The 51731-nt window shown below is 63.8% G+C and carries 48 protein-coding genes (1 of these 48 cut by a window edge); 20 read left to right on the plus strand and 28 right to left on the minus strand.

Features of this window, described 5'->3' with window-relative positions:
* From ompR to C0Z19_RS03865, 4 genes are all read left to right on the plus strand, one after another.
* Nucleotides 1–699: the 3' portion of an osmolarity response regulator transcription factor OmpR gene (gene ompR, locus C0Z19_RS03850; protein WP_425330249.1), read on the plus strand. 36 nt of this gene lie to the left of the window's left edge; the window shows 699 of its 735 coding nt (coding positions 37–735); its start codon lies off the left edge, out of view; the stop codon is at nucleotides 697–699.
* Nucleotides 700–743: 44 nt separating this feature from the next.
* Nucleotides 744–2093, plus strand: a complete 1350-nt coding sequence (locus C0Z19_RS03855; RefSeq protein ID WP_102608451.1) for an ATP-binding protein — start codon at nucleotides 744–746, stop codon at nucleotides 2091–2093.
* A gap of 186 nt (nucleotides 2094–2279) precedes the next feature.
* Complete coding sequence (locus C0Z19_RS03860) at nucleotides 2280–2828, plus strand: peroxiredoxin (RefSeq protein ID WP_102608452.1); 549 nt, start codon at nucleotides 2280–2282, stop codon at nucleotides 2826–2828.
* 85 nt (nucleotides 2829–2913) lie between these two features.
* Entirely contained in the window at nucleotides 2914–3441 is a 528-nt protein-coding gene (locus C0Z19_RS03865; protein WP_102608453.1) for a carboxymuconolactone decarboxylase family protein, read from the plus strand.
* Between the two features lie 186 nt (nucleotides 3442–3627).
* On the opposite strand, the gene ispF is transcribed toward C0Z19_RS03865, so the two are convergent.
* Nucleotides 3628–4119 carry a 2-C-methyl-D-erythritol 2,4-cyclodiphosphate synthase gene (gene ispF, locus C0Z19_RS03870; RefSeq protein ID WP_102608454.1) on the minus strand — a complete coding sequence of 164 codons (492 nt, stop codon included), beginning with the start codon at nucleotides 4117–4119 and terminating at the stop codon, nucleotides 3628–3630.
* Nucleotides 4116–4859: a 2-C-methyl-D-erythritol 4-phosphate cytidylyltransferase gene (gene ispD / locus C0Z19_RS03875; protein ID WP_102608455.1), complete on the minus strand. Its 744-nt coding sequence runs from the start codon at nucleotides 4857–4859 to the stop codon at nucleotides 4116–4118. The genes ispF and ispD overlap by 4 nt, the downstream gene beginning before the upstream one ends.
* Before the next feature lie 186 nt (nucleotides 4860–5045).
* Between ispD and mfd the strand changes: the two genes are divergently transcribed.
* The 3 genes from mfd (at nucleotide 5046) to C0Z19_RS03890 (ending at nucleotide 10973) form a co-directional block, all read left to right on the plus strand.
* A complete protein-coding gene (gene mfd / locus C0Z19_RS03880) occupies nucleotides 5046–8558 on the plus strand; it encodes a transcription-repair coupling factor (RefSeq protein WP_102608456.1) in 3513 nt (1170 codons plus the stop codon).
* Between the two features lie 104 nt (nucleotides 8559–8662).
* Entirely contained in the window at nucleotides 8663–9922 is a 1260-nt protein-coding gene (gene argE, locus C0Z19_RS03885; protein WP_102608457.1) for an acetylornithine deacetylase, read from the plus strand.
* 37 nt (nucleotides 9923–9959) lie between these two features.
* Nucleotides 9960–10973, plus strand: coding sequence for a threonine/serine dehydratase family protein (locus tag C0Z19_RS03890; protein WP_102608458.1), 1014 nt, complete (start codon nucleotides 9960–9962; stop codon nucleotides 10971–10973).
* A 152-nt stretch (nucleotides 10974–11125) separates the two neighbouring features.
* Here C0Z19_RS03890 and C0Z19_RS03895 read toward each other — a convergent pair whose 3' ends face one another.
* On the minus strand, nucleotides 11126–12274 hold the full coding sequence (locus C0Z19_RS03895) for a patatin-like phospholipase family protein (RefSeq protein ID WP_102608459.1): 1149 nt from the start codon (nucleotides 12272–12274) through the stop codon (nucleotides 11126–11128).
* Nucleotides 12275–12357: 83 nt separating this feature from the next.
* Nucleotides 12358–14829 (minus strand): penicillin-binding protein 1A, encoded by a 2472-nt coding sequence (locus tag C0Z19_RS03900; protein WP_102608460.1) that lies wholly within the window; start codon nucleotides 14827–14829, stop codon nucleotides 12358–12360.
* Between the two features lie 405 nt (nucleotides 14830–15234).
* Between C0Z19_RS03900 and C0Z19_RS03905 the strand changes: the two genes are divergently transcribed.
* From C0Z19_RS03905 to C0Z19_RS03920, 4 genes are all read left to right on the plus strand, one after another.
* Nucleotides 15235–15759, plus strand: coding sequence for a hypothetical protein (locus tag C0Z19_RS03905; protein ID WP_102608461.1), 525 nt, complete (start codon nucleotides 15235–15237; stop codon nucleotides 15757–15759).
* Nucleotides 15760–15975: 216 nt separating this feature from the next.
* Nucleotides 15976–16662, plus strand: coding sequence for a PspA/IM30 family protein (locus tag C0Z19_RS03910; protein ID WP_102608462.1), 687 nt, complete (start codon nucleotides 15976–15978; stop codon nucleotides 16660–16662).
* A gap of 112 nt (nucleotides 16663–16774) precedes the next feature.
* A complete protein-coding gene (locus C0Z19_RS03915) occupies nucleotides 16775–17947 on the plus strand; it encodes a tetratricopeptide repeat protein (RefSeq protein WP_102608463.1) in 1173 nt (390 codons plus the stop codon).
* A gap of 68 nt (nucleotides 17948–18015) precedes the next feature.
* Complete coding sequence (locus tag C0Z19_RS03920) at nucleotides 18016–19461, plus strand: flavin-containing monooxygenase (protein WP_102608538.1); 1446 nt, start codon at nucleotides 18016–18018, stop codon at nucleotides 19459–19461.
* Nucleotides 19462–19516: 55 nt separating this feature from the next.
* On the opposite strand, the gene C0Z19_RS03925 is transcribed toward C0Z19_RS03920, so the two are convergent.
* Complete coding sequence (locus C0Z19_RS03925; protein ID WP_102608539.1) at nucleotides 19517–21148, minus strand: methyl-accepting chemotaxis protein; 1632 nt, start codon at nucleotides 21146–21148, stop codon at nucleotides 19517–19519.
* Between the two features lie 427 nt (nucleotides 21149–21575).
* Between C0Z19_RS03925 and C0Z19_RS03930 the strand changes: the two genes are divergently transcribed.
* Both C0Z19_RS03930 and mscL read left to right on the plus strand, forming a co-directional pair.
* Nucleotides 21576–22979 carry a methyl-accepting chemotaxis protein gene (locus tag C0Z19_RS03930; RefSeq protein ID WP_233195986.1) on the plus strand — a complete coding sequence of 468 codons (1404 nt, stop codon included), beginning with the start codon at nucleotides 21576–21578 and terminating at the stop codon, nucleotides 22977–22979.
* Between the two features lie 136 nt (nucleotides 22980–23115).
* On the plus strand, nucleotides 23116–23553 hold the full coding sequence (gene mscL / locus C0Z19_RS03935; RefSeq protein WP_102608465.1) for a large conductance mechanosensitive channel protein MscL: 438 nt from the start codon (nucleotides 23116–23118) through the stop codon (nucleotides 23551–23553).
* A gap of 17 nt (nucleotides 23554–23570) precedes the next feature.
* Here the strand turns inward: mscL and C0Z19_RS03940 are convergent, their stop codons facing one another.
* Nucleotides 23571–25577: a hybrid sensor histidine kinase/response regulator gene (locus tag C0Z19_RS03940; protein WP_102608466.1), complete on the minus strand. Its 2007-nt coding sequence runs from the start codon at nucleotides 25575–25577 to the stop codon at nucleotides 23571–23573.
* Between the two features lie 37 nt (nucleotides 25578–25614).
* Nucleotides 25615–27222: a sensor histidine kinase gene (locus tag C0Z19_RS03945; RefSeq protein WP_102608467.1), complete on the minus strand. Its 1608-nt coding sequence runs from the start codon at nucleotides 27220–27222 to the stop codon at nucleotides 25615–25617.
* Between the two features lie 393 nt (nucleotides 27223–27615).
* On the opposite strand from C0Z19_RS03945, the gene C0Z19_RS03950 reads away from it, so the two are divergent.
* The gene (locus C0Z19_RS03950) at nucleotides 27616–28101 is read left to right on the plus strand and encodes a hypothetical protein (protein WP_102608468.1); all 486 of its coding nucleotides are present in this window, start codon (nucleotides 27616–27618) and stop codon (nucleotides 28099–28101) included.
* Nucleotides 28102–28152: 51 nt separating this feature from the next.
* Here C0Z19_RS03950 and C0Z19_RS03955 read toward each other — a convergent pair whose 3' ends face one another.
* A complete protein-coding gene (locus C0Z19_RS03955; protein WP_102608469.1) occupies nucleotides 28153–29058 on the minus strand; it encodes an NAD(P)-dependent oxidoreductase in 906 nt (301 codons plus the stop codon).
* A gap of 123 nt (nucleotides 29059–29181) precedes the next feature.
* Between C0Z19_RS03955 and C0Z19_RS03960 the strand changes: the two genes are divergently transcribed.
* Nucleotides 29182–29391, plus strand: a complete 210-nt coding sequence (locus C0Z19_RS03960; RefSeq protein WP_102608470.1) for a dodecin — start codon at nucleotides 29182–29184, stop codon at nucleotides 29389–29391.
* 74 nt (nucleotides 29392–29465) lie between these two features.
* Here the strand turns inward: C0Z19_RS03960 and C0Z19_RS03965 are convergent, their stop codons facing one another.
* The 4 genes from C0Z19_RS03965 to C0Z19_RS03980 all read right to left on the minus strand — a co-directional run bounded on the left by C0Z19_RS03965 (nucleotide 29466) and on the right by C0Z19_RS03980 (nucleotide 34392).
* Nucleotides 29466–30551 (minus strand): BMP family ABC transporter substrate-binding protein, encoded by a 1086-nt coding sequence (locus tag C0Z19_RS03965; RefSeq protein ID WP_102608471.1) that lies wholly within the window; start codon nucleotides 30549–30551, stop codon nucleotides 29466–29468.
* 48 nt (nucleotides 30552–30599) lie between these two features.
* On the minus strand, nucleotides 30600–31529 hold the full coding sequence (locus C0Z19_RS03970; RefSeq protein ID WP_102608472.1) for an ABC transporter permease: 930 nt from the start codon (nucleotides 31527–31529) through the stop codon (nucleotides 30600–30602).
* Between the two features lie 66 nt (nucleotides 31530–31595).
* Nucleotides 31596–32699: an ABC transporter permease gene (locus C0Z19_RS03975; RefSeq protein WP_102608473.1), complete on the minus strand. Its 1104-nt coding sequence runs from the start codon at nucleotides 32697–32699 to the stop codon at nucleotides 31596–31598.
* 100 nt (nucleotides 32700–32799) lie between these two features.
* On the minus strand, nucleotides 32800–34392 hold the full coding sequence (locus C0Z19_RS03980) for an ABC transporter ATP-binding protein (RefSeq protein WP_102608540.1): 1593 nt from the start codon (nucleotides 34390–34392) through the stop codon (nucleotides 32800–32802).
* A 348-nt stretch (nucleotides 34393–34740) separates the two neighbouring features.
* Between C0Z19_RS03980 and C0Z19_RS03985 the strand changes: the two genes are divergently transcribed.
* Nucleotides 34741–35673, plus strand: coding sequence for a LysR substrate-binding domain-containing protein (locus tag C0Z19_RS03985; RefSeq protein WP_102608474.1), 933 nt, complete (start codon nucleotides 34741–34743; stop codon nucleotides 35671–35673).
* 94 nt (nucleotides 35674–35767) lie between these two features.
* On the opposite strand, the gene C0Z19_RS03990 is transcribed toward C0Z19_RS03985, so the two are convergent.
* Complete coding sequence (locus tag C0Z19_RS03990; RefSeq protein ID WP_102608475.1) at nucleotides 35768–37174, minus strand: 8-oxoguanine deaminase; 1407 nt, start codon at nucleotides 37172–37174, stop codon at nucleotides 35768–35770.
* 344 nt (nucleotides 37175–37518) lie between these two features.
* On the opposite strand from C0Z19_RS03990, the gene uraH reads away from it, so the two are divergent.
* On the plus strand, nucleotides 37519–37872 hold the full coding sequence (gene uraH, locus C0Z19_RS03995) for a hydroxyisourate hydrolase (RefSeq protein WP_102608476.1): 354 nt from the start codon (nucleotides 37519–37521) through the stop codon (nucleotides 37870–37872).
* A gap of 38 nt (nucleotides 37873–37910) precedes the next feature.
* On the plus strand, nucleotides 37911–39107 hold the full coding sequence (locus C0Z19_RS04000; RefSeq protein ID WP_102608477.1) for a urate hydroxylase PuuD: 1197 nt from the start codon (nucleotides 37911–37913) through the stop codon (nucleotides 39105–39107).
* A 348-nt stretch (nucleotides 39108–39455) separates the two neighbouring features.
* Here C0Z19_RS04000 and C0Z19_RS04005 read toward each other — a convergent pair whose 3' ends face one another.
* The 12 genes from C0Z19_RS04005 to C0Z19_RS04060 all read right to left on the minus strand — a co-directional run bounded on the left by C0Z19_RS04005 (nucleotide 39456) and on the right by C0Z19_RS04060 (nucleotide 47653).
* Nucleotides 39456–39923, minus strand: a complete 468-nt coding sequence (locus C0Z19_RS04005) for a hypothetical protein (protein ID WP_102608478.1) — start codon at nucleotides 39921–39923, stop codon at nucleotides 39456–39458.
* Between the two features lie 143 nt (nucleotides 39924–40066).
* Nucleotides 40067–40357: a flagellar transcriptional regulator FlhD gene (flhD, locus tag C0Z19_RS04010; RefSeq protein WP_102608479.1), complete on the minus strand. Its 291-nt coding sequence runs from the start codon at nucleotides 40355–40357 to the stop codon at nucleotides 40067–40069.
* Between the two features lie 136 nt (nucleotides 40358–40493).
* Entirely contained in the window at nucleotides 40494–40634 is a 141-nt protein-coding gene (locus C0Z19_RS04015; RefSeq protein WP_102608480.1) for a hypothetical protein, read from the minus strand.
* 272 nt (nucleotides 40635–40906) lie between these two features.
* Nucleotides 40907–41419, minus strand: coding sequence for an ureidoglycolate lyase (locus tag C0Z19_RS04020; protein WP_102608541.1), 513 nt, complete (start codon nucleotides 41417–41419; stop codon nucleotides 40907–40909).
* 11 nt (nucleotides 41420–41430) lie between these two features.
* A complete protein-coding gene (gene alc / locus C0Z19_RS04025) occupies nucleotides 41431–42444 on the minus strand; it encodes an allantoicase (RefSeq protein ID WP_102608481.1) in 1014 nt (337 codons plus the stop codon).
* 77 nt (nucleotides 42445–42521) lie between these two features.
* Entirely contained in the window at nucleotides 42522–43043 is a 522-nt protein-coding gene (uraD, locus tag C0Z19_RS04030) for a 2-oxo-4-hydroxy-4-carboxy-5-ureidoimidazoline decarboxylase (protein WP_102608482.1), read from the minus strand.
* The gene (puuE, locus tag C0Z19_RS04035) at nucleotides 43040–43990 is read right to left on the minus strand and encodes an allantoinase PuuE (protein ID WP_102608542.1); all 951 of its coding nucleotides are present in this window, start codon (nucleotides 43988–43990) and stop codon (nucleotides 43040–43042) included. Before puuE ends, uraD begins: the two co-directional genes overlap by 4 nt.
* Nucleotides 43991–44181: 191 nt before the next feature.
* The gene (gene ldcA / locus C0Z19_RS04040; protein WP_102608483.1) at nucleotides 44182–45108 is read right to left on the minus strand and encodes a muramoyltetrapeptide carboxypeptidase; all 927 of its coding nucleotides are present in this window, start codon (nucleotides 45106–45108) and stop codon (nucleotides 44182–44184) included.
* A gap of 40 nt (nucleotides 45109–45148) precedes the next feature.
* Entirely contained in the window at nucleotides 45149–45715 is a 567-nt protein-coding gene (gene tadA, locus C0Z19_RS04045; RefSeq protein WP_233195990.1) for a tRNA adenosine(34) deaminase TadA, read from the minus strand.
* 32 nt (nucleotides 45716–45747) lie between these two features.
* Nucleotides 45748–46164, minus strand: coding sequence for a DnaJ family domain-containing protein (locus tag C0Z19_RS04050; protein ID WP_102608485.1), 417 nt, complete (start codon nucleotides 46162–46164; stop codon nucleotides 45748–45750).
* A gap of 177 nt (nucleotides 46165–46341) precedes the next feature.
* On the minus strand, nucleotides 46342–46599 hold the full coding sequence (locus tag C0Z19_RS04055) for a hypothetical protein (protein WP_102608486.1): 258 nt from the start codon (nucleotides 46597–46599) through the stop codon (nucleotides 46342–46344).
* A gap of 148 nt (nucleotides 46600–46747) precedes the next feature.
* Nucleotides 46748–47653: an NAD(P)-dependent oxidoreductase gene (locus tag C0Z19_RS04060; RefSeq protein ID WP_199180750.1), complete on the minus strand. Its 906-nt coding sequence runs from the start codon at nucleotides 47651–47653 to the stop codon at nucleotides 46748–46750.
* A gap of 170 nt (nucleotides 47654–47823) precedes the next feature.
* Between C0Z19_RS04060 and C0Z19_RS04065 the strand changes: the two genes are divergently transcribed.
* Nucleotides 47824–48717: a LysR family transcriptional regulator gene (locus C0Z19_RS04065; protein ID WP_102608487.1), complete on the plus strand. Its 894-nt coding sequence runs from the start codon at nucleotides 47824–47826 to the stop codon at nucleotides 48715–48717.
* 64 nt (nucleotides 48718–48781) lie between these two features.
* Here C0Z19_RS04065 and C0Z19_RS04070 read toward each other — a convergent pair whose 3' ends face one another.
* Nucleotides 48782–49795 carry a zinc-dependent alcohol dehydrogenase family protein gene (locus C0Z19_RS04070; protein WP_102608488.1) on the minus strand — a complete coding sequence of 338 codons (1014 nt, stop codon included), beginning with the start codon at nucleotides 49793–49795 and terminating at the stop codon, nucleotides 48782–48784.
* An 87-nt stretch (nucleotides 49796–49882) separates the two neighbouring features.
* Between C0Z19_RS04070 and C0Z19_RS04075 the strand changes: the two genes are divergently transcribed.
* The gene (locus tag C0Z19_RS04075; protein WP_199180749.1) at nucleotides 49883–50836 is read left to right on the plus strand and encodes a LysR family transcriptional regulator; all 954 of its coding nucleotides are present in this window, start codon (nucleotides 49883–49885) and stop codon (nucleotides 50834–50836) included.
* Between the two features lie 90 nt (nucleotides 50837–50926).
* Here C0Z19_RS04075 and C0Z19_RS04080 read toward each other — a convergent pair whose 3' ends face one another.
* Complete coding sequence (locus C0Z19_RS04080) at nucleotides 50927–51283, minus strand: type II toxin-antitoxin system VapC family toxin (protein WP_425330248.1); 357 nt, start codon at nucleotides 51281–51283, stop codon at nucleotides 50927–50929.
* 59 nt (nucleotides 51284–51342) lie between these two features.
* A complete protein-coding gene (locus C0Z19_RS04085; protein ID WP_102608491.1) occupies nucleotides 51343–51594 on the minus strand; it encodes a FitA-like ribbon-helix-helix domain-containing protein in 252 nt (83 codons plus the stop codon).
* Nucleotides 51595–51731: the final 137 nt, after the last annotated feature.

The raw sequence follows: 51731 nt of genomic DNA on the forward strand, positions 1-51731 counted from the left end.
CTCGTCGTCGACGACGACCCCCGCTTGCGTGACCTGCTGCGCCGTTATCTGGGCGAGCAAGGCTTCAACGTCTATGTTGCGGAGAACGCCCCCGCGATGAACAAGCTGTGGGTGCGCGAGCGATTCGACCTGCTCGTGCTCGACCTCATGCTGCCCGGCGAAGACGGGCTGTCGATCTGCCGCCGGCTGCGCGGCAGCAACGATCGCACGCCGATCATCATGCTCACGGCAAAGGGCGAAGACGTCGATCGCATCGTCGGTCTCGAAATGGGCGCCGACGACTATCTGCCCAAGCCGTTCAATCCGCGCGAACTCGTGGCGCGCATTCACGCGGTGCTGCGTCGCCAGTCGCCCTCCGAGCTGCCCGGCGCGCCATCCGAAACGGCAGAGGTGTTCGAATTCGGCGATTTCGCGCTCAATCTCGCCACGCGCACGCTGACGAAGTCGGGCCAGGAGATTCCGCTCACCACGGGCGAGTTTTCGGTGCTGAAGGTATTCGCGCGCCATCCGCGCCAACCGCTGTCGCGCGAAAAGCTGATGGAGCTCGCGCGCGGTCGCGAATACGAAGTGTTCGACCGTAGCCTCGACGTGCAGATCTCGCGTTTGCGCAAGCTGATCGAAGTCGATCCGGGCAGTCCCCGCTTTATCCAAACGGTGTGGGGTCTCGGTTACGTCTTCATCCCCGACGGCGCAGCGTGACGTCAACGTCAGCCCTGTCGCTCCGCGCGTTCGAATAAGCCCTCATGCGCATCAACCGGCGGTTTCTCGCCCACGCGTTCGGGGGCTTGTTCTGGCGCACGTTTCTTTTGATCGCGCTCTTGATCGCGGTCAGTCTTGCCGCGTGGTTTCAAAGCTTTCGGGTGATCGAGCGCGAGCCGCGCGCGCAGCGCGTCGCGCTGCAGCTCGTGGCGGTCGTCAAGCTCACGCGCACGGCGCTGCTCTACTCCGATCCCGATCTGCGGCGGGCGCTGTTGCAAGATCTCGAAAGCAACGAAGGCGTGCGGGTCTATCCGCGCGAGGCGACCGATAAGTTCAAGCTCCAGCCCGATGAATCGCTCAATCGGCTCATCGAGCACGACATCCGTGGCCGGCTCGGCGACGACACGGTCATTGCGCAATCGGTCAACGACATTCCCGGCGTCTGGATCAGTTTCAAAATCGACGACGACGATTACTGGGTGGCGCTGGACCGAGACCAGCTCGATAGCGTCACGGGCCTGCAATGGGCTGGCTGGGGCGTGTTCGCGCTCGCGTTGTCGCTATTCGGCGCGGCGTTCATCACGAGCCTCGTGAACCGCCCGTTCGCGCGCTTGGCAGCAGCCGCGCGCAAGGTCGGCCTGGGCCAGGCGCCGGAACCGCTGCCCGAGCGCGGGTTGGGCGTGGCCGCCGAGACCAATCGCAGCTTCAACCAGATGGTCCAGGACCTCGAACAGCTCGAAGCCGATCGCGCACTGATGCTGGCCGGCATCTCGCACGATTTGCGCACGCCGCTGGCGCGGTTGCGGCTGGAAACCGAAATGAGCCCATCCGACCAGGCGACGAAGGACGCGATGATCGACGACATCGAGCAGATGGATTCGATCATCGGGCGCTTCCTCGACTACGCACGCCCGCCGCAGCACTTCTCGCGTGCCGTCGATCTGTCGCTGGTCGCGGGCGAGATGGCTGCGCGCATGGCGAGCGAGGACGGCGTGCGCCTCATCTCGCGGCTGGCCGATTCGGCCATCATCGAAGCCGATGAAACCGACCTGCGGCGCGTGGTCGGCAATTTGCTTGAAAACGCGAAGAAGTACGGCCTCAGTGAAACCGACGGCATCCCGCACGTCATGCTCGAAACGCGCGTTTCGCATTCCCGTGTGGAGTTGTCAGTGCTGGACGAAGGGCCTGGCATCCCCGACGACCAGATCGGGCTCGTGACCCGTCCCTTCTACCGCGTCAATTCGGCGCGAACGCAGGCCAACGGGACAGGCCTGGGCATGGCGATCGTGCAGCGTCTGGTCAGCCGCCACCACGGCACCTTGAAACTGCGCAACCGGACGCCCGGCCCCGGGCTCGAAGTCACGATCGAGTTTCCGCTCGCCAAGAGCGCGTGACGTCGGTCCGCTTGTCGTCAACAAAACTATCGCTGCAGTTGGAAAATTCTATCCGCTTCATTAGATAAATTCTATTGCTTGGTAAATTCAATAGGGATATAGTCGAGCCTGTGTAACGAATTCGTTGCAGCGAACAGGTACTTTTGAACAACGCGTTTCTTCCCAACCAGACACAGGAGTCACCGCATGAAAACCGTGGGCGATAAACTCGAAGCATTCACCGTCACCGCTGCGAAGCCGGGCTTCAACCATCACGAAGAAAACGGCCAGTCGGCCTTCGAAGAAATCACCGAACAATCGTTCCCGGGCAAGTGGAAGATCATTTACTTCTATCCGAAGGACTTCACCTTCGTTTGCCCGACGGAAATCGTCGAATTCGCCAAGCTGCAAAAAGACTTCGAAGAGCGTGACGCCGTGTTGCTCGGCGGCAGCGTCGACAACGAATTCGTCAAGCTCGCATGGCGCCGTGAGCATAAGGACCTCGACAAGCTGAACCACTATGCTTTCGGCGACGTCAAGGGCGAACTGATCGACCAGCTCGGCGTGCGCGACAAGGAAGCGGGCGTGGCCCTGCGCGCGACGTTCATCGTCGATCCGGACAACACGATCCAGCACGTTTCGGTGAACAACCTGAACGTCGGCCGCAACACGCAGGAAATCCTGCGTATCCTCGACGGCCTGCAAACGGACGAACTCTGCCCGTGCAACCGCGCAGTCGGCGGCTCGACGCTGTAAGCGCAAGCTCAGCGTTGGCCCGAAGCCCGCTATGGTGTTCTGGAGCCGGCGGGCTTTTTTATCGAAATGCCGATAGGAGAAAACAATGGATTTTGTGAATTCGATTAAGGAACTCATCCCTGACTACGCGAAGGACATTCGCCTGAATCTGGACGGCACCATCGTTCGTTCTTCGCTTGAAGGCAATGACGCCGTCGGCGTCGCGCTGGCCGCCGCGTTCGCGGCGAAGAGCCGCACGATCATCGAAGCGATCCGCTCCGCCGGCGTGCTCTCGCCCGAAGAGCTGACCGGCGCACAAACGGCTGCGGCGCTGATGGGTATGAACAACGTCTGGTATCCGTTCGTCGAGATGGCCGACGATGCCGATCTGAAGGCGCAACGCGCCGAGTTGCGGATGGGCGCTTACGCCTCGCACGGCGGCGTCGACAAGCGTCGTTTCGAAATGTATGCGCTGGCTGCGTCGATCGTCGGCAAATGCCATTTCTGCATCCAGTCGCACTTCGCGCTGCTCAAGAACGAGCAAGGGATGTCGGTGCAGCAATTGCGCGATGTGGGCCGTATCGCCGCCGTCGTGAATGCCGCTGCGCAGGTCATCGCGGCCGAAGGCAAGTGATGTGCAAGCAGGATTAGCCGGGTGGCGTGGCGTGCGAAGTGATCAAGGGCGAGCCTCGACTCGCCCTTTCATATTGCCCGCCGGCAGCACCGCCGACGTCGTGATCGGTCTCGTTCCACCACGGCCTGCAGTGGGAACCCAATACAAAATGCCGGCTGCACATCGCCATGAGTTTCCTGATCGCGTTCAGACCGCGCCGCCCGTCCGGGCGAGCAGTACGACGGCCTGGGCTTCGATTCCCTCCCCTCGCCCCAGGTAGCCGAGCTTTTCGTTCGTCTTCGCTTTGACGTTGATGTCCGCGAGGGGCAACGCCAGATCCTCGGCGATGTTCGCGCGCATCGCTTCGATATGCGGCGCAAGCTTGGGCGCCTGCGCAATGACCGTGCTGTCGACGTTCACGATCGTGAAACCGGCTTGCCGGATGCGCGCGGCGCACTCGCGCAGCAACACGCGGCTGTTCGCGCCGGCAAAGTGCGCATCCGTATCGGGGAAGTGGCGGCCGATGTCGCCCAGCGCCGCGGCACCGAACAGCGCGTCCGTGACGGCATGCAGCAGCACATCGGCGTCGGAATGACCGAGCAGGCCGCGTTCGTACGGCACCGTGACACCGCCGATGATGAGCGGGCGCCCCGGCACCAATGCGTGTACGTCGTAGCCTTGTCCGATTCTGAAATTCATTGTTGATGGGTTCCTGTTGCTGTCAAGATCGCCTCGGCAAGCGCGAAATCTTCCGGGTAAGTGACTTTGAAATTGCGCAAGCTGCCTTGAACCAGGCGCGGCGCATGGCCGAGCCATTCAATGGCGCTCGCCTCGTCGGTCAGATCGTGGCCGTCTCGCTCGGCCCGTGCGATTGCTTCGCGCAGCATGCCGATGCGAAACATCTGCGGCGTTTGCGCCTGCCACAGGCCGTTGCGCGACTCGGTGCGCGCAATGCGATCGCCGTGCTCGATGTCCACACGTTTGAGCGTATCGGCAACGGGCAGCGCCATGATGCCGCCCACTTCGTCGTCGGCCAGCGCCGAAATCAGTGAGCGGATCAACTCAGGCGTGATACCCGGTCGCGCCGCGTCATGGACGAGCACCCAGTCATCGTCGGCCGCGCCCGATTGCCCAAGCGCATCGAGTCCGTTTCGCACCGACGCCTGTCTCGATGCGCCGCCGCAGCGACGCGCGGCAAAGCGCAAGGGGGCGAAGCGGCGTTCGTCGAAGTGGGTGTCGTCGGGCGAAATGACGACGAGCGTTTGCGCAAGCTCATCGCAGGCGTCGAACGCGGCAAGCGTGTAGTACAGCAGTTCGCGCCCGGCTACCGTGCAGTACTGCTTCGGCATGGGTGCGCCGGAGCGGCTGCCGGTCCCCGCGCAGGGAATCAGCGCGTATAAACGGGCGGGACGGGATGGTCGGGAAGAGGCGGAAGTCACGAAATCCGGGCGGGCGGCGCAGCCGCCAATCAAAAATAGACGACGGATTTTATAATAGGCGCTTTGCCCCGGGCGTCCGATTGATCGCCAATCACCGCCCGGCGCTCGAAAGCCCCTGCCCGCACGCGTCTTGCGCCGCTGCCGGGGCTTTCGTCACGCTCACGCCGAGGCCGTACGCTCCTAGTCATGTCGCAAACCGCCAGCTCATCCGCCACGCCTACTCTACCGCTCGCACTCGTGAAAGCCGGTCAACGCTTTGCGTTCGACGGCACGCACGGCTCGTCCGACGCCCTGCTGATCGCGCGCTATAGCGAGGCCGCGCGCGCCCAAGGGCTGCCCGCACAGTCGCCCAAAGGGCGTACACCGCTGCTCGCCGTCGTCTGCGCCAGCGCCGTCGATGCGCAACGGCTCGCCCTGGAGATCCCCTGGTTCGCGCCGGATGCCCGTGTGCGCCTGCTGCCCGACTGGGAAACGCTGCCGTACGACACGTTTTCGCCGCATCAGGATCTCGTTTCCGAGCGGTTGGCGACGCTGCACGATCTGGGCGAAGGCCGCTGCGACATCCTGCTCGTGCCGGCCACGACCGCGCTCTATCGCATGCCGCCGGCCGCATTCCTCGCCGCATACACGTTCTCTTTCGCACAGGGGGAACGGCTCGACGAGGCCAAGCTCAAAGCGCAGCTGACGCTGGCCGGCTACGAGCACGTCAGCCAGGTCGTGCGACCGGGCGAGTACTGCGTGCGCGGCTCGCTGATCGACCTCTTTCCGATGGGCTCGCCGCTGCCGTATCGGATCGATTTGTTCGACGATCAGGTGGACTCGATCCGCGCCTTCGATCCGGACACGCAGCGCAGCCTCTATCCCGTGCGGGACGTACGTCTGCTGCCGGGCCGCGAATTTCCGTTCGACGAAGCGGCGCGTACCGCTTTTCGCAGCCGCTGGCGCGAGGTGTTCGAAGGCGACCCGAGCCGCTCGTCGATCTATAAGGACATCGGCAACGGCGTGCCGTCGGCCGGCATCGAGTACTACCTGCCGCTCTTCTTCGACGAAACGGCCACACTGTTTCACTACCTGCCCGAGGGCGCGCAACTGGCCTTCGTCGGCGATCTCGACGGCGCGATCCGCCGCTTCACGCTCGATACGAAGCAGCGCTACAACTTCCTCTCGCACGACCGCGAGCGGCCCATCCTCGAACCGCAGCGCCTGTTCCTTTCCGACGACGATTTCTACACCCTCGCCAAGCCGTTCGCGCGGCTCGTGCTGCCGGCCAACGGCGACAGCGCCTGGTCCGCGGCGTTGCCTTCGCTCGCAATCGATCGGCACGCCGACGATCCGGTCGCCGCATTGCGTCGCTATGTCGAAGGCAGCGAGCGGCGCGTGCTCGTCGCAGCCGAATCGGCCGGCCGGCGCGAAACGATCGCGCAGTTGTTGGCCGAGCATGGCCTGCGCCCGGCCGCGGTCGACAGCTTCGCCGATTGGCTGACGAGCGACGAGCGCTTCACGCTCGGCGTCGCGCCGCTGACGACCGGTTTTTCGCTGCCGGGCGAGAACGTGGCCATCGTCACGGAAACCGAGCTTTACGGCGCACTCGCGCGCCGCGCGGGGCGGCGTCGCCAGGAGCAGGCCAGCAGTGTCGATTCGATGGTGCGCGACCTTTCCGAGCTCAAGGTCGGCGACCCGGTCGTGCATGCGCAGCACGGCATCGGCCGCTACATGGGCCTCGTGACGATGGATCTCGGCGAAGGCGAAACCGAGTTTCTGCACCTTGAATACGCGAGCGACAGCAAGCTTTATGTGCCCGTGGCGCAGTTGCACGTCATCTCGCGCTACAGCGGCGCCGACCCCGAAAGCGCCCCGCTCCATGCACTGGGCTCGGGCCAGTGGGAAAAGGCCAAGCGCAAGGCCGCGCAGCAGATCCGCGATACGGCCGCAGAACTGCTGAACCTTTATGCGCGGCGTGCAGCGCGCGAAGGTCACGCGTTCAAACTCGAACCGCGCGACTACGCGAAGTTCGCCGAGAGCTTCGGCTTCGAAGAAACACCCGACCAGGCTGCGGCGATCGCCGCGGTGATCGGCGACATGACTGCGGGGCGCCCGATGGATCGCCTCGTGTGCGGCGATGTCGGCTTCGGCAAGACCGAAGTCGCCCTGCGCGCCGCCTTTATCGCCGTCATGGCGGGCAAACAGGTGGCCCTGCTTGCACCGACGACGCTGCTCGCCGAGCAGCACACGCAGACCTTTACCGACCGCTTTGCCGATTGGCCTGTGCGCATCGCCGAGCTCTCGCGCTTCAAGTCGACCAAGGAGGTGAATGCGGCGATCGAGCAGATCAACGACGGCTCGATCGACATCGTCATCGGCACACACAAACTGCTGTCGTCAGACGTGCACTTCAAACGTCTGGGCCTCGTCATCATCGATGAGGAACACCGTTTCGGCGTTCGGCAGAAAGAAGCGCTGAAGGCGCTGCGCGCCGAAGTGGACGTGCTGACGCTGACCGCGACGCCGATTCCACGTACGCTCGGCATGGCGCTGGAAGGTTTGCGCGATTTTTCCGTCATCGCGACCGCGCCGCAAAAGCGGCTCGCCATCAAGACGTTCGTGCGGCGCGAAGAAGACGGCGTCATTCGCGAAGCGATGCTGCGCGAGCTCAAGCGCGGCGGCCAGGTCTACTTCCTGCACAACGAAGTCGAAACGATCGAGAACAGGCGCGCGATGCTCGAAGCGCTCGTGCCCGAAGCACGCATCGCGGTGGCGCACGGCCAAATGCACGAGCGCGAGCTCGAGCGCGTCATGCGCGATTTCGTCGCGCAGCGTGCAAACGTGCTGCTTTGCACCACCATCATCGAAACCGGTATCGATGTGCCGAGTTCGAACACGATCATCATCCATCGCGCCGACAAGTTCGGTCTTGCGCAATTGCACCAGCTGCGCGGGCGCGTCGGTCGTTCTCATCACCAGGCCTACGCCTATTTGCTCGTACATGACCCGCAAGGGCTCACGAAACAGGCGCAGCGGCGGCTCGAAGCGATTCAGCAGATGGAAGAACTCGGCTCGGGCTTTTACCTTGCCATGCACGACCTCGAGATCCGCGGCACGGGCGAGGTGCTGGGCGACAAGCAATCGGGCGAAATTCACGAGATCGGGTTTCAGCTCTATTCCGACATGCTCGCGGACGCGGTCAGGGCACTCAAGAACGGGCAGGAGCCGGACCTCACGGCGCCGCTGGCGGCAACCACCGAAATCAACCTGCATGCGCCGGCGATTCTGCCGGCCGACTACTGCGGCGATGTGCAGGAACGCCTCTCGATCTACAAGCGGCTCGCGAGCTGCGAGACGAGCGATTCGATCGACGACATTCAAGAAGAACTCATCGATCGCTTCGGCAAGCTACCGCCGCAAGCATATGCACTCGTGGAAACGCATCGATTGCGGCTCACCGCGAAGCCGCTCGGCATTTCGAAGATCGATGCGGGCGAGAACGCGATCAGCCTGCAATTCGTCCCGAACCCGCCGATCGACGCCATGCGCATCATCGAAATGGTGCAGAAGCACAAGCACATCAAGCTCGCGGGCCAGGACAAACTGCGCATCGAAACGCGTAGCCCCGACCTTTCGGTGCGCCTGTCCACCGTGAAGGAATCGCTGCGTGCGCTCGGGGCGCCCGCACGTCAAAACGCCCCCGCGGCAACCCGGTAGCGTTGCCCGATGGCGCACCGCACAAATATCAACCTGTGCGATCGCTTGGGTCCGGTCGTGTTTTTTCGGTATGATCGGACCACTTAAAAAGCGGGAGCTTCGCCATGTCGCAGGATGTTGAAACGGCGCACTTGTCTTCTCCTTCTCCGGCTTCCCCGCCGGCCTCGCCTTCCGCCGCATCCTCTGCGCGTTCGCCGCTGAGCTTGTCCTGGGTCGAGCGGCTCGTATCGATCGATACGACGAGCCGCGTCCCGAACATCGGCTTGATCGAAATGGTGCGTGACGCCCTGGCGACGCTGGGCATCGCCTCGACATTGACGCACGACGATCGGGGCCAATGGGCAAACCTGTTCGCGACGATCCCCGCACACGACGGTGCGACTCACGGCGGCGTCGTGCTGTCCGGTCATACCGATGTCGTCCCCGTTGACGGCCAGGCGTGGGACAGCGATCCGTTCAAGCCGCAGGTGCGCGAGGGTCGTCTGTACGGCCGCGGCACCTGCGATATGAAGGGCTTCATTGGCGCAGCACTCGCCCTCGTGCCCGAGATGCAGGCGACGCGGCTTGCCAAACCGATTCATCTCGCGCTTTCCTTCGACGAAGAAGTTGGCTGCACGGGTGCGCCCTACATGATCGCCGACTTGCAGCGGCGTGGGCTCACCCCCGAAGGCTGCATCGTCGGCGAGCCGACGAGCATGCGTCCGATCATTGCGCATAAGGGCATCAACGCTTACCGCTGTTGCGTACGTGGTCATGCAGCGCACTCGTCGCTGACGCCAAAGGGTTTGAACGCAATCGAGTACGCTGCGCGGCTGATTTGCCACATCCGCGACCTCGCCGACGAAATGCGTCGCGACGGCCCCTTCGACGAGTACTACGACGTGCCGTTCACGACGGCTCAAACCAGCACGATCGAAGGTGGCAACGCGATCAATACCGTGCCGGCCGAGTGCCGGTTCGGCTTCGAGTTCCGCAATCTGCCCACGCTCGATCCCGAGGCGGTATTCACACGCATCCAACGCTACGCGCACGAGACGCTGCTGCCGCAAATGCGGCGCGAACATCCGAACGCGGCCATCGAGTTCACCAAGATCGCCGCGGCGCCCGGTCTCGACGCCTCCGAGCAAGCCGCGATCACCGAACTCGTGCGCGCGCTGACGGCCAATCGCGAAACGCGCAAAGTTGCGTATGGCACCGAGGCGGGGCTGTTCGCGCGCGCCGGTGTGCCGAGCATCGTCTGCGGGCCTGGCGACATCGAGCAGGCGCACAAGCCCAACGAGTACGTGGAACTTGCGCAACTCGCGGCCTGCGAAGACTTCCTGCGCAAGTTCATCCACAGCATGTCGGTCGACGCGCACGCATAGCGCACAGCGATCGCCCTCTACCGAGGTGCCTCGAGCCATGTCTACCGCCATTCCGCAACCGACCAATCGCACGATCGATGCGGAGCCGATCCCGACGCTCGACGCGATCGCCACGCAGCACTTCGCGCTGACGCCCTGGGTGTTGCGCACGCCCGTGTTCGAGCGCCACGATTTTCCGTCGCTCGAAGGCACGGCGATCAACTTCAAGTTCGAATTGCTGCAAGCGAGCGGAACGTTCAAAGCGCGCGGCGCCTTCACGAATCTGCTCGCGCTCGACGCCGCGCAGCGCAGCGTCGGCGTGACCTGCGTCTCGGGCGGCAATCATGCGGCTGCCGTCGCCTACGCGGCGATGCGGCTCGGCGTCAGCGCGAAAGTCGTCGTCTTCCGCACGACGACACCGACGCGGATCGACTTGTGCAAACAGTATCGCGCCGAAGTCGTCGTGGCCGAGACGCCGGCGGAAGCGTTCGACATCGTGCGCCGCATCGAAGCCGAGGAAGGCCGTTTCTTCATCCATCCGTTCAACGGCTATCGAACCGTGCTGGGCACCGCCACGCTCGGCTACGAATGGGCCACGCAAACGCCCGACCTCGACGCCGTGATCGTGCCCATAGGCGGCGGCGGGCTTGCCGCCGGCGTCTCGACTGCCCTGCGCCTCGCCAACCCTCGCGTACATGTCTATGGTGTCGAGCCCGAAGGGGCCGATGCGATGGGCAAAAGCTTTGCCGCCAATCACACGATCAAAATGGGCGCGATGCATTCGATCGCCGATTCGCTGATGGCCCCGCACACGGAGCAATACAGCTACGAACTCTGTCGCCGCCATATCGATCGGCTGGTGACCGTCTCCGACGATGCGTTGCGCTCGGCCATGCTCAAGCTCTTCACGCAGTTGAAAATCGCGGTGGAGCCAGCCTGTGCAGCCGCCACCGCTGCGCTGCTCGGGCCGTTGCGCGAAACGCTGCAAGGCAGGCGCGTAGGCGTGCTGCTGTGCGGCTCGAATACCGATGCGGCCACCTTCGCAGCGCACGTCCAAAACGCGCAGGGATAAGGCACACGCTATGGAACTTATCCCCAGTTTTTGTTGACAGACCTGTTGATAAGCTTTGGGCGATCGCGCTAAGCGGTTGTACACACAACGATTTTTTTGGCGCGCCTTGTTCGTGACGGATCGGAGCAATCTCGCGCCCGCAAGGCCCGCATTCAGTCGCCATGTGCCTCGCGATAGACGGCAATGCCCTCCATCGGATCCATCGTTTCGCGCCAGGGAGCGCGTTCGAGCATGCGGCGGGTATCGTCATAGCCGGCGGTGCGGCGACGCGCGATCCCCGATGCGGAAAAGTCGATGTCCTTATGAAAATCGTCTTCGCCGAAACTCGGCGCATCAAGTTCGAGCACCTGCATGGTCGTGCCGCATCCCCACGCAAGAAGATCCTGAACGGCCTGCGTGTCGCGCATCGCCTCGGGAATGTATTGCTCCAGTTCGCGGATCACATGGCGCAGCCGATGAATCTGGCGCTGCCGCTCCAGGTGACTCTGCGCGCGGCTCGAATATTGGATGTCGCGCTGGCGCACCATGGCCTCGAGAATCGACTTGGGCTCGCGGCCCAACGCGGGCCAGAGCTGAACTGCGAAGATGACGGAACTGCGGCGCGGCCGATCGTCGAGCACAGCCTCGAGCGGCGTGTTCGAGTAGATGCCGCCATCCCAATACGACTCGCCATCGAGTTGTACCGAAGGAAACCCTGGCGGGAACGCAGCCGACGCCATCACATGGTCGACGCTGAGCGCCACGTCGCGATTCGTGAAGTAGCGCATCCGCGCATTGGCGACATGGACGGCGCCGACTGTCAACCGCACGGCACCGGTGTTGAGGTAGTCGAAATCGACGAGGTCGCGCAGCGTTTCGCGTAGCGGCCGTGTCGTATAAAACGACGCGAGCTCTCGCCCGAGCGGCGCTTGCACCCCCAGCCAGGCGAAGGGCGACGGGGTGAAGAACGTCGGGATGCCCTGAAGAAAAATCGAAGCGCGGCGCCACCAGTCGTCGAACGCCGGCAGCCATCCCGCCGTGGCACTGCGCGCCGCGACGCGCGACCAGAATGCGTCGAGTTGCGCGAGCCGCTCGCCGGGAGGGTTGCCGGCGATGATGGCACCGTTGACGGCGCCGATCGATGTGCCGATCACCCAGTCGGGCTCGATACCGGCTTCGTGCAGCGCCTCGTAGACGCCGACCTGATAAGCGCCGAGCGCCCCTCCGCCTTGCAGCACGAGCACGATCTGTCCGGGAATTCCGGCACGCGCCGCGCGCTCGCTCGCCACTCCGCTACGGACGCCGCTCGAATTGTCTTGCATTCGCCCCTCCGTCGTCTCTCGTCAATCCATCGACCAAGATACGCAGGCGAGCCATGTCTGGATGCGTCGCGCGGCGCCGTGCGTTACGGCCGGTTGTCCTCGAACAGATTCAGAATCTGCTTTTGCTCCTGCTTGGTCACATCGGGCGTCGCCAAGCCAGCCGGGCCGACCGTTCCGACTGCGTCGCTCGCCCCTGACCCTGCCAGCGCGCTACCGGAGTCGGTGCCAATGCTCGCGACAAAACCGTTGCCGGGCACGCGGTCGGCCATGTAGATTTCGCCGTCGACGGTGGCGACGCCCTCGGGCATCGGCATCGGCTGGTCCGGTACGCCGCGCAACGCACGGCTCATGTAGTCGACCCAGATCGGCAGCGCGAGCTGCGCGCCGAATTCGCGGCTTCCAAGGCTCTTCGGCTGATCGTAGCCCATCCAGGCTACGGCGACGAGCGTCGGCTGATAGCCGGCGAACCAACCGTCCTTCGCGTCATTCGTCGTACCCGTCTTGCCTGCAAGGTCGGAACGATGCAGCACGTTCGTGCCCGCGCCCGTGCCCGCCGTCGCGACCGAATGCAGCAGGCTGTTCATGATGTAGGCATTGGCGCCGCTGATCGTACGCGGCGCATTCTGCCCTGCCACGATCGGCTGCGCTTTCGACACCGGCTGGCCTCGCGCATCGTCCACTTCGGCGATCAGATAGGGATTGACGCGGTAGCCGCCGTTGGCGAACACCGAATAAGCCGCGGCCGATTGCAACGGCGTGACCAGCCCCGCGCCGAGCGCCATCGGCAGATACGGCGGCGTCTTGTCGGCATCGAAGCCAAACCGCTGCGTCACGTAGTCTTGCGCGTACTTCGTGCCGATGTACGACAGAATGCGGATCGAGACGAGGTTCTTCGATTTTTCGAGCGCGACGCGCATCGTCATCGGCCCTTCGGGCTGATCGTCGTCCTTCGGCTCCCACGGATCGCCGCCCGGCGTGCTGGGCGGGAAATACAGCGGCGCATCGTTGATGATCGTCGCCGGCGCGAGCCCCTTCTCGAGCGACGCGGAATAGATGAACGGCTTGAAACTCGAGCCGGGCTGACGCCACGCCTGCGTAACGTGATTGAACTTGTTCTTGTTGAAATCGAAGCCGCCCACGAGCGCACGCACGGCACCGTCTTGCGGGGCCAGCGAAACGAGCGCGCCTTCGACCTGCGGAAGCTGCGTGATCTGCCAGTTGCCCTTTGCATCGGGCATGAGGCGCACGATCGAGCCGACGCGAATACGCTGAGCCTGCGACGCGCGTGGTCCGAGCGCGAACGCCGCGAAACGCAGGCCTTCGCCCGTCACCTTCTCGATGCCGCCGTCGACGAGCTGCACCGTCAATTCTTTCGGGCTGGCGGCCGTCACGACACCGGCGACGAGTTCGCCGTCGTCGGGGTGATCGGCGAGCGCGTCGTCGATCGCTTCGTCGCGATCGTCGCCCGCAGCGGGCAGCTCGACGAACCCTTCGGGCCCGCGATAACCGTGACGGCGCTCATAGTCCATCACGCCCTTGCGCACAGCCCGATATGCAGCGTCCTGATCGGCCGAGTCGATCGTCGTCGTGACGGTCAGCCCGCGCGTATAGGTTTCGTCCTTGTACTGCGCATACATCATCTGCCGCACCATTTCGGCCACGTACTCGGCGTGAACGCTGTACTCCGTGCCCGCGGATTTCGTGTGAATCGGCTCCTTGACGGCCTCGTCGTACTGCGCCTGCGTGATGTACCCCAGTTCGAACATCCGCTTCAGGATGTATTCCTGGCGAATCTTCGCGCGCTTCGGATTGACCACCGGGTTGTAGGCCGATGGCGCCTTCGGCAGCCCGGCCAGCATCGCCGCCTCGGCGAGCGAGATGTTCTTCAGATCCTTGCCGAAGTACACGCGTGCGGCCGCCGCAAACCCGTACGCGCGCTCACCGAGATAAATCTGATTCATGTAGAGCTCGAGAATTTGATCTTTCGTGAGCGCCCGCTCGATTTTGTAGGCGAGCATCATTTCGTAGATCTTGCGCGTGTAGGTCTTTTCGCTCGACAGGAAGAAGTTGCGAGCCACCTGCATCGTGATCGTGCTCGCGCCTTGCGAGGCGCCGCCGTGCAACAGATCGGCCGTGCCGGCGCGCAGGATGCCGATGAAATCGACGCCGCCATGCTCATAGAAACGGTAATCCTCGATCGCGAGCACCGCCTTCTTCATCACATCGGGAATATCGGCAAAGCGGACCAGGCTGCGCCGCTCTTCGCCGAATTCGCCGATCAGCACGTGATCGGCGGTATAGACCCGCAGCGGCACCTTCGGGCGATAGTCGGTCAGCGCATCGAGCGAAGGCAACTGCGGCGCCATGACGATGAGCGCGTAACCGACGATCAACGCGCCGACCACGGCCGCGGTGGCAACGAGGCCCGCGAACGCCAGCACAATCCGGCCGCCGAGCGAACGGCTTGCGCTTCGGGGGCTTCGGTTGGCAGGTTGGGAGGGGACTCGGTCGTCGGCCGAGCGGCCATCGGAAGGTGGTCGTTTAATGATAGGCATGACGGCATGAATGGCGCGGCTCTCAGCGCCTCTTCGCCACGAGCGAAACCCGCAGCGTGACTCGCAATGTGTATGTGTAGTGGTCTGGCGGCCGTATCCGGCTCACCGCCGAGCGTGAAACAACAGCGCATTTTAACGAAATCGCCAAGCCGGCACGGGAATTTCTTTTGTAAGAATTGAATGCAGAGCGGCAACCCTGTCCGATAGTCGCAGGTTATCAACAGAAAATGTTGAAAGACCTGTGGAGAACCTGCAGAAAACGCGCATAAGTGCTTGATGGCGCACCAATATCGCGGCCGGGTGCGTTTGAGGGCAGCGCGTGCCGTCTTATGATGGAGGGCACCGTGGCGCCGGCCCTTTCCGCTTGTGCGCGCCGTACGACGTCTCCATGTTAGAGAGCCAACCATGAGCCAAAGCAGCGAACGTCTCGTCTTCTTCGTTACGCCCGCCCAAAAGCGCGTCCTCGCCGCCCGCGCCGAGCGCTTGGGCATCAGCCTGAGCGAACTCGTGCGGCGCGCCGTGCTCGCTTTTGACGAAACGGGTGAAGAAGTGCGAGCGGCGGGTCTCGTCGATCGGCTCGGCGCGGCGCGCAGTCAGATTGCCGAGAGCGACCGGCTGCGGCGCCTCGCGGCGGGCTCCGGCGTCGCGCCCGGACTCACGGGGCGCACGCTTGCGCCCCTGCAAACGGCCGATGAAGCAAGCGCCGCCGCTGCTGCTTCGCGCCGTTCCACGCCGGCTGAGCCGGCGACGTCGGGCCGGGACGACGAGGAGAACGAAAATGTCGCGCCCAGCTTGTCGGTAGCCGCCGCGGTGGCGCGAGCGCTGGCGACCGACGCCTGCACTCGCCCCGACGATCGGCCCGACGCCGACGACGAAGCGGTCGTCGCCCGCGCGATCGCCAATCAATCGGGCGATTTAAGCCGTTTTTAACGATACCCTGTTGTACTATCCGCGGGCGGCAAAAACGGGAAGCGATGACCGGGCAACTCTTGCAATCGGCCAGCGCGTCCCGACATTCGGCAAGCGCAACGCGCCGCCGACCCAGCGCCGCGCCGCCGGTTGCAACGCGGCGTAGCATGTAGGCACGGGCACCGCCCACCGCCATCCGCCCGCGTTCGGCGCCGATTTCAATTCACGGAGGTTTTCATGTCGTTATTCGACTCAATTTCGCGTACTGTCAAAGGCTTGCTCAACGATGCTGCCGATTCCGTGCAGGATCCTTCGCGCGACGCGCGCCAGATCGTGCGCGAGCTCGACGACAGCATCGGCAAAGCCGAAAACGCGCTGATCGAGATCGAGGCGCAGGTCGCCATGCAGCAGAGCAAGCACGACGCCGCTGCGGAAAAGGCGAAAAAGTATGAAGACGGCGCCAAACGCGCGCTGCAATCGGGGGATGAAGGACTCGCGCGCGAAGCGCTGGCCGCCCAAGCGAATGCCGAGGCGGAACGCGACGCGCTGGCCAAGGAACTCGCCACGCTCGAACCTTCCGTCGATCAGCTCAAAAGCCAGATCGCCGACATGCGCCAGCGCCGCAATGACCTCAACGCCCGCTCGAATATCCTGCAAGCGAAGCAGGAAATCGCTCAGGCGAAGGACGTCGCCGCCACCGCGCTGGGTGGCATCGGCGGCAAGAATCTGTCGGAAGACTTCCGCAAGCTCGAGGACAAGGTCGCGCTCTCGAACGCGCGCTCCGACGCGCGGTTGAACTCGGCCGATACGTCGTCGGGCAAGGCGCTCGAGGACAAGCTCGCGGCGCTCGACCGCGGCCCGACGGTCGAAGATCGGCTCGAGGCCCTCAAGAAGCAGATGAGCACGAATACGCCCGCGCAATGACGTAAGGCAACGCGTTGCGCCAAGCCATGCCGAGCGGTCGGAGCAGCCAGGCGCACGCAGACTGAAACAGGTCGATGGTTATGGAGACGGGCGTTCGCGCCCGGTGGATTCAATGAAAACATTCCTCGCGGCTGTGGGCGCCACACTGCTCTTTGCGTCGAGCGCGGTGTTCGCCGCGCCGAGCGCTCAGCAGGTCGAACGCGCCATGGCGCAAGGCAATTGGCAGCAAGCCGATGCCGAGCTCACGCAGGTGCTCGCGGACCATCCGAACAACGCGCACGCCCACTACCTTTACGGCCAGGTGCTCGCCAACGAAGGCCGCAACGCCGAAGCGCTGGCGCAGATCGAGCAGGCCAAAACGCTCGATCCGCAGATCCGTTTCACGAACCCCGCCCGCTTCGCGCAAGTGGAAGCGCGCATGCGCGCAGCCGCCAATCGCGCAGGGACGCCGGCGCCGGCCCCGACGGCGCACAGCGCGGCCAACCCGTTCGTGCAGGCGCTGCCTTCTACGCCCGCTCCCAAGCATCACGGCCCGTCGATGGCCGCGTGGATCGGCTTGGCGGTGCTGATCGTGGCGATCGTCCTGATCCTGCGCTGGACGCTTCGGCGTGCCCGTTCGAACGAGGACGGCCGTGCCGACGAAGAACGCCGTGCGCAGTTGAAGCGCGCGACCGACTTGCTCAATGCGGCCCGCTCGCTCAAGCTGGACGCGCGTCTATCCACTTCGCAAGGCCATGAAACGCTCGCCAGCGAAGTCGAAAGCGTCGAGAACCAGCTGCGCGCGCTGGTCGAGTTGTTGTCGAACAACGGCAACCCGGTGCCGGCCTACCAGCTCGACGATCTGGCGCGCCAGCTCGATAGCTTGCGCGCACGGACCGAAGGGCGGCCCGATCCCAATGCGCAAGCCCCCGGCGCGGGCCCGTCGGCCTATGCGCAGGAAGCCGAGCGCCTGCAGCAACAACAAGCGCCGTACGGCATGCAACCGCCCTATCCGACCCAACAGCAACCGCCGGTTATCGTTCAGCAAGGCGGTGGCGGCATGGGCGGCATGGGCGGTCTGCTGACGGGCGTGCTGCTCGGCGAGGCCCTCTCGCATGGCCGCGACCGTGTGATCGAGCGCGACGTCATCGTCGATGACGATGAAGCGCGCCGCCGCACCGCGGAACGGGACAATTCGGGCGGCGTCGATTTCGGCCAAGGTTCGAACGACTGGAACGACGACAGCGGCGGCGGTGGCGGCGTCGACTTCGGCAACGACGACTCGGGCGGCTGGAGCGATACCTGAGCGTGGCACGTTCTTGCAAGATCCCGCTGCGCGTCGCGATCATCGGCAGCGGGTTCGCCGGCATCGGCATGGCGATTCGGCTGAGGCAGATGGGCGTCGCCTCCTTGACGGTCTACGAGGCAGCCGCCGGGATCGGCGGCACGTGGCGCGACAACGACTATCCGGGCGCTGCCTGCGACATTCCCTCCCACCTGTATTCGTTCTCGTTCGCCCCGAACCCCTCGTGGACGCGCACGTTCGGTCCGCAGCCGGAAATCCTCGCGTATCTCAAACAGTGCGCGCGCGATTACGGCCTTGAACCGTCGATTCGTTGCAATGCGCGCGTCGCGGCGGCGCGCTTCGACGATGACGCTCGCGTATGGCGACTCGATATCGTGACGACCGGAACCACGGCCGGCGATGCGGCCGCCGTTCCGGCCCGCGAGACGGTTGAAGTCGATATCGTCATCGCGGGCAGTGGTCCGCTCTCGCGGCCGGCTCTACCTCGCATCGACGGCATCGATCGGTTTCGAGGCGCGCTCTTTCACTCGGCGCGCTGGGATCACACGTATCCGCTCGAAGGCAAGACGGTGGCCGTCATCGGCACCGGTGCGAGCGCCGTCCAGTTCATTCCGCGCATTGCGCCTACCGTCGCGCAGTTGCATGTCTTCCAACGCACGCCGCCGTGGATCATGCCGCGGCCCGACCGGGCGATCGGCCCGCGCGCGCAGCGCATCTTTCGTCTGCTGCCGCTTGCGCAGCGGCTTGCCCGTTGGTCGGTGTATTGGCGTCACGAAGCCCGCGCGCTCGCTTTCATCGTCAATCCCAAATGGATGAAAGCGCCCATGCGCTTCGCCGCCAGCTACCTCGAGCGCCGCGTGCCGGACCCGGCGCTGCGCGCGAAGCTCAAGCCCGATTACCTGCTCGGCTGCAAGCGCGTGCTGTTATCGAGCGATTACTACCCTGCCCTCACGCAACCGAACGTCGGGGTCGTGACCACACCGATACGGGAAATTGTCGCAGATGGCCTCGTGACCGAGGACGGCCGGCATTATCGCGTCGACGCGATCATTTGCGGCACGGGCTTCGACGTGGCGGACGCAGGCGCGCCATTCCCCGTCACCGGCACGGGCGGAACGGACCTCGACGCGCGCTGGCGCAGTGCGGGGCCGCAAGCCTATCTCGGTACGAGCATTGCAGGTTTCCCGAATTTCTTCATGATGCTCGGCCCGAATACCGGACTCGGCCACAATTCGATGGTCTACATGATCGAGGCCCACATCGCCTATATCGCCAGTTGCGTGCGCCTGTTGGCCGAGCGCGGCGTACGCACGATGGAAGTTCGCGCCGAAGTGCAGGACGTCTTCAACGAGCGCCTGCAGCGGGCCTTCAGAGGGACGGTCTGGATGAGCGGCTGCCGCAGTTGGTACTTGTCCAACAGCGGCAGGAACACGGTGCTGTGGCCCGGCTTCACGTTTGTCTTCCGGCGGCTCACGCGTCGCCTGCGGGTTGCCGATTATCGACTGATCCCGTAGCGGCAAGCGGCCGGCGTCGACAAGCGCCGGCCGGCCCGAATGAAACGCTGTCGGTTCAGCCGGCGAGCGCCGGTTCCGCCGCCAGCGGCGCGTGGGCGCGACGAGCCGTCAAAGCGCCCTGTTCGTGCTCGATCCCGCGCGTTTCTACGCGGAAAGCGGCAACCGCCGCGTCGAGTTGCGCCGCCTGTTCCTGGAGCGAAGCTGCCGCCGCGGCTGCCTGTTCGACCAGCGCGGCGTTTTGCTGCGTGACCGAATCCATCTGGACGACGGCGAGGTTGATCTGCTCGATGCCCGTCGACTGCTCGCCCGAAGCCGCACTGATCTTGCCGATGATGTCCGTCACGCGATGCACCGCAGCCACGACCTGATCCATCGTTTTGCCGGCTCGACCGACGAGCGCGCTGCCGGTCTGCACCTTGTCGGCCGATGCCGCAATCAGCGATTTGATCTCCTTGGCCGCGCTCGCGCTGCGCTGGGCGAGGCTGCGCACTTCGCCCGCCACGACCGCGAAGCCACGGCCCTGTTCGCCGGCGCGCGCCGCTTCGACGGCCGCATTCAACGCGAGGATGTTGGTCTGGAACGCGATGCCTTCGATGACGCCGATGATGTCGCCGATCTGATTCGAACTCGACGCTATGTCGTCCATCGTGCGCACGACATCGCCCACGACTTCGCCACCGCGCGTGGCCGTATCCGACGCATCGCGGGCGAGACCGCTCGCTTCGATCGCATGCTCGGCGTTGAGCTTTACCGTCGCCGTCAACTGCTCCATGCTGGAGGCCGTTTCCTGCAGCGATGCGGCCTGCTGCTCCGTGCGTTGCGACAGATCGGCGTTGCCCGTCGCGATTTCGCGGGCACCGTGCATGATCGCCTCGGACCCCGTGCGAACACGCGAAACGGTCGCGACAAGCGCGGTCTGCATGCGCTGAAGGGCGACCAGCAGCCGCCCCATTTCGTTATTGCTTTTGGCGACGATCGCACCCGTCAAATCACCCTCCGCAATGCGTTCGAAATGGCGAATGACGGTGTCGATCGGTCGAACCACGGCCGAGACGAGCGCGGCGCGCGCAAACAGCCCGATGACGAACGCGATCGCGGCGATGATGGCCGCCGCTGTCGCCAACGTGTGGAAGACGGACTGCGACGCGGCGTAACGCGCTTCCTGGTGTGCGACCTGCAGCGCCTCGAGCTCGTTGATGGCGGTTTCGTAGCGCGCGTAGAGCTCGTTCGCGGTCTGCCCCTGCAACGTGCGGAACGTATTGAAGTCGTTCTGTTCGAGCGCTTGAAACTCAGGGGTGATGGCCTGCTGCACGAGCGCAGTGCGCGCGGTCGTGACAGCGTCCGCCAGGCGCGATTCGTTTTCGTCGCGCGGCTTCTTGAGATAATCGGCCCATTGCGCGTCGCTCTCTTTGAGCACGCCATGCGCTTTCGGCAGCAAGTCGTCGCCGGCCTTGCCCATCGAGAACAAGGTCTCGTAGCTGCCTAGCGCGAGGCGCACTTGAAGCATCCGCTCGGAGCTCGTCTTCAGATGCGTGAGCGCGGCCGTATCGGTCGCATACATCTGCTGAAGCGCGTCGTTGCTTTTCTTTAAGCCCAACATGCCGGCGGCCATCGCCGCCATCAAAGCGAGCGTATAGCCCGCGATCGTGAGCGTAAGCCCGCCGCGAATCGTAAAGCGTTTAAGCATGGCATCGTCGTGCGCGCTTGTGCGCAAGCGTGGCACGACTCCCTCCGTGGTGGTGGTGAAGCGCGCACATACGGCTCTCTTACGGAGCGTCGGATGGACCCGGCCTGCTGCGAGAGGTCTGATCGGGCGCGTCGTGCGTGCGAAGGTTCTCGCGCAATCTAAGGGTTTCGGGACGATTGCGCAATGGCTGGAAGCACTATCGTCATACTATCGTCATCCCCTATGAAGCCGCGCGCCGCGCCGTCCGTAAACACAAAGGAGAGGCCGCCAGCCGGTCGTTTTTCCGCGCATCGGCGTAAGTTCTGTGTAAGCAAACCTCGCTAGATATTGCGGTACCCGCGGCCCACGCTTGGCGGCGATCGACAACCACGAACATCACAAACCAATGCGCGCGGGCTCGAGTGCGGGTTCGCGACAGGAGACCCAAATGCGTTTGACCTTGCGCCGCCCCCGGCGCGCGCGTTCGCTCGTGGCGGACGTCGCGGCACAAGCGGGAAAACTCGGCATAGAGATTTGCGATGTGGCGGGCCATGTCGAGGAAGTCGCGAGTCGCGTCGCCCTGCACGCCAACGTCTGCCGCTCGTTGCGGGATTCGGCCTCGGTGACGATGCAAGGCAATCACCGTATTGCGGAAGCCGCACGTCAAGTGCGCGTCGTCAGTCGGGAGGCATCGAACGCCGTCGAGCAGTCGCGGCAAACGCTCGACGCGTCGCTTGCCGATATTCACGGGCTCGTCGAAGGCGTGACGGGCATCGCCGCGCAAATCGAAGCGCTGCGCGAGGCGCTCGATCACGTGAGCACCGTGTCCGAAGAGATTTCGTTGATCGCGCGCCAGACGCATCTGCTCGCGATCAACGCCGCGATCGAGGCCGCACGCGCCGGCGAATCGGGCAAGAGCTTCGCCGTCGTCGCGGCCGAAGTCAAAAACCTATCGGGCAAGACGGCGCAGGCCACGTCGCAAATCGAAGCGACGCTGGCCCGTCTGACCCGGCAGACCGAGCAACTCATCGCCGACGGCACCGAAAACACGGCCCGCGCGCATCGCGTGAAAGAAGGTTCGGCCACGATCGGCGGCATTGTGCAATCGACCGGCACGGCCATCAACCAGTTGCATGAAGAAGCCGAGCAGATCGCCACGCTGACCGACGACATTGAGACACAGTGTCACCATCTCGAAGAACGCGTGGGCGAGATGGCAAGCGGCGTCGAGCAATCGAGCGAGAACTTCCAACAAGCCAAAGATCGCCTGGCCAGCCTGCTGACCGTGTCCGAGACGCTGATCGAACTGACGGCGGCGGCCGGCGTCGAGACCCCGGACACACGCTTCATCGACGCGGCGCAACGCACAGCCGCCTTGATCGGCCGACGTTTCGAGCAAGCGCTCGCGCGCGGCGAGATCACCGAGGCGGCGCTGTTCGACGCGCACTATGCGCCGATCCCGGGCACCGACCCGCAGCAGTTCATGACGCAGTTCACCGCATTTACCGATCGCGTGCTGCCCGAGATGCAAGAGCCGTTGCTTGCGCTCGACGAGCGCGTCGCGTTTTGCGCCGCCGTCGACGTGCGCGGTTATCTGCCGACGCACAATCGCAAGTTCTCGCAGCCGCCGCGGCCCGGCGACGCGGTCTGGAATGCGGCCAACTGCCGGAACCGGCGCATCTTCAACGATCGTACGGGCCTCGCGGCGGCCAGCCACACGAAGCCGTTCGTGCTGCAGACTTACCGGCGCGACATGGGCGGCGGCGCGTTCGCCATGATGAAGGATGCGTCGGCGCCGATCTTCGTTCATGGCCGGCATTGGGGTGGCCTGCGGCTCGCCTATAAGAGCTGACAGAACTGGCGAAGGCAGCGAACCAAAAATCCTCCCGCATCGAACTGCCGTTCGCTATCATGGCCGCGATGGCATGCGCCTTGCGCCGCTCGATTCGTTTGCCAGATACCCCGTCAAGCCAGGAGGAAAAAGAACTATGGGCATCGTCAAGGATTTCAGGGAGTTCGCGGTCAAAGGCAACGTGATGGATCTCGCCGTCGGCGTCATCATCGGCGGTGCGTTTTCGACGATCGTCACTTCGATCGTCAAGGACCTCATCATGCCGATCGTCGGCGTCGCCACGGGCGGTCTGGACTTCTCGAACAAGTTCATTCGCCTCGGCGATATTCCGCCCTCGTTCAAAGGCAACCCCGATTCGTTCAAGGATCTGCAAACGGCCGGCGTGGCCGTGTTTGGCTACGGCTCGTTCATCACGGCCGTCATCAACTTCGCCATCCTTGCGCTGATCGTCTTCGCGATCGTCAAGTTCATGAATTCGTTGCGCCGGACCGAGGCCGCGCCCGCCGAGCCGCCGCCGCCGCCGGAAGAGGTCGTGTTGCTGCGCGAAATCCGCGACGCGCTCAAACAGCGCTGAACGACGCCCGGGCGGCTTCAGGTTGAACTGGTGACCTGGCCGGCCGATCGTGGCTCGCTGCCCTGCGCTTTCCTTTCCGCCGCTCGTTGTATCAGCACCTCGAGCTGTGAAAAGTTCACCGGCTTGGTGAGGTGCGCCGTGAACCCGGCCGCGAGGCAGCGCCGTATGTCTTCGTCAGATCCATAGCCCGTCAACGCAATGGCCGGCACCTGCGAGTGCCGCCGCACCGAACTGACGAAATCGAGGCCGGTACCGTCCGGCAAGCCTACGTCGCTCACGATGAGATCAAACGTGCGTGCCCGTGTGGCCGCGAGCGCTTCGGCCACCGACGCTGCCACCGCCACGTCATGGCCGAGCGAACGCATCAGGTGCGCCATCACGTCGGCCGTATCGATGTGATCTTCGACCAGCAGGATCGCGATACGCTCGTCGGCCGCTGCCTGCGCCGAGACGGCCGGCACGGGCTCGACCGCGGGCGCGGAAGTCGTCGGCAGCGCGATCGTAAACGTTGCCCCGCAATGAGGCCCGGGGCTGCGCGCGCTCACCGTGCCGCCATGCGCATCGGTCAATGCCTTCGTAATCGCCAAGCCCAAGCCGAGACCGCCGAACTGTTGTGTCATGCGCTGGCTGCCCTGCTCGAACGCGTTGAACAACTTGCCGATTTGCTCGGGCGCGATCCCGATGCCCGTGTCTTCGATTTCCACCTCGATACGCATGCGTGCATCGCGCGTGCGCACGTAGATGTGCCCGCCGTCGGGCGTGAACTTCGCTGCGTTGCGCACCAGGTTCCAGAGCATCTGCTGCAATCTTGCCGGGTCGGCCAGCACGTAGTGATTCGCGGCCGCTTTTTCGATATGGACGTCGAGTGCCTTGACTTGGATCTCGGCATGAAAAAGTTCGAGGACACTGTCGATCACGTCGTGCACATCGACCGTCTCGAGCGCAAGCCTGAGTTTGCCGTTCGCCACGCGCGTCAGGTCGAGCAGGTCGTCGATCAGGCGCGCCTCCAGTTCGATGTTGCGGCGAATCATCTTGACGCTCGACTGCGCGGCCGCCGGTAGGCCCGGAATCGTTTCCAGCACGCGCGTGCCGATCAGCACCGGCGTGAGCGGTGTGCGCAGCTCGTGCGACAGCATAGCGAGGAATCGATCTTTCGCGCGGTTGGCCTCCTCGGCTGTCTGGCGCGCGCATTGTTCGGCGGTCAGCAGACGTTCGCGCTCCTCCATCGCCTCGCGTTGAGATTGGATATCGGTGCAACTCGCGAACCACTTGCCGACGCCCCCGCTTGCATCGCGCACGGCCGCAATACGCATGTCGAACCAGCGGTAGGTCCCATCAGCGGCGCGCAACCGCAATTCATGGCGGTGATCCGCGCCCGCGGCGCCCGTAACGGCGTCCAGCCACGAGCGACGCAGCGCATCGCGATCGTCGGGATGCACCGCATCCAGCCAGCCGAGCCCACGCGAAGCCGCTTCATCGAGCCCCGTGTAGCCATACCACTGCTTCGAAAAGAAATCGCACTCCCCTTGCGCATTGCTCGTAAATACGAGGTGCGGCAACGCCTCCGACAAGCTGCGGTAATGCGCCTCACGATCGCGCAGCAAGAGCGCTTCGGCCGATGCGCGCTGCAAGCGGACCTGGGTCAATACACGCTCGACCGCTTCGGGCAGATAGTCGAGGTAGCCGCCGGACTTTGGCACGACGTCCGACACGCCCGCCCGCAGCGCCTCGATCACGCGCGATTCGTCCGTGAAGCCCGTGACGAGAATGGCCGGCAATGTCACGCCCTCGGTGCGCAGGCGGCGAAAGAAATCGAGCCCCGTCTCGGCGCTGTCGAGCTGATAGTCGAGCACGAGCATGTCGGGAGCGTCCGCGGCGAGTTGCGCGTGCGCCGCCCTGGCGCTCGAATAGGCGAATACGCGGCAGCCCGCGCGCTCGAGCGACTTGCGCGCGAGCCGCAAAATGCCTTCGTCGTCATCGACGACGAGCACGCGGGCGGAATCCTGGCGAGATACGTCGGTCATGCTCACTTTTGACTTATGCAGCGTAGGGCCTGACGGATCAGGTCATTCGCAACGGCTGTTCGGGCAACGTCACGTAGAAGGTCGAACCGACACCCTCCATCGATTCGACCCATGCCCGCCCGCCATGTCGTTCGGTCACGCGACGCACGAGCGCAAGCCCGATACCGTCCCCTTTGGCGCGATCGCCGTGCAGCCGCTGAAAGGCGCTGAACATCTTCGGCATGCATGCATCGGGAATGCCGAGGCCGTTGTCGCGCACGTAGTATGTTCGCATTCTAGGCGCTCGTTCGCCGTCGTCGCGCGGCGGCTGGTCCAACGTGCCGATTTCAATGCGGCCAGGGCGCGACGTATCGAGATAGTTGACGGCGTTACCGATCAGATTGGCAAAGATCTGCTCGATCGCCGTTGGGTCGCCCCATACGGGGGGCAGTTCGCCAACCGATACGGTTGCGTTGCGTTCGACGATCGCCTGATGCAGCGATTCGACGACGCGGGCCACGGCCCGTGCCACGCTCACGCGCTGCCACTGGTACTCCAGCCGGCCCGCGCGCGAAATCCGCAGCAGTGCGTCGATGATCGACGCCGAGCGCGCCACGGCGGTGCGCAAAAAGTGCAGCGCTTCGCTGAGATTGCCGTCGAGCACGCGCGTGATCCGGGCGCGCTCCGCCTCGGGCAACCGCGTCGCATCGAGCATCGTGCGCAGTTCATCGCACGACACTTGCAGCTCGCGCGAGAAACCTTGCAGGTTCACCAGCGGTGAGCGCAGATCGTGCGACACGCTGTAAATGAACATGTCGTTGTCCTGCTTTTGTTGACGCAGATTATCATTCACCTGCGTCAATTCCTGAGCCCGCGTTTCGAGCGTCGCCTGCAGCGTCGCCTGATCGTGTTCGGCTTCCGTGAGCCGCACGCTCGTACGGTGCAGCGCCGCGTCGAGTTGCGCGAGTTCGTCGTTGCCGGCCAAGGGCGCCCCTAGCGCCTGCGAACGCCCGAGGCGTTGCGCGTTTGCGGTCAGCGTGCGCAACCGCCGCCCGATATTGCCGGCAAAGGCAAGCGCCGCGATCGCCCAGATCAGCATCGAGCCCACGATTGCCGCGATCAGCGCATATCGCTGCTGCTCGCGCGTCGCGGCAAGCTCCGCGCTGCGCTCGGCGTCGAGTCGCGACTCGTCCGCGACAAATGCGCCGAGTTCATCGCGAAATGCTCGAATCGGCGCCGGCAGCGGCGAGCTGTCGAGCGACACGTACTGCATGCGCTGCTCGTCGTGCAGCGCGGCAAATACGCGGTCTGTCTGGGTACGGTAATCGTTGACGGCTTCGCGCATACGCCGCACGCGCTCGATCTGCAGCGGGTCGTCGGCAACGAGTTTTTCGAGCCGCGACAGCCGATCGCCGAGATCGACCCAGACGACATGCCGGTCGACAAAGGAAGGGTCGCCCACGATGAGACCCGCACGCACGCGCACCGCCTCCCGCAGCAAGGGATCGACGATCGCCGACGCCTGATAGAGCACCTGCTTGCTATGCGAGGCCCATTGCGCCGCTCGTGTGGCCTGCTCCTGCGTCTTCGACAGCATGCCAACGAGCGCGAGCTCGATCAAGCTCGGCACGGCAATCAGCAGCAGGCCCTTGGTGAATAGTTTCATGCGTCCTTGGCGGCATCCATCGGGTCGCGCACCTCGTGCGTGCCGCACCGTATAGCCTGGAGGGCGGCACGGCGCTTGCATCGCACGGCGTGCAAACGTGAAACCGGACCATTATCGGTGCTGTTTCGAGATATTTCAACGGACGATATAGAGGCGCGTCGGCACACAGAAATTGGCATTTTTTATGAGTTGGATCAGCACGCGGACGAAACTCGCGCCTATTATTGGCATAGATGTCGAGCGCAGCGCGACACGACTCGCGCCCCCTCCTCGGCATGACTGCATACGAGCAGCGTCGAGCACGCGAGTGAAGCGGTAGCCTGTCGTGAAGAGGCCGATTTCGTATGCTATAAAAGATCGAACGTGCGGCGCGCGAGAGCCGGGAGTGGTCGCATGAGGACGCTGTGTTTCTTGCAATTCTTTTTCAGGCGAATGTTTATGTCCTTCCCGAGAAAGCGTAGGCGCGCAAGCGCGGACAGCAAGGAGTCTTTCCTCGCTGTGCTGCGCCAGTTCAAACCGTTCGTGCAACTCGATACCAAGATCGCGCGCGCACGTTCGCAAGACGAGCCTGTGCTGTACGAACACGTTCTGCCGGGGCTCGACGTCCTCTTATGCACCGTACGGGGCGCACAGCCGCCGTATCCGGATGTCGACGAATTGCGCCGGCGCTGCATCGAGTCGATTGCGAATGCGCTCGAGCAGCCGCTCGAGGGGCTCGAAAACGGGGGCTACTGGTACGAGACGAATGGTTTCGGCTTTCTGGTGTTCGCCAGCCGGGCACGGACGAAGATCCTGCCCGAATTCGGTGCAAGCGGCGCGGTGAGCGGAGGCACGCGGCGGCAGAACGCCGGCGACGCCGCCCCGCGTTCGTTCCGTTGATTGACATTTACGCGTCGATTACACGAGAGGCAAACGCGCGCGCCGGTCTCCCTATCGCGTTGCGGTCACGCCGTCGCGTCGCGGCCGCACGATATCGATAAACGCAGCCAGATCGGCTTGACCCAGCCCCATCGCCGCACCCAGTCTCAACACCTGCTGCACGGCGCCCACCACCGGCATGACGGCGCCTGTCGCTTGTGCGGCGTCGCCAACTGTGTCGATGTCTTTCTGGAAGGTTTTTAGAGAACCGATCGGTTCGTGTCCGGCTTCGGTCATGCGCGGCACGAAAGTGCGCAGCAGAACGGAATCGGCCCAACCTCCCGCGAGCGCCTCGGGCAGCCGCGCCGCATCGATCCCTGCTGCCTGTGCAAGTCCCACCGCTTCGGCGATCCCCGCGATCGTCGCACAGACGATCGCCTGATTGCACAACTTCGTCATTTGTCCGGCGCCTACGTCCCCCATATGCGTCACGCGCGCCGCATAAGCGCGGATGACGGGTTCCAGCGCCGCGACATCGGCAGCGCGGCCGCCCGCCATGACGGCGAGCGTTCCCGCTTGCGCGCCCGGAACGCCACCCGAGACAGGTGCATCGATCCAGCCGACACCGAGTTCGGCGGCGCGTGCGGCGAATTCGCGCGTCGCTGCCGGCGCGATGCTCGAATGATCGACAATCCAACGCACGCTTCCCGCACCCGCATCAGCCGTGTCCGCGCCGAGCAATCCGCCCAAGCCGTAGACGACCTCATCGACCGCGTGCGTGTCGGATACGCACAAAAAAACGGCTTGCGCGTGCGCTGCCAAAGCACGCGGCGTATCGACGACACGCGCCCCCTCGGCAACCAATGCTTGCGCCTTGGCGCGCGTACGGTTCCAGACCCATACGTGATGGCCCGCCTGCAGCAAGTGCCGAATCATCGGCGCGCCCATCAAGCCAGGCCCGCAAAATCCGAGTTCCATCGCTCATACTCCCTTTCGTCGAAAGCCACCCATACTGCCTCACGCCCGCGAGGCCTGCGGGCATGCACGCGCGTCGTTGCCTATACTGGTTTTTCCATTGTCGACGAAAAGCGGAGAAGACTGATGAACGATCATGTCTATAAGTACATTGAGCTGACGGGTTCATCGACCAAATCGAGCGACGACGCGGTTCGATGCGCGATCGAGCGGGCTTCGAAGACGCTGCGCAACCTGCATTGGTTTGAGGTGACGGAGACGCGCGGCCACATCGAAAACGGGAACGTCGCGCACTGGCAAGTGACGCTGAAGGTGGGCATGCGCCTCGACGACTAGCGCCATGTATGTGGAATGGGCGACGCCCGTTGCGGCGCCGCCCCATTCGTCCGCGCATTGGCACGCGCGAACGATCACTTCGGCAGCGAACCGTCGACGCCTTCGACGTACCAGTTCAGCCGTTGCAGTTCGGCGTCGCCCAGCGTCTTGCCGGCCGGCACCTTGACAGCACCCGATTGGTCTTTGATCGGGCCCGTGAACACATCGCGCTTGCCGCTCGCGATGTCGTCATGCGCCGCCCTCTCGCTGGCGCGCGCGTCTTGCGGCACGGCCGGGTTCAGGTCTTCCAGATCGACGGCTTGCTGAGGCAGCCCCCACCATACGGGATCGTTCTTCCATTTGCCGTCGAGCACCTGCTGGATCGCGGCCATGTAGTAGACGCCCCAGTGCGCCACCACCGAACCGAGCGCCGCATCAGGTCCGAACTTCTTCATGTCCGAGTCCCAGCCGAATGCATGGACCTTTTTTTCCTGAGCCGTCGCGAGCGTCGCACTCGAATCCGTGTTCTGCAGCAGCACATCGGCGCCTTGGCTGATCAGCGTCTCGGCGGCTTGTTTCTCCTTGCCCGGATCGAACCAGCTGTTGATCCAGATCACCTTCGTATGGACCTTCGGATTGACCGAGCGGGCGCCCAACGTATAGGCGTTGATGTTGCGCACGACCTCGGGAATCGGCACCGATGCCACGAAGCCGAGCGTGTTCGTCTTCGTCATCTTGCCCGCGACGATCCCGGCCAGATAGGCGCCCTGATACATGCGCACGTCATAGGTACCGAAATTCTTCGCTTTCTTGTAACCCGTGGCATGCAGGAACACCGTATCCGGGAAGTCCTTGGCGACCTTCAACTCGAAATCCTGATAGCCGAAGCTCGAACCGAAGATGATCTTGTTGCCCTTGCTCGCGAGGTCGCGGAACACACGTTCCGAATCGGCCGATTCGGGTACGTTCTCGACGCGAGTGATCTTGATCTTGTTGCCGAACCTGGCCTCGGCCTGCTTGGAGCCTTGATCGTGCGCGTAGGTCCAGCCTGCGTCGCCCGGGTTGCCCAGATAGACGAAGGCGACGCCGGGGCCGTCGGCCGCCCGCGCCGCAGGCGCCGCCATGGCGCCCAGCGCAAGCGCTGCGCCGGCAGCGAGCAGAGTCAACGTTTTTCTTGTCATTGAACATCTCCAGTGGTGTGGGGGAATCGGTCGGTTCAGCCGTGGCGCTCAACTTGTGGCGAAAAACGACTTGCCAAGCGAAGCAGGCGCATTGAGTTTGATCGTGTTGGGGTTGCGTGAAATGACCGCCAGCACGACGATCGTCGCCAGATACGGCAGCATGGCAAGCACCTGGGTCGGCACCGGCACGCCGACTGCCTGCGCGTAGAACTGCAAACCCGTGACCGCGCCGAACAGCAGCGCGCCAAGCAGCAGACGCCATGGCCGCCATGTCGCAAACACGACTAACGCGAGCGCAATCCAGCCGCGCCCCGACGTCAGTTGTTCTTGCCAAAGATGCAAATAGACGATCGAGTAGTAACCGCCCGCGAGCCCGGCCATGCCACCGCCGAACAGCGTTGCGCCGTAGCGCACGCCGATCACCGGAAAGCCGACCGAATGCGCGACGGCCGGCGATTCGCCCACCGAGCGCAACACGAGACCTGCCCGAGTGCGGTAAAGAAACCAGGCGACGAGCGCGAAGGATGCAAACGCCATATAGCCGAGCGGCGTCAGCGAGAAGATGGCCGGCCCAAGCACGGGAATCTTCGAAAGCCCCGGTACCGGCAAGACATCGATCGTCGCGCTGACCGAGGCCGACGTATAAGGCCTGCCCACATAAGCGGAGAGGCCGATGCCGAAGATCGTCAGCGAAAGCCCGGTCGCGACCTGATTGGCCAGCATGGTCAGCGTGAGAAAGCCGAACAACAGCGCCATCGCGACGCCCGCCCCGATGGACGCCGCCACGCCGATCCAGGGATGCCCGGTCACGGCAGTCACGGCGTAACCGGTCACGGCGCCCATCAGCATCATGCCTTCCACGCCGAGGTTAAGCACACCCGATTTTTCAGTGACGAGTTCGCCGATTCCCGCGAACATCAGCGGTATGGCGGCAATGACAGCACTCGATGCCAGCGTGCCGGCTTGTTGAATATCCATGATCCATTCGATTCCGATTGGCAAAGTCACCCGGTTGCGAGGCGCGTGTTCGCGCGCATCGCGTGCTCATCCATGCATGACGCGCGATACGTGGCGCAGACGGTAATTGACGAATAAATCCGCCCCGAGCAGACAGAACAGCAACAACCCCTGGAAGACGCCCGACAACGCCTGCGGCAACTGCATCGACGTTTGTACCGCTTCGCCGCCGAGATAAAGCAGCGCCATCAGCAGGCTGGCGAGGACGATGCCCACCGGATGCAGCCGGCCCACGAAGACGACGATGATTGCGGTGAAGCCATAGCCGGGGGACCAGGTGGCCTGCAGTTGCCCGATGGGACCGGCGATTTCGCCCATCCCCGCCAAGCCTGCGAGCGCGCCGCTGATCAGCAGCGAAGTCCACACGGTACGCGTATCGGAGAAGCCCGCATAGCGCGCGGCGAGCGGAGCAAGTCCGCCCACGTTCATGCGGAAACCGGCGAAGCTCTTGCGCATGAAAAGCCATGCCAACGGCACGGCGGCCAGCGTGATGAATATCGAGGCATTGAGGCGTGTCCCGCGCAGCCAGTGCCACCCCCAATCGCCGCCGAAGGTCGGGTACAGTGCATCGCCCGAAAACATCTCGGAGATCGGGAAGTTCATTCCCTGCGGATCGCGCCAGGGCCCGCTTACGAGGTAGATCAGCAGCTGGGTAGCCACGTAGGTCAGCATGAGGCTCGTCAGGATCTCGTTGGTGTTCAGGCGTGTCTTCAAAAACGCCGGGATCGCCGCCCATAGCATGCCGCCGATCATGCCCGCGGCCATCATGAGGAACAAGATCCAGGCGCCGCTCGCCTGGTCGAAATGAATCGCGACACCGCTCGCCGCAATCCCGCCGGCCAGCATCTGCCCTTCGGCGCCGATGTTCCAGACGTTGGCGCGATAGCCAATCGCGAGACCGAGAGCGATCAGGCACAGCGGCGACGCTTTGAGCAGCAGCTCGGACCAACCGTTCGCGTCGGCAAGCGGGTCGAGGAAAAAAGCCCGCATCGCCTGCGCCGGGTCGCGCCCGACGATGCTGAAAATCAAGAAGCCGATCAAGAGCGTCAACACCGCCGCAATCACCGGTACGGCTAACTGCATGGATCGCGACGGCGTCGGGCGGGCTTCGATTCGATAGGGAAAATACATGGTCTCTGCAATCGTCGATTATTCGAATGTCAACGTCGGGCTGGCCGCTTCGGCGCCGATCGTGCCTGCCTGATCCGCAGCGCGCGAAGTCGAGGCTGCGTTACGCATGGATAGCCTGTTGCGCGGGCGGCGTGGCGCCGCGATCGCCGAACAGGCCCGCCATCCAGAGGCCGATTTCTTCCGCGTTCGTCTCGCCCGTTTTGCGCGCCGGCGACAAACGCCCGCGCGCAAGGACCGCGATTCGATCGCAAATGTCGAAGAGCTCGTCCAGTTCTTCCGAAATCACGAGCACGGCGACGCCGCTGGCGGACAAGTCGAGCAACTGCTGTCGAATGAATGCGGATGCGCCGACGTCGACGCCCCAGGTGGGCTGCGCGACGACAAGCACCTTGGGCGCCTGCAGCAACTCGCGTCCCACGATGTACTTCTGCAAATTGCCGCCCGAGAGCGACTGCGCCAGTGCGTCGGGCCCGCCGCAGCGCACGTCGAACGCCTCGATGCAGTGCGTCGCGAAGGCACGCATCGCCCGCGTTGCGATCCAGCCGTGGCGCACCATGCCGCTCTGGCGATGGGCCGTCAGCAACCCGTTTTCGGCCAACGACATGGCAGGCACGGCGCCGCGTCCAAGCCGCTCCTCGGGGACGAACGCAAAGCCGAGCCGACGGCGTGCGCCCGCGGAAAGCCGCGCGGCGCCTTTGCCGCAAATCGTCACGGCGTCGGCTGCGACCGGCGCGCGCCGCTCGCCCGACAGCGCCGCAAGCAGTTCGGCTTGGCCGTTGCCCGACACGCCCGCGATTCCGAAGATCTCGCCCGCATGGACGTCGAACGTCACGCTTTCGAGCGAGGTGCCGAACGGGTCGTCGCTCGCGACGGACAGCTCTTTGACGCGCAGCAGCGCCTCTCCCGGCGAGTGTGCCCGGCGCGTGTAAGCGGGTAGCGCATGGCCGACCATCAACTGCGCGAGCGAAGCATGCGTCTCCTCACGCGGCTTGACCTGGCCCGTCACACGCCCGCCGCGCATGACCGTGGCCGTATCGCAAAGCTCTTGAATTTCGTCGAGCTTATGGCTGATATAGAGCACGCTGCAGCCTTGCTGCGCCAGTTGCTTGAGCGTATCGAACAGCTTGCGGACGGCTTGCGGCGTCAGCACCGAAGTCGGTTCGTCCATGATCAGCAACCGCGGTTGCTGCAGCAGGCAGCGCACGATCTCGACGCGCTGCCGCTCGCCGACGGTCAGGCTGTGTACATGCCGCTGAGGATCGATGTCGAGCCCGTATTGCGCCGACACCTCCCGAATGCGCTTGCCGAGCGCGGCCAGGTCGAACGGCTCGTCGAGCGCCAGCGCAATGTTTTCGCCGACGGTCAACGTCTCGAACAGTGAAAAATGCTGAAAGACCATGCCGATGCCGAGCTTGCGCGCCTGCGCAGGGCTTGAGATGTCGACGGGTTCGCCTTCCCATCGGATCTCTCCGGCATCGGGCCGCACGGAGCCGTAGATGATCTTCATCAGCGTGCTCTTGCCGGCGCCGTTCTCGCCGAGAATCGCGTGGATCTCGCCCGGCGCGACGACCAGATGGACGTCGTCATTGGCTCGCACCGACGGATACTGTTTGCAGATGCCTGCCAGCGCCAGCCGCGGCACCGCGTTGACCGCCGCGCCCCCCGCACCGCCCAAATTTGGTTGATCGCTCATGAAATCCGTCGCCGAACGTTCCTGTTCTATGCCCATTGCTTCCACGCGACGTGCTGTGCGCGTCGCGCTCCCCGTCCTACGGTTGCCCGGCCGTGTCGGCCATCGCACCTCGCTCGCCGGCCCCCATTGCGCGCAGTCGACCCGGCCGGCCGCGCAAGCCACCGCGGCGCCGTGGGCCCGACGATACCCAAATCGGGGCCGAGCGTCGAGCCGACAATATCGTGCCGATGCTCGGTTTGGCCAAAGTGCCACACGGGTATATGCGGCCTTGACGCCCATCGACACTCATATTAAAAATCACATACCCCTACCCCGACTCTATCAGCCGCAACATATACTGGAGTAATCATGAGTCAGCAACGCGAGGCGATCGACACGTATCTTTTGCGCGTCTTGCACACCCTCTTGATGGAGCGCAGCGTCACGCGCGCGGCCGTCAAGCTCAATCAATCGCAGCCCGCCATCAGCGCGGCGTTGCGACGCCTGCGCGACATCACGGGCGACCCACTGCTCGTGCGCGGCAAATCGGGCATGGTCCCCACCGAGTACGGTCTGCGCCTGCTCGAACCGGTCCAGAACGCACTGCGCGAGATCGAGAGAATCCGCTTTCAGCAACATAACTTCGATCCCGCCACGTCGATCCGCTGCTATCGCATCGGCTGTCCCGACTATCTGAACGTCTTGTTCGTGCCCACGGTCGTCGAACGCTTCCGCCAAGCCGCGCCCAACGCTCAACTCGAGTTTCATTCGCTGGGTCCCTCGTTCGACTACGAGTTGGCGCTCGAAGACGGCAAGCTCGATGTCGTCGTCGGCAACTGGCCCGAACCGCCCGAGCAGCTGCATCTGTCGAACCTGTTCGTCGATGAGATCGTCTGCCTCATGAGCAACGCGCACCCGTTCGCCAAACGCGGCACGATCACGCTCGACCAGTACCTGAACGCCCCGCATCTCGCGCCGTCCCCCTACTCGGTCGGGCAGCGCGGCGCGATCGACGTTCATCTGGCCCGCGAGCGGCTCAAGCGCCATGTCGTCGTTACGCTGCCCTACTTCAATCTCGCACCGTACGTGCTCGTCAAATCCGACCTGATTTTTACGACGACGCGACTATTCGCCGATCACTACGCGAAGTTCCTGCCGCTGACCGTGCTACCCGCCCCGCTCGACTTCCCGCCCATGCAGTACTACCAGCTCTGGCATGAGCGCTGCCACTATTCCGACGAGGTACGGTGGCTGCGCAGCCTCGTCGCCGACGCGACGCGCACGCTCGTCGATCGCCCTTGATCCCGTGACCCGCGCGCCGGGCGCGGCTTACGGCCTGCTTCCGGCCTATCGTGCAGTCGCAGCGCCGCTCGCGCTCCCGGGCCACCTTGCCCACCTACGCGGTGCGCGCGGCCTCGCCCAGCGAGCGTGCCAGCCGGTTGTGGCGCTCGAGCAGCGGCGGCAGTTCGAGCGTCGTCAAACGCCCTTCCCGTACGACAACCTTGCCGTTGATCACATTCAGCGACACCTGCGACGGTGCGCAGAACACGAGCGCCGCAACCGGATCGTGCAGCGCTCCGGCGAAACCGGGCTGACGCAGATCGAAAGCGACGAAGTCGGCGGCCATCCCCGGCGCAAGCGCACCGATGTCGTCGCGCCCGAGCACCGCCGCTCCGCCGAGCGTGGCGATTTCGAGCGCGTCGCGCGCGCTCATCGCATCAGGCCCGAACCCCACGCGCTGCAGCAGCAATGCCTGCCGCGCTTCACCGATCAGCTGTGCGCCGTCGTTCGAAGCCGACCCGTCGACGCCCAGCCCCACCGGAACGCCCGCGTCGCGCATACGGCGGATCGGTGCGATGCCCGATGCGAGGCGCATGTTCGAACAGGGACAGTGTGCAACGCCAGTACGCGTCCGCGCGAATAGTGCGATGCCTGGCGCATCGAGTTGGACACAGTGCGCATGCCAGACGTCGGCACCGACCCAGCCCAGATCTTCCGCATATTCGGCTGGCGTCATGCCGAACCGCTCGCGGCTGTAAGCCACGTCGTTGACGTTCTCGGCCAGATGCGTGTGCATCGACACCCCGTAGCGGCGCGCGAGAGCCGCCGACTCGCGCATCAAATCGCGACTGACGGAGAACGGCGAGCACGGCGCCACGACCACCCGCAACATCGCGTAGCGCCCTTCGTCGTGATAGGCCTCGATCAAACGCTGAGTGTCTTCCAAAATATCGGCTTCGCGCTCGACGAGCGAATCGGGCGGCAGCCCCCCGTCCTTCTGACCGACGCTCATACTGCCGCGGCTTGCATGAAACCGCATGCCGATGCGGGCGGCGGCGGCGATGCTGTCGTCGAGCCGGCTCCCGTTCGGGTACAGATAGAGGTGATCGCTCGACGTCGTGCAGCCCGACAGCAACAGCTCCGCCATCGCCGTGAGCGTCGATACTTCGATCATCTCGGGCGTAAGATTCGCCCAAACCTTGTAAAGGCTCGTCAGCCAACCGAAGAGTTCGGCGTTTTGCGCGGCCGGCACGGCCCGTGTCAGGCTCTGGTACATGTGATGGTGCGTGTTCACGAGCCCGGGCATGACGATGTGCCCGCGCAGGTCGAGCACTTCGTCAGCCGCAGTGGGAAGCTCATGCGTCGCCCCCACCGCCACAATGCGATTGCCCTCGATAAACAATCCTGCGTCACGCAGTTCGCGGCGCGAACCGTCCATGGTGACGACTACGTCGGCGTGCTTGACGAGCATCGTCTTCGGGCGCGATACGCTCGTTGCCTGCGCGGCGTGTGCGGTGGTCATTCGATTCTTCCCTGTTGGACTGTTAGAACCTGGCATAACGATCGGGAGCCAAAATAGCGCTGGCAATGTACATCCGCGGCATACCCGCCTTCACGAATCCGATATAGTGCTTCGCTTCGGGCATCCGGGCATGGCTGGGCGTCTTGCCAGCCTTATGCGGCCGCTCTTATCTTTCCTATCTCGTGTGCGCCGGCGGCCTCGCACTTCTTAGAATGTCGATACGGCGCTCGCATCAAATCGCCGACGGGTATGTAGCCACTTGATGTGGAGCCTCGATCCGCCGCTTGCGTATAGGATCGAGTCGCCTTCCACACTTTTCGCATTCATCAAAAGGAAAACTGCGAATGGGCAAGCTGACTACCCACGTTCTGGACACGGCGCACGGCCGCCCCGGCGCCGGTATCGCGATCGAACTTTACAAACTCGACGGCGACGCGCGGCAGCCGCTCAAGCGCACCGTCACGAATGACGATGGCCGTTGCGACGAACCGCTTCTCGAAGGCGACGCATTGCAGGCGGGCGAATATGAACTCGTGTTCCACGCGGGCGACTATTTCGCCGCAGCCGGCGTCCGTGTGCCCGAGCCGCGCTTCGTCGATCACGTTGTCCTGCGCTTCGGCATCGCCGATGTCGCCGCACACTATCACGTGCCGCTCCTCGTCTCGCCGTGGGCGTACAGCACCTATCGCGGCAGCTGATTCCCACATCAACGAATATCAGGAGCAGGAGGCGCTACATGGAAGGTTTTATCACCGATTGGCTGAATCTCGCCATTCGCTGGCTGCACGTCATCGTCGCGATCGCATGGATCGGCGAATCGTTTTATTTCGTGGCACTCGACAATAGCTTGAAAAAGCCGAAGGATCCCGCGCTCGTGGAGCGCGGCGTTTTCGGGGAGCTGTGGCACGTGCATGGCGGCGGCTTTTACAACATGCAAAAGTACATGGTCGCGCCGGCGCAAATGCCGGACGATCTGCACTGGTCCAAGTGGCCCTCGTACACGACCTGGATGTCGGGTTTCGGCTTGTTTACGGTGCTCTACCTGTGCTCGCCCGAAACCTATCTCATCGACACGAATGTGCTGGACATGGGTCCCGTCGTCGCAATCGCGGCGGCACTCGGCTTTCTGGCTGCCGGTTGGATCGTCTACGACACGCTGTGTCGCCTTCTCGGCAATAACGACCGCCTGCTGGGCATCATCGTCGGCCTCTATGTCGTGATCGCAGCCTGGCTCGCTTGTCACATTTTTGCCGGTCGCGCCGCTTACCTCATTGTGGGCGCGATGCTGGCAACGATCATGTCGGCCAATGTGTTCTTCGTCATCATCCCGGGGCAGCGCAAGATGGTGGACGCGATGCTCAAGGGCGACGCGCCGAATCCAATCTACGGCAAACGCGGCAAGCAACGCTCGGTGCATAACACCTACTTCACGCTGCCGGTCGTGTTTGCGATGCTCTCGAATCACTACGCGATGACGTACACGCATCCGTACAATTGGGCCGTGCTGGTCGTCATCATGCTGGCCGGGGCGCTGATCCGGCAGTTTTTCGTCATGCGCCACCGCGGGCAGGTGCTCTGGTATCTCCCGGTCGGCGGCGTCGCTCTTCTGGCCGCGGCGTTGGCCGTCACGCTACCCAAGCCGACCACGCCTCAGGCCCAAGCAGCCAATGCTCCGGCCGTCAAGCTGGCAGACATCCAACCGATCTTGCAGCAGCGGTGCGTCGCTTGCCATTCGGCGCATCCGACAATGATGGGCAGCGCCCCTGCCGGCGTGCTTTTCGATACGTCTGACGAAATTTCGAAGAACGCCGCGCGTCTCTATCAGCAAGCCGTCGTGCTCAAGGCCATGCCGCTCGGCAACGTCACCCATATGACGAGCGAGGAGCGCGAAAAAGTGGCGCTTTGGTTCAACAACACGCACACGCAGCAGTAAACTTCGGCTGCCGACACGCTGCGGACGACCGGCGCATGGCTCCGTCAGACGGGGCCGCGCCGGGCGTGTCGGGCAAAACAAAGCCCCTTGGACCAACAGCGGGCCGAAGGGGCTGAAACGGGTCAAACCGGTAGAGCCGCAAGGGCTTACGTCGCGCTACCTGCTCCCATTCATTTCAAGATAGCGACGCCCGCCAATAAGGCGGCCGTCGCTATCGCGAAGATTGAGACGCTTGCGCTCAAACGCAGCGCAAAGCGATCGACACTTTCTGGGGATGCCCCGACGAGATCAAGTAGCCTGTTCATCTTTCCTCCTACAAGGTGCCCAAGTCTAACACATTCCCTTCAATCAGCTTACGATCATATGTAAAGCTCCAAACAGCAAGGCCGCACCTGCGGTCAACCACAGTGACGCGCTGACTGTCGCATTCTCAGGAAGAGGGCTACCCGTCGATCGAGGCCATGTGATCGCGCTCCCCGTCCGTCGGGAGCATGCAAACGAACGGTCGTCGTGCTGTTTGAGCGTGACGAGCATGACCAGCATCGAACAAGCGAAAGCGATCATCAGAAAAGCAACGATGGCCAACTCGAGCAGCGCAGCCGGCCCCGCTTCCCGCTCGAGCGCAGTCGTACTTTCATAGACCGCCGCGGCGGAAACAGCGATGGCAGACCATAGGAGTTGGCCGCCCTTGATCGACTCGTAGATCAAAAGCCGCGCCAAGGCTTTTCCATGAGTGACGGCGAACAAGCCGAGCATGATTATCGGCCCTACGATCGGCACGCCTATGTTGAGAAGCCACCAGAGAAATGCGTTCATCGGCCGGGCTCGCGAACGGTATGGATCGAGCGTCGGATCTTACCGCCGATCGGAGCCTGGAGATCGGCAGTGGGGCGAGCGTTAGCTGGTCGGCCGAGAAAATATGCACCGAAACCGGTTCGGCATGCGTCCGCGAGTGCGCGTCAGGCAGCTTGGGCGTCCAGTTCCTGGGTAGGCGACACGCGCGCGCCGGGCGCGGACAGCGCCGAGAACATCGAGCGGTCGTTGAAGCGGAAGAAGCAGACAAGTTGATCGCACCCGGCCAGCTTGAGCAATTGCGGCCCGGACAGATCCACGATGATGTCTGCCACATGTGTCGACAGCCCAAGGTGCTGCATGCCCTCGGCGCGGTCTGCGCGCAACAGGCGCTGCGCGAGCGAAAGGTACGACAAGTTGATCTCGCGGATCGATTCGAGCGTCTCGCTACCGTTCATGACTGTCTCCGCCTGGGGTGTCGTGTTTCGAATTGATGATTGACGGACCTGATTGCGCTCCCAGTCGAGGCTGGGAGGCTTCCGTCGCAAAAAGCCTTGACGAGTAGCAAACGTTTGCCGGATCGCGCTGCAGATATCAGCATCCGCCGCGTTGGTCGGCGACGCCGGCCGCAATCAGATTGCACGCGATCTCGCGCAGCAGATGCTGAGTGAGGGCGCCGGAGCCTCCGAGGCAAAGGCGTTGGAGCTCGAGGAGGTCTTGGGCGAAGCGGCTCATGGCGATCTCTCCGTGTTTCAAGGTTAGGAACGTCGGTGCCTTGAATGCGTCGCACGAAACGTTTTCCTGTGATGAAAGTATCGGCGAGTGCCGCGCGGAAACAAATCAGCCGCCGCTGAACCTCACGTAATACGTAGCAGCCCGCTTGTCAGCGTTTTCCTACGCCGGGGGTGCGCAAGTGCTGCGCACAAACGCAAAACCCAAAAAAAACAAGTAAAAACGCCCGCATTTTTCGCTTGCGGGCGTGCTATGGGGGATCAGGGGAGGACCGTTTAGCCGTGCGCAGCTAGCATTGCCTCGGCGGTCAGCCACAACGAACGGGGCAGCGTCTGCTCGTCGCAGTTATGCCCTTGTCCACCGCGGTCAACGACGATGAAATCACTGACTTCATCCAGCGCGATCAGCGGATGGTGCCAGACCCCTTTTGCATAATTCACCCCTTGCCATCCGCGCGTGACGAATGCGCGGACAGCTTGCGAGTCCAGCGTCCCGGCCGGCGCGACGACGACGAGATACGGCTTGTTCGTCATCGGCAAAAATGCCTGCGAACCGAGCGGATGACGTTCCAGCATCGTCACTTCGAACGGCAGCGCGCGGGGTTGGCCGCGGAACAGGCTGATGAGCGGCCGCCCGTCTTCGTCGGCCACGTCGACGCGAGCAAGATCGTGATAACGCAATGTCGTGCCGAGGTTGATCGGAATCTCGCGAGCGCCCTCGAGTTCGATGACATCGCCGAACGGCGCGAACGCCGACTTTGTCAGCGGTTCGATCGTCAACGCCGTGATGTGCTCGCCGCTCATTCGAGCACGCCCCATGCGCGCAAGCGCGAAACGCCGCCATCCGGAATGATGTTCAGCCGCAGGTGTGTGACAGGACCGATCGCCGCCAACTGCGCTTCGAAGAAATGCTGCTTGTCCATTTGCAGCTTCTGCTCGTCGAGCAGCGTCGGCCAGAACATCGCCTGGGTGACCAGCGAGCTATCCGTGCCGCCTTTCACGTACGCCGCCTGGATCGAACAGCGATCGGGATAGTTGCCTTTGAAGAAGGCGGTATCGACTTCGATCTTCTTGATCGTGCCGGGCCGCGCGAGTGCAATGATGGCCCAGTCGTTTCCCGGCTCGCGCCGGCGTCGCGTTTCCCAGCCGTCGCCCATGTTCACGCCGCGGCCTGGCATCAGGAGGTTGGAGGCTGCCCCGAAATGTTGATTGTTCGCGGCGACGATGTACGCGCCGTTTTCCATCGCCGCCAGGTCGACGCTCGCACTACGGCTGGCACCGGCCCAGTCGACTTGTGGCTGCCCATAGACCCGCAATCGCGCAACGCCGCCGTCGGGGTACAGATTCAGCCGAAGATGCGTGTAAGCCTGGGCATCGGCAATTTCGAGGTAATGATGGTGATTGCCCTGCAGCGTCGTCGAAGGCACGATTTCCGTCCAGACGGTCGAGGCGTCAGGCTGCGCGTCACCCGGCAGATTGGCAGCCTCGACCGATGCGGCCGGCGGAAAGTTGCCCGTGAAATGACTGGTGTCGATATCAAGCCCCTTCACGACGCCTGCGCGCGCCAGCTTCACGATGCACCAATCGTATCCGGTCGTGCGCTTGCGGCGCGTTTCCCAACCGTCCATCCATTTGCCGTGATCGTCGTATTTACCCGCAATGAAAACGGCAGGTTCGGGGTTCAGCATGCGCTCCTTCGGCGCGAAGAATTCATCGCTGGCCTCGATCGCCTGCGCACCCAGCCGCGGATCGGCCAGATTGACGTAGCGGCGTGTGAAGTCGGGAGCGTTGGGGTCGAGAATCGGGAGAGCCATCGTTGTCGTCCTTCGGTTTTGTCAATTCGTGGTGACTGCCAATCAAACGTCATATCGGCACATGAGCCGGCACTGCTTCATGCGGTCACAAGCTCGTCGATACGAAACCGCGCGATTCGGTAAATCTGCTCGAGACTCGCGCGCAGCTCTTGATCGCGTGTGTTGCCCACGCGGGCTTCAAAATTTGCGATGATGCCGGCGCGGTCGTACCCGCGCACGGCCAAAATGAACGGAAAGCCGAATTTCTCACGGTAGACGCTGTTCAAGCGCTGGAGCTTGTCGAACTGCTCTTGCGTACACTGGGCGAGGCCCGCGCCGCTTTGCTCGCGCGTCGACTCGGCCGTCAGTTCACCGCGCACCGCAGCCTTGCAGGCCAGCTCCGGGTGGGCGTTGATCAGCGCGAGCTGGCGCTCGTCTCCCGCGTTGGCGACGATATCGCGCATCGCGGCATAGAGCGCATCGACGCTCTCGTACGGCCGCCCCCGCGCAGCCTGGCCGGCCACCCACGGAGAATGCTCGAAGATGCCGGAGAGCGCGGCCTCGAATGCATCGGGCGGCATTGCGTTGAGTTGTTCCAGCGTGTAGTGCATCGGCTTCATGCGTGAGAGCGGTCGGTTGTGGGCTGATAAGAATGATGCGTACGCCAATGGCGTGCGATGTCGACACGGCGCGTCACCCAGACCCGGTCGTGCGTTTCGATATGGTCGAGAAACCGCTGCAGCGCGCGGAATCGCCCAGGCCGACCGAGCAACCGGCAATGCATTCCGATCGAAAGCATCTTCGGCGCTTCGTCGCCTTCCTCGTAGAGCACATCGAATGCGTCGCGCAGATAGGTGAAGAAATGATCGGCCGTGTTGAACCCCTGCGGCGTCGCGAAGCGCATGTCGTTGGTATCGAGCGTATAGGGTACGATCAACTGCGGTTGCGTCGCTCCGCCCGTCACTGCGACTTCTGTCCAAAACGGCAGATCGTCGCCGTAATAATCGGAGTCGTAAAGGAAGCCACCGTATTCGGCCACGAGCCGGCGTGTGTTGGGGCTATCGCGCCCCGTATACCAGCCGAGCGGTCGCGCGCCCGTCACGCGCTCGATCGCCTCCATACCGCGACGAATATGCTCTGCTTCAAGCTCCGGCGACATATCCTGGTAGTGGATCCAACGCCACCCGTGGCAGGCAATTTCATGCCCGAGCTCGACGAACGCGCGTGCAACTTCCGGATTGCGTTCGATCGCCATGCCGACGCCAAACACGGTCAGCGGTAGGCCTCGCCTCTCGAATTCACGCAGGATGCGCCACACGCCCGCACGCGAACCGTATTCGTAAATTGACTCCATGCTCATGTGTCGCGCCGGATAGGCTGCGGCACCGACGATCTCCGACAAAAACTGCTCGGAAGCGGCATCGCCGTGCAGCACGCAGTTCTCGCCGCCCTCTTCGTAATTGAGCACGAACTGGACGGCGACGCGCGCGCGTCCCGGCCAATCGGCCTGAACCGGGTGCCGGCCGTAGCCGATCAAATCGCGCGGATAGCGGGAGTTGGAAGTCATGGCAAAGACTTTAGGCAAGACGACGTTGAGTGACGATGCGGCGCCGCGGCAAGCTACCTGCTTGCCGCAGTGAGTCATTTCGGTCGAATCAGTGTATAGAAAACACCCGGCCGCGCCCATACGAGCGGGCCGATAACGGGGGTCACCGTCCGCGTATGGTTATCGTCGCTGGCGCCGTATGGCGCCCTTCTTCAGCGCAACGTGGGATGCCCGCTCACGGTCAACGAAAAACCATCGGCATTCGCTTGCAGCCGCGATTTCGCGCCAAACGGCAGCGTGACGAGGTCGGCACCGTGGCCGAAACGCAGGCCCGTTATGATCGGCAGCCTGGCGACGCGGGCGATCTGCTCGACCACCGCCGGCAGGTCAAAACCGTTGTCATAGGGAGAAAGCTTGCCGCCCGTGAAATCGCCGAGCACGATCGCGCGCTGACGCGCGAGGATGCCGGCGTGATGTAGCTGATAGAGCATCCGTTCGATTCGATACGGATGTTCGTTCACATCCTCGAGAAACAGAATACCGCCATCGATTTGCGGCATATAAGGTGTGCCGATCAGCGCGACGATCATGGCCAGATTGCCGCCCCAGAGAGTGCCGGTGAGGTCGATCTCATACGCTTGGGCAGCCGATTCGCGAACCGTGAATTCCGGCGACTCGAGCGCCTGCCAGAAGCGCTCGGTCGTAAAGGTGCTCACGACCTCAGCGCCGAAATTCGAGCTCAGCATCGGCCCGCCGAACGTAACGAGCCCCGCTCGCGCAAACAGCGCCAGTTGGATGGCCGTGAAATCGCTATGTCCGCAAATCGCGACGGGAGCGCCGACGAGCCGGCGTTCGAGCCCGACGTAATCGAGCGAGTCGAGGATACGGACGGCGCCATAGCCGCCGCGCAGTGCCAATACGATATCGGGCAGCTCGCGGGCGGGATCCGCCAGCCGATTCAGGTCATGCGCACGCTCGGCGTCCGTGCCGCCGAAGCGCAGATGCCGACGCTGCGCGACTTCCGCCGCCAACACCCGATGCCCCTGCGCGCGGAGCCGTTCCAATCCTCGCTCGGCTGCAGCCGGGTCAGGCGGATAGCCGGAAGGAGCGACAATTTCGATGGTGCGCGAATGTGTCATGGTCGATCGGGAGCAATGAAGGCATGCGCGGACGCGTCGTTCAGACCGGCTGCTTGGGAACGCAAGCCTGTGCGTGCGCCGCAGCGGCCGCGCGCTGCTCGCGGATCGTTCGCCGCCGATGCGCAAAAAACGCTCTTAGCGCATCGCCGCATTCGGTCTCGAGCACGCCGCCCGCGACGTGTGTATGGTGATTGAGCTGAGGATTGGCGAAGGCATCGACGACACTGCCGCACGCACCCGTCTTTGGATCGTGCGCCCCAAAGACGACACGTGCGATGCGGGCGTGCATGATAGCGCCCGCGCACATGAGGCACGGCTCGAGCGTCACATAAAGCTCGCAGCCGGGAAGCCGATAGTTTTGTAACGATTGAGCGGCGGCGCGCAACGCGGCCATTTCCGCATGCGCAGAAGGATCGTGCGCCCCGATCGGATGGTTGAAGCCCGTCGCGATCACCTCGTCTCCCCGCACGAGCACGGCACCGACAGGCACTTCGCCAGCCGCACGAGCCGACTCGGCCGCATCGATCGCTCGAGCCATATAACGACGATCACGCGCCAATAACGCCGCGGCGTCCTCGTCGACGTCGCTTACGCCGCCCGACTCGATCGCGCGTGTAGCAGGTCGCGTGAGGGGATCGATCAAGAAAGCCTCGCCTGCTGGGATTCGGCGGCTTCGCTTTCGCCGCCTTGCACGCGTTCCGACAGCCGTTCCGCGATGCGGCGGCAGTACTCGCGCGGGACCACTGTGGGGGCGCCGCGCAATGACTCGAGGGCCATGTCGAGCGCGAGCAGCTTCGCTTGCAGCCGACAGCGCGTCGCAGCGTCGCCCGCCGCGCTCAGTTCCTCTTGCAAATGCCTGAGCGAGCGCAATTGCTCGACAGCCGGGGGCACGAACCCCGCGTTCTTCAAAATGCGATTGGCGACCCGGACTTCCTCGGGCACGAGCAAGTCGTCGTCAAGTTCCTGTGGCGCCCCGGCGCCCGGCAAGTCCTCGAACTCCCCACGGGCGGCGGCAGCGGCAATGCGCTGTTCGACCAAGGCATCAAGCAATTTCATCTGCGATCCACTACATTGCGGCGAGCGCATTTTAGCAGGGAGTCGAGCCGGGTTTTCTGGAACATTCGCTCCAAGCCCGGCTGCGCCCCCCCGCCGCCGCTCGCAACGCAGTGAAATCGGCGGCAGGATCGGCGTGCGCACGACCAGCCGGAGACGCTCCGGCGGCCCGATGCACGCTCATTTACCGATTTTCGCGCGCAACTCGCGTGCGGTCTCCAGCAGACCTTCGTAGCCTGCCCGGCTGTGCTCGGGCAAATCGGGATCGCCGACGAGCGTGCCCAGCGTCTCAATCAAGCTGTACAAGATGCCCTTGGCAGCGCTTGCAGCAATATGGCCCGACGACAGCAGCGTGTCGACGTGATTGAGCGCGTCGTTCAGATGGTCGAGCTCGGGAGCCTTGGGTTCTTGATCGGGCCTGTTCGGATCGGGAGTCATGTTCAGCGTTCCTATCGGTTTCAGGTGGCGGCGGCCGCATCGCTCGCCTGCGGCGCCAGCCTCGTCCAACCCTTATATACCGGCCCGCCGCCATCGTCTACTGCCTGATCGGCCTTGGCGCACTGTCCATGCGTTGCGACCCTGCCTTTCACTCATCGATCCGGGCGCCAACCAGCGCGCCTTCGGTCCTGGCCTCGATCGCCCGCACGACGGCCGCCATATCAGCGTTGCCCAAGCCGAGTTCGAGCGCCTCGCGATACAACGCGTGGCAAACGTCGAGCAGCGGCGAGGCCAGGCCGGCCGCCCGCGCGGCAGCCGCGATGAGTCGATTGTTATCGAGGACGTTTTCGATACTCGCCTGTACGTCGAAATCCTCGTGCAGCAGCTTCGTGGCCTTGACTCTCGACACGTCGCTCGCCATGGGCCCTCCATCCAGGATGGCAACGAACCGGCCCAGATCCAAACCGTGCCGGCGCGCGAAATGCGTGGCTTCCGCAAGCCCCGTCACCATGGCGATCAAAAACAGGTTGACCGCGAGCTTCATCGTCAACGCACCCGGCACATCGCCACAGTATTCGCTTTGCCTGCACATCGTTGCAATCAGCGGGGCCACCCGGTCGACGGCCTCTCGCTCGCCGGCCAGCATCGCCACGAGTTGAGCTGCTTGAGCGGGCTTGCGCGATCCCGAGACGGGAGCTTCCACGTAGGAACCGCCGGCAGCGCGCACGGCTTGCTCGAGCCCCTTCGAATAGCCGGGTGAAGTCGTTCCCATATGGACGATCGTGCGGCCCCGCGCCCGTTGCCTGAAATTCGGTTCGCCGCGCGCAAGGACGAGGTCGGTAGCCTCGGCATTCGCCAGCATGAGCAAAATAATCTCGCAGCGGGAGAACACTTCCGCAGGGTCGTGCGCCACAGTCGCGCCCGCCCGCTCGAGCACGGATCGTTTGGCGAGCGAGCGATTCCACACCATCAGCGGCACGTCGGCCTTTCTCAGGTTCAACGCCATCGGCTCCCCCATTGCCCCCAAGCCGATGAACCCCACCGGGATTTGCATTTGCACCATCACATCGTCTCCATGTCGTCTGGTAATGCGTCGAACCACGCACACGTCCGCGTTGCGGGTGCGCGCCGGGCGTAGACGTGCGTGCGTTTTGGGCAATGCTATGACTTTGCTATTGTTTCGAAAATCGACTTGTCCTGAATCTTCACTTCTGAAAATCGAAAATGACGCACCCTCTGAACTTCGACATGGATGCGCTGCGAACGATGGTCGTGGGCGTAGAGCTCGGCGGCTTCTCACATGCCGCGGCGCGTCTGCACCGGTCGCCTTCGGCTATCAGCATGCAGTTGCGCAAACTCGAGTCGCAAGCGGGGCAGCGACTGTTCCAACGCAAAGGCCGCGGCCTGGTGCTCACCGAGGCCGGCGACGTCCTGCTTCAGTACGCACGCCGTGTGCTTGCGCTCAACGACGAACTTGGCGCCGCACTTGGCGCGGTCGATACGCGCTCGGCCGTGCGCCTGGGTATTGCACAGGACTTCGCGGATGTGATCTTGCAGGATTTGCTGAGCCGCTATGCGGTGGTACGACCGCGCGTGCAGGTGGAGATCAAGGCAGGCCGGAACTTCGAGTTCGCCGCCGATGTAGCGAGCGGCAAGCTCGACGTTGCCGTTGCGTTCGCCTTGCCCGGCAACGGCGGCGGTACGCGCATCGCAACCGTGCCCGCGGTGTGGCTCGGGTGCGAGGCGACGCTGCATCGGGCCGGCGCACCATCGACCGTCCCGCTGGCCGTATTCGATGGCCCGTGCTTGTTCCGGGACATGTCGATCGATTCGCTTTCGCGCGCCGGCGTCCCATGGCGCCTCTCGATGACGACACCCAGCCTGGCCAGCCTTTGGTGCGGAGTCCTCGCGGGGCTTGGTGTAACGGTGCGCACGGCGCTCGCGTTACCAGCGGGGCTGGCGGTTATGACCGGGGCGCCTCCGCTCGGCGCTGTCGACATCGTCCTGCATTGCGCCGCGCGGTGTGCGTCGGACGCTCGGGTGCTTGCGGACCTCTTGCGGGAAACCGTGTCCGCCCAGTGCGGGGCGCTGGAAATGCAGCGGCCATCCGCTCGTTGACCCGATGCGCCGCTGCGCCCCGACGGGCGGATGGGGCGGCAGCGCATCGACCTCGGCCCGCGCGTCAGCGCGCGGCGTGCGTGATCACGATCTTGCCGAAGTGTTGGCCGCCTTGCGCAAGGTAGGCATAGGCCTGCGGCGTCTCGTCGATCCCAAAGGTCTTATCGACGACGGGCATGATCCGGCTCGCCGCGACGGCACGCACGACATCGCGCAAATCCGCTACCGATCCGGTACTGACGCCCTGGACTCGCAACTCCTTCTTCATTATCGCGAACAGATCGGCCGATGCGGTCATGCCCGTTACGAAACCAATGACGAACACCGTGCCGCCGAGCGCCGCGGCGTTGATCGAGCGGCCGAACGTTTGCGTCCCCCCGGTTTCGACGACGAGGTCAGCGCCATTGCCTCCCGTCATCTCCAGCACGGCCTCGTCCCACGCCGGTGTACTCCGGTAGTTAATCGTGTAGTCGGCGCCGAGCGCCCTCGCCCGCTCGAGCTTTTCGTCGGACGATGAGGTAATGATCACCGTCGCTCCGGCCGCCTTTGCGAGCAGCAATGCGGTCACGCTGACGCCGCCCGTTCCGATCAACACGACGACCGAGCCAGGGCGGACATCCGCGAGCCGCAGGCCGCGCCAAGCTGTCGTCGCGGCAATAGGCAGCGTTGCAGCTGCTGCGTCGGTCAAATGAGCCGGGGTCCGCACCAGCGCCGTCGCAGGTAGAACGACATACTCGGCCAACGAGCCGGGCAGCACCACACCACGCGTCGCGCCACTGATTCCAGCGCGCGCCGGACCGCCCACCCAAAGAGGCTTCGAGTGCGGAATGACACGCTCGCCCACGTGAAATTCCGTCACGCCTGCGCCGAGCGCTGCTACCTCGCCTGCGCCGTCGGCGACCGGGATCACCGGAAAGCGCGGCACCGGATACCGGCCGGTGGCGGCAGCAAGGTCCACGAAGTTGAGACTGGCGGCCCGCATCCGCACGAGCACCTCGCCGGGACCCGGCTGCGGTTCCGGCAACGTCACCGCACGTAACGAGTCGAGGGACGGCCCGGTGAGTTCGATTGCTTGCATGGTTTTGCCTCCTTTAAGTGTTGAACGATTGGAGACAGGTTACCGATGCATCAAATTGGGATAAAGTGGGCGAATCGCACGACACTCATGCACCCCATGCAGCAATGGCCTGACACAAATCATGTCGCCGAGATCGCCGCGTTCGCGGCCGTCGCCGAAGAGGGCTCGTTCACGAAAGCCGCGTCGATACTTGACCGCGACGCGACGGTGCTGTCGCGCCGCGTGCAATCGCTCGAACGGCGGCTGGGCGTCCGTCTACTTGCGCGCACTACGCGGCATGTTGCATTGACTGAAGCCGGCGCCATTTTTCTGGCGCGAGCGCAGGCGATCGTCGCGGCGCTGAACGACGCGCAAGAGGAGGCCTCCGCGCACGGCGGCGGGGAAGCTCGCGGCACGCTGCGTCTTGCGTTGCCGGCCACGTTCGGACGGATGTGGATCGCGCCGTCGCTGCCGGAGTTCATGGCGGCCCACCCGCAAGTACGCATCGACGCCTCGTACGCCAATCAATTCGTCGACCTCGTGGCAGAGGGATTCGATGTCGCCGTGCGGCTCGGGGAACTGGCCGATTCCAGGCTCGTAGCGCGTCGCATCGCGCCGCGTCGGCGGTTGTTGTGCGCCGCCCCTTCGTTTCTGAAGTGCCATGGCGCGCCTGAGCGGCCAGAAGATTTGGCTCGGCTGCCGTGCCTCGCGTTCAGCGGACTCGCCGCGCATCCCAATTGGACGTTCGGGCATACGAATGGCGAGCGCGTGACGGTTCGCGCGGACGGACCGTTGGTGTCGGACGATGCCGAAGGGCTCGTCTACGCGGCCGTGCAAGGTTTCGGAATCATGTTGACGACAGACTGGCTCGTTGGGCGCGAACTCGCGGCCGGGACGCTCGTGCCGATCCTCGATCAATGGTTGCCCGAGGACGAAGGCGCGATTTATGCCGTTGTTCCAAGCAACCGCCTGATGCCTGCCAAAACGCGTGCGTTCATCGACTGGATCGCGCAGCGTTTTTCCCCCGTAGCGCCGTGGCGGACGGCATTGGGGTGCCAATAGCAATGGCCACGACATCGGTCGCGCTTTACTGGGCGGCGGCCCAACGCCGATATGCCAGAACGCGCCAGGGGCGTTCAGCGACGCAGAGGGCTAGCCGGCCCATGGATCGACAACGGCCAGCCCGCAATCGGAGAAGTCCTTGACGTTACGCGTTGCCAGCGTCGCCCCGCGCGAACGCGCAACCGCAGCGATCATCGCGTCGAACTGGCTGATCGGCCGCCCGGCCGCCTTGCGCGAAACGGCAATTTGCGCGTAGACCTCGGCCGCATCGCTATCGAAGCTCAACAGCCTGCCGGCGAAGTCCGCATTGAAAATGGCTTTGACCGCGGCCGATAACGCCTGCTTGCGCGAACCGTCAGCCAACAGTCCCACGCCGTACAAGATCTCGGCATGCGTAATGGTGGTGGTAAACAGCGCGGCGCGTCGTTGACCGCCAAACCATTCCATTACGCGCGGATCGGGGGCCGATCTCAGTGTTTCTGACAATACGTTGGTGTCAAGAACGATCATGCGCCGAAGTCCACCCGATTCGAGACCGGATCGCGAACCGGCAATTCCAAATCCACGCCACCAAGCGGCGCGATGCGGCAGCGGATGGACTCGATCAGATCTTGTCCACTGCCCTCTGCCTCCGTCGAAAGTGCGGCGCGCAGAATGTCCCGCGCCTCGTCCTCCATCGAACGCCCGTGCTGCGCCGCCTGAACGCGCAAGCGGGCCTTCAGTTGCTCGTCGATGTTGCGAATCGTCATACTTGCCATCTCCCGACCCTCCGTTAATCATTGATGGCATTTTAATCAATGATTGCAGAGTGGACAATATGGACGCGACCGGCGCGCCCTCGAACCCGACACAGGCAGCAGGACGCGCCCCCCAAAAGCCGGCGGCCCCGTGGCAC

It is taken from the genome of Trinickia soli, from assembly GCF_002879855.1.
In the GTDB taxonomy this organism is placed as follows: Bacteria; Pseudomonadota; Gammaproteobacteria; order Burkholderiales; family Burkholderiaceae; genus Trinickia; species Trinickia soli.

Excerpts from the sequence above, each read along its gene's own strand:
- alc (WP_102608481.1), bottom strand. The coding sequence starts at position 42,444 with ATGGCTCTCCCGATTCTCGACCCCAACGCTCCCGACTTCACACGCCGC.
- C0Z19_RS04060 (WP_199180750.1), bottom strand. The coding sequence starts at position 47,653 with ATGCAAATCCCGGTGGGGTTCATCGGCTTGGGGGCAATGGGGGAGCCG.
- C0Z19_RS03890 (WP_102608458.1), top strand. The coding sequence starts at position 9,960 with ATGTCTACCGCCATTCCGCAACCGACCAATCGCACGATCGATGCGGAG.
- C0Z19_RS03980 (WP_102608540.1), bottom strand. The coding sequence starts at position 34,392 with ATGAGCGATCAACCAAATTTGGGCGGTGCGGGGGGCGCGGCGGTCAAC.
- C0Z19_RS04070 (WP_102608488.1), bottom strand. The coding sequence starts at position 49,795 with ATGCAAGCAATCGAACTCACCGGGCCGTCCCTCGACTCGTTACGTGCG.
- ispF (WP_102608454.1), bottom strand. The coding sequence starts at position 4,119 with ATGAATTTCAGAATCGGACAAGGCTACGACGTACACGCATTGGTGCCG.
- argE (WP_102608457.1), top strand. The coding sequence starts at position 8,663 with ATGTCGCAGGATGTTGAAACGGCGCACTTGTCTTCTCCTTCTCCGGCT.
- C0Z19_RS03865 (WP_102608453.1), top strand. The coding sequence starts at position 2,914 with ATGGATTTTGTGAATTCGATTAAGGAACTCATCCCTGACTACGCGAAG.
- C0Z19_RS03975 (WP_102608473.1), bottom strand. The coding sequence starts at position 32,699 with ATGTATTTTCCCTATCGAATCGAAGCCCGCCCGACGCCGTCGCGATCC.
- C0Z19_RS03895 (WP_102608459.1), bottom strand. The coding sequence starts at position 12,274 with ATGCAAGACAATTCGAGCGGCGTCCGTAGCGGAGTGGCGAGCGAGCGC.
- C0Z19_RS03920 (WP_102608538.1), top strand. The coding sequence starts at position 18,016 with ATGGCGATTCGGCTGAGGCAGATGGGCGTCGCCTCCTTGACGGTCTAC.
- C0Z19_RS03905 (WP_102608461.1), top strand. The coding sequence starts at position 15,235 with ATGAGCCAAAGCAGCGAACGTCTCGTCTTCTTCGTTACGCCCGCCCAA.
- C0Z19_RS03965 (WP_102608471.1), bottom strand. The coding sequence starts at position 30,551 with ATGACAAGAAAAACGTTGACTCTGCTCGCTGCCGGCGCAGCGCTTGCG.
- uraH (WP_102608476.1), top strand. The coding sequence starts at position 37,519 with ATGGGCAAGCTGACTACCCACGTTCTGGACACGGCGCACGGCCGCCCC.
- C0Z19_RS03860 (WP_102608452.1), top strand. The coding sequence starts at position 2,280 with ATGAAAACCGTGGGCGATAAACTCGAAGCATTCACCGTCACCGCTGCG.
- C0Z19_RS04055 (WP_102608486.1), bottom strand. The coding sequence starts at position 46,599 with ATGACTCCCGATCCGAACAGGCCCGATCAAGAACCCAAGGCTCCCGAG.
- C0Z19_RS03960 (WP_102608470.1), top strand. The coding sequence starts at position 29,182 with ATGAACGATCATGTCTATAAGTACATTGAGCTGACGGGTTCATCGACC.
- ldcA (WP_102608483.1), bottom strand. The coding sequence starts at position 45,108 with ATGACACATTCGCGCACCATCGAAATTGTCGCTCCTTCCGGCTATCCG.
- C0Z19_RS03970 (WP_102608472.1), bottom strand. The coding sequence starts at position 31,529 with ATGGATATTCAACAAGCCGGCACGCTGGCATCGAGTGCTGTCATTGCC.
- C0Z19_RS04080 (WP_425330248.1), bottom strand. The coding sequence starts at position 51,283 with ATGGAATGGTTTGGCGGTCAACGACGCGCCGCGCTGTTTACCACCACC.
- C0Z19_RS04065 (WP_102608487.1), top strand. The coding sequence starts at position 47,824 with ATGACGCACCCTCTGAACTTCGACATGGATGCGCTGCGAACGATGGTC.
- C0Z19_RS03930 (WP_233195986.1), top strand. The coding sequence starts at position 21,576 with ATGCGTTTGACCTTGCGCCGCCCCCGGCGCGCGCGTTCGCTCGTGGCG.
- C0Z19_RS03915 (WP_102608463.1), top strand. The coding sequence starts at position 16,775 with ATGAAAACATTCCTCGCGGCTGTGGGCGCCACACTGCTCTTTGCGTCG.
- C0Z19_RS04005 (WP_102608478.1), bottom strand. The coding sequence starts at position 39,923 with ATGAACGCATTTCTCTGGTGGCTTCTCAACATAGGCGTGCCGATCGTA.
- C0Z19_RS03910 (WP_102608462.1), top strand. The coding sequence starts at position 15,976 with ATGTCGTTATTCGACTCAATTTCGCGTACTGTCAAAGGCTTGCTCAAC.
- C0Z19_RS04050 (WP_102608485.1), bottom strand. The coding sequence starts at position 46,164 with ATGAAATTGCTTGATGCCTTGGTCGAACAGCGCATTGCCGCTGCCGCC.
- mscL (WP_102608465.1), top strand. The coding sequence starts at position 23,116 with ATGGGCATCGTCAAGGATTTCAGGGAGTTCGCGGTCAAAGGCAACGTG.
- C0Z19_RS04000 (WP_102608477.1), top strand. The coding sequence starts at position 37,911 with ATGGAAGGTTTTATCACCGATTGGCTGAATCTCGCCATTCGCTGGCTG.
- C0Z19_RS03855 (WP_102608451.1), top strand. The coding sequence starts at position 744 with ATGCGCATCAACCGGCGGTTTCTCGCCCACGCGTTCGGGGGCTTGTTC.
- flhD (WP_102608479.1), bottom strand. The coding sequence starts at position 40,357 with ATGAACGGTAGCGAGACGCTCGAATCGATCCGCGAGATCAACTTGTCG.
- C0Z19_RS03940 (WP_102608466.1), bottom strand. The coding sequence starts at position 25,577 with ATGACCGACGTATCTCGCCAGGATTCCGCCCGCGTGCTCGTCGTCGAT.
- C0Z19_RS04015 (WP_102608480.1), bottom strand. The coding sequence starts at position 40,634 with ATGAGCCGCTTCGCCCAAGACCTCCTCGAGCTCCAACGCCTTTGCCTC.
- C0Z19_RS04085 (WP_102608491.1), bottom strand. The coding sequence starts at position 51,594 with ATGGCAAGTATGACGATTCGCAACATCGACGAGCAACTGAAGGCCCGC.
- C0Z19_RS03950 (WP_102608468.1), top strand. The coding sequence starts at position 27,616 with ATGAGGACGCTGTGTTTCTTGCAATTCTTTTTCAGGCGAATGTTTATG.
- C0Z19_RS03900 (WP_102608460.1), bottom strand. The coding sequence starts at position 14,829 with ATGCCTATCATTAAACGACCACCTTCCGATGGCCGCTCGGCCGACGAC.
- C0Z19_RS03945 (WP_102608467.1), bottom strand. The coding sequence starts at position 27,222 with ATGAAACTATTCACCAAGGGCCTGCTGCTGATTGCCGTGCCGAGCTTG.
- C0Z19_RS03990 (WP_102608475.1), bottom strand. The coding sequence starts at position 37,174 with ATGACCACCGCACACGCCGCGCAGGCAACGAGCGTATCGCGCCCGAAG.
- C0Z19_RS04075 (WP_199180749.1), top strand. The coding sequence starts at position 49,883 with ATGCACCCCATGCAGCAATGGCCTGACACAAATCATGTCGCCGAGATC.
- puuE (WP_102608542.1), bottom strand. The coding sequence starts at position 43,990 with ATGACTTCCAACTCCCGCTATCCGCGCGATTTGATCGGCTACGGCCGG.
- C0Z19_RS03985 (WP_102608474.1), top strand. The coding sequence starts at position 34,741 with ATGAGTCAGCAACGCGAGGCGATCGACACGTATCTTTTGCGCGTCTTG.
- C0Z19_RS03925 (WP_102608539.1), bottom strand. The coding sequence starts at position 21,148 with ATGCTTAAACGCTTTACGATTCGCGGCGGGCTTACGCTCACGATCGCG.
- uraD (WP_102608482.1), bottom strand. The coding sequence starts at position 43,043 with ATGAAGCCGATGCACTACACGCTGGAACAACTCAACGCAATGCCGCCC.
- C0Z19_RS03955 (WP_102608469.1), bottom strand. The coding sequence starts at position 29,058 with ATGGAACTCGGATTTTGCGGGCCTGGCTTGATGGGCGCGCCGATGATT.
- mfd (WP_102608456.1), top strand. The coding sequence starts at position 5,046 with ATGTCGCAAACCGCCAGCTCATCCGCCACGCCTACTCTACCGCTCGCA.